The 57,671-nt window shown below is 34.7% G+C and carries 56 protein-coding genes, 3 tRNA genes and 2 other annotated features (2 of these 61 cut by a window edge); of the genes, 58 read left to right on the forward strand and 1 reads right to left on the reverse strand.

All coding sequences use genetic code 11. From position 1 onward, the window contains the following. The 26 genes from ACTQ46_RS00265 to ACTQ46_RS00390 form a co-directional block, all read left to right on the forward strand. Nucleotides 1–453: the 3' portion of a valine--tRNA ligase gene (locus tag ACTQ46_RS00265; protein WP_441746498.1), read on the forward strand. 2,199 nt of this gene lie to the left of the window's left edge; only the last 453 of its 2,652 coding nucleotides appear in the window; its start codon lies off the left edge, out of view; the stop codon is at nt 451–453. Further along, nucleotides 443–1,681: a bifunctional folylpolyglutamate synthase/dihydrofolate synthase gene (locus ACTQ46_RS00270; RefSeq protein WP_441746500.1), complete on the forward strand. Its 1,239-nt coding sequence runs from the start codon at nt 443–445 to the stop codon at nt 1,679–1,681. Before ACTQ46_RS00265 ends, ACTQ46_RS00270 begins: the two co-directional genes overlap by 11 nt. A 12-nt stretch (nt 1,682–1,693) precedes the next feature. Next, nucleotides 1,694–1,822 carry a hypothetical protein gene (locus ACTQ46_RS00275; protein WP_441746502.1) on the forward strand — a complete coding sequence of 43 codons (129 nt, stop codon included), beginning with the start codon at nt 1,694–1,696 and terminating at the stop codon, nt 1,820–1,822. A 9-nt stretch (nt 1,823–1,831) separates the two neighbouring features. Next, nucleotides 1,832–2,578: a class I SAM-dependent DNA methyltransferase gene (locus ACTQ46_RS00280; protein ID WP_441746504.1), complete on the forward strand. Its 747-nt coding sequence runs from the start codon at nt 1,832–1,834 to the stop codon at nt 2,576–2,578. A 108-nt stretch (nt 2,579–2,686) separates the two neighbouring features. Then, complete coding sequence (locus ACTQ46_RS00285; protein WP_441746506.1) at nt 2,687–2,890, forward strand: cold-shock protein; 204 nt, start codon at nt 2,687–2,689, stop codon at nt 2,888–2,890. Nucleotides 2,891–2,951: 61 nt separating this feature from the next. Then, nucleotides 2,952–3,833: an Hsp33 family molecular chaperone HslO gene (gene hslO, locus ACTQ46_RS00290; RefSeq protein WP_441746508.1), complete on the forward strand. Its 882-nt coding sequence runs from the start codon at nt 2,952–2,954 to the stop codon at nt 3,831–3,833. A 111-nt stretch (nt 3,834–3,944) separates the two neighbouring features. Next, nucleotides 3,945–4,020: transfer RNA gene (locus ACTQ46_RS00295), tRNA-Phe, on the forward strand. A gap of 12 nt (nt 4,021–4,032) precedes the next feature. Next, nucleotides 4,033–4,107: transfer RNA gene (locus ACTQ46_RS00300), tRNA-Gly, on the forward strand. Nucleotides 4,108–4,154: 47 nt separating this feature from the next. Beyond that, a tRNA-Cys gene (locus tag ACTQ46_RS00305) sits at nt 4,155–4,228 on the forward strand. Nucleotides 4,229–4,277: 49 nt separating this feature from the next. Beyond that, on the forward strand, nt 4,278–4,997 hold the full coding sequence (locus ACTQ46_RS00310; protein WP_441746510.1) for a DUF6873 family GME fold protein: 720 nt from the start codon (nt 4,278–4,280) through the stop codon (nt 4,995–4,997). Nucleotides 4,998–5,002: 5 nt separating this feature from the next. Next, entirely contained in the window at nt 5,003–6,301 is a 1,299-nt protein-coding gene (gene hisS, locus ACTQ46_RS00315) for a histidine--tRNA ligase (RefSeq protein ID WP_441746512.1), read from the forward strand. Nucleotides 6,302–6,497: 196 nt separating this feature from the next. After that, the gene (thrS, locus tag ACTQ46_RS00320) at nt 6,498–8,411 is read left to right on the forward strand and encodes a threonine--tRNA ligase (protein WP_441746514.1); all 1,914 of its coding nucleotides are present in this window, start codon (nt 6,498–6,500) and stop codon (nt 8,409–8,411) included. Nucleotides 8,412–8,448: 37 nt separating this feature from the next. Further along, nucleotides 8,449–8,562 (forward strand) — a sequence feature (ribosomal protein L20 leader region). Nucleotides 8,563–8,564: 2 nt separating this feature from the next. Further along, a complete protein-coding gene (infC, locus tag ACTQ46_RS00325) occupies nt 8,565–9,092 on the forward strand; it encodes a translation initiation factor IF-3 (protein ID WP_441746772.1) in 528 nt (175 codons plus the stop codon). 12 nt (nt 9,093–9,104) lie between these two features. Further along, entirely contained in the window at nt 9,105–9,296 is a 192-nt protein-coding gene (rpmI, locus tag ACTQ46_RS00330; RefSeq protein ID WP_441746516.1) for a 50S ribosomal protein L35, read from the forward strand. A gap of 21 nt (nt 9,297–9,317) precedes the next feature. Next, complete coding sequence (gene rplT, locus ACTQ46_RS00335; RefSeq protein WP_441746518.1) at nt 9,318–9,668, forward strand: 50S ribosomal protein L20; 351 nt, start codon at nt 9,318–9,320, stop codon at nt 9,666–9,668. 47 nt (nt 9,669–9,715) lie between these two features. Then, a complete protein-coding gene (locus ACTQ46_RS00340) occupies nt 9,716–11,062 on the forward strand; it encodes a TrkH family potassium uptake protein (protein ID WP_441746520.1) in 1,347 nt (448 codons plus the stop codon). A 10-nt stretch (nt 11,063–11,072) separates the two neighbouring features. Further along, entirely contained in the window at nt 11,073–11,738 is a 666-nt protein-coding gene (locus ACTQ46_RS00345; RefSeq protein WP_441746522.1) for a potassium channel family protein, read from the forward strand. Then, entirely contained in the window at nt 11,738–12,472 is a 735-nt protein-coding gene (locus ACTQ46_RS00350; protein WP_441746524.1) for a TrmH family RNA methyltransferase, read from the forward strand. The genes ACTQ46_RS00345 and ACTQ46_RS00350 overlap by 1 nt, the downstream gene beginning before the upstream one ends. After that, nucleotides 12,468–12,659: a binding site (T-box leader), on the forward strand. It overlaps the preceding gene by 5 nt. A gap of 81 nt (nt 12,660–12,740) precedes the next feature. Then, nucleotides 12,741–13,763 (forward strand): phenylalanine--tRNA ligase subunit alpha, encoded by a 1,023-nt coding sequence (gene pheS, locus ACTQ46_RS00355; RefSeq protein ID WP_441746526.1) that lies wholly within the window; start codon nt 12,741–12,743, stop codon nt 13,761–13,763. A 9-nt stretch (nt 13,764–13,772) separates the two neighbouring features. Further along, nucleotides 13,773–16,151, forward strand: a complete 2,379-nt coding sequence (gene pheT, locus ACTQ46_RS00360; RefSeq protein WP_441746528.1) for a phenylalanine--tRNA ligase subunit beta — start codon at nt 13,773–13,775, stop codon at nt 16,149–16,151. Nucleotides 16,152–16,164: 13 nt separating this feature from the next. Further along, nucleotides 16,165–16,701, forward strand: a complete 537-nt coding sequence (locus ACTQ46_RS00365; RefSeq protein ID WP_441746530.1) for a hypothetical protein — start codon at nt 16,165–16,167, stop codon at nt 16,699–16,701. Then, nucleotides 16,701–18,980 (forward strand): DUF3656 domain-containing U32 family peptidase, encoded by a 2,280-nt coding sequence (locus ACTQ46_RS00370; protein ID WP_441746532.1) that lies wholly within the window; start codon nt 16,701–16,703, stop codon nt 18,978–18,980. Before ACTQ46_RS00365 ends, ACTQ46_RS00370 begins: the two co-directional genes overlap by 1 nt. Beyond that, nucleotides 18,981–21,347 carry an endonuclease MutS2 gene (locus ACTQ46_RS00375; protein WP_441746534.1) on the forward strand — a complete coding sequence of 789 codons (2,367 nt, stop codon included), beginning with the start codon at nt 18,981–18,983 and terminating at the stop codon, nt 21,345–21,347. It abuts the gene before it with no gap. Between the two features lie 10 nt (nt 21,348–21,357). Beyond that, nucleotides 21,358–23,055 carry an arginine--tRNA ligase gene (argS, locus tag ACTQ46_RS00380; protein WP_441746536.1) on the forward strand — a complete coding sequence of 566 codons (1,698 nt, stop codon included), beginning with the start codon at nt 21,358–21,360 and terminating at the stop codon, nt 23,053–23,055. A 28-nt stretch (nt 23,056–23,083) separates the two neighbouring features. Further along, nucleotides 23,084–24,238 carry a tetratricopeptide repeat protein gene (locus ACTQ46_RS00385; RefSeq protein ID WP_441746538.1) on the forward strand — a complete coding sequence of 385 codons (1,155 nt, stop codon included), beginning with the start codon at nt 23,084–23,086 and terminating at the stop codon, nt 24,236–24,238. Beyond that, on the forward strand, nt 24,225–25,403 hold the full coding sequence (locus ACTQ46_RS00390) for a pyridoxal phosphate-dependent aminotransferase (protein WP_441746539.1): 1,179 nt from the start codon (nt 24,225–24,227) through the stop codon (nt 25,401–25,403). The genes ACTQ46_RS00385 and ACTQ46_RS00390 overlap by 14 nt, the downstream gene beginning before the upstream one ends. Nucleotides 25,404–25,447: 44 nt before the next feature. Here ACTQ46_RS00390 and ACTQ46_RS00395 read toward each other — a convergent pair whose 3' ends face one another. Beyond that, on the reverse strand, nt 25,448–26,800 hold the full coding sequence (locus ACTQ46_RS00395; protein ID WP_441746541.1) for a helix-turn-helix domain-containing protein: 1,353 nt from the start codon (nt 26,798–26,800) through the stop codon (nt 25,448–25,450). A gap of 153 nt (nt 26,801–26,953) precedes the next feature. Here ACTQ46_RS00395 and aspS point away from each other — a divergent pair, with 153 nt between their 5' ends. From aspS to ACTQ46_RS00555, 32 genes are all read left to right on the forward strand, one after another. Then, on the forward strand, nt 26,954–28,732 hold the full coding sequence (gene aspS / locus ACTQ46_RS00400; RefSeq protein WP_441746543.1) for an aspartate--tRNA ligase: 1,779 nt from the start codon (nt 26,954–26,956) through the stop codon (nt 28,730–28,732). Next, nucleotides 28,725–29,456 carry a tRNA threonylcarbamoyladenosine dehydratase gene (locus ACTQ46_RS00405; RefSeq protein WP_441746545.1) on the forward strand — a complete coding sequence of 244 codons (732 nt, stop codon included), beginning with the start codon at nt 28,725–28,727 and terminating at the stop codon, nt 29,454–29,456. The genes aspS and ACTQ46_RS00405 overlap by 8 nt, the downstream gene beginning before the upstream one ends. 13 nt (nt 29,457–29,469) lie before the next feature. Further along, complete coding sequence (locus ACTQ46_RS00410) at nt 29,470–29,859, forward strand: SoxR reducing system RseC family protein (protein WP_441746547.1); 390 nt, start codon at nt 29,470–29,472, stop codon at nt 29,857–29,859. Between the two features lie 12 nt (nt 29,860–29,871). After that, complete coding sequence (glyA, locus tag ACTQ46_RS00415) at nt 29,872–31,116, forward strand: serine hydroxymethyltransferase (RefSeq protein ID WP_441746549.1); 1,245 nt, start codon at nt 29,872–29,874, stop codon at nt 31,114–31,116. A gap of 104 nt (nt 31,117–31,220) precedes the next feature. Further along, on the forward strand, nt 31,221–32,537 hold the full coding sequence (gene der, locus ACTQ46_RS00420) for a ribosome biogenesis GTPase Der (RefSeq protein ID WP_441746551.1): 1,317 nt from the start codon (nt 31,221–31,223) through the stop codon (nt 32,535–32,537). After that, nucleotides 32,537–33,130 (forward strand): glycerol-3-phosphate 1-O-acyltransferase PlsY, encoded by a 594-nt coding sequence (gene plsY / locus ACTQ46_RS00425; protein WP_441746553.1) that lies wholly within the window; start codon nt 32,537–32,539, stop codon nt 33,128–33,130. Before der ends, plsY begins: the two co-directional genes overlap by 1 nt. Before the next feature lie 9 nt (nt 33,131–33,139). Next, on the forward strand, nt 33,140–34,327 hold the full coding sequence (locus ACTQ46_RS00430; RefSeq protein ID WP_441746554.1) for an acetate kinase: 1,188 nt from the start codon (nt 33,140–33,142) through the stop codon (nt 34,325–34,327). A 107-nt stretch (nt 34,328–34,434) separates the two neighbouring features. Then, the gene (gene rpmF, locus ACTQ46_RS00435; RefSeq protein ID WP_441746556.1) at nt 34,435–34,617 is read left to right on the forward strand and encodes a 50S ribosomal protein L32; all 183 of its coding nucleotides are present in this window, start codon (nt 34,435–34,437) and stop codon (nt 34,615–34,617) included. Nucleotides 34,618–34,762: 145 nt separating this feature from the next. Continuing rightward, nucleotides 34,763–35,755, forward strand: a complete 993-nt coding sequence (gene plsX, locus ACTQ46_RS00440; RefSeq protein ID WP_441746558.1) for a phosphate acyltransferase PlsX — start codon at nt 34,763–34,765, stop codon at nt 35,753–35,755. Nucleotides 35,756–35,775: 20 nt separating this feature from the next. Then, a complete protein-coding gene (rnc, locus tag ACTQ46_RS00445) occupies nt 35,776–36,492 on the forward strand; it encodes a ribonuclease III (protein ID WP_441746560.1) in 717 nt (238 codons plus the stop codon). Continuing rightward, complete coding sequence (locus tag ACTQ46_RS00450; protein ID WP_441746562.1) at nt 36,482–37,537, forward strand: elongator complex protein 3; 1,056 nt, start codon at nt 36,482–36,484, stop codon at nt 37,535–37,537. The genes rnc and ACTQ46_RS00450 overlap by 11 nt, the downstream gene beginning before the upstream one ends. A gap of 13 nt (nt 37,538–37,550) precedes the next feature. Continuing rightward, on the forward strand, nt 37,551–41,084 hold the full coding sequence (gene smc, locus ACTQ46_RS00455) for a chromosome segregation protein SMC (protein WP_441746564.1): 3,534 nt from the start codon (nt 37,551–37,553) through the stop codon (nt 41,082–41,084). Between the two features lie 8 nt (nt 41,085–41,092). Further along, nucleotides 41,093–42,271 (forward strand): signal recognition particle-docking protein FtsY, encoded by a 1,179-nt coding sequence (gene ftsY / locus ACTQ46_RS00460; protein ID WP_441746566.1) that lies wholly within the window; start codon nt 41,093–41,095, stop codon nt 42,269–42,271. 50 nt (nt 42,272–42,321) lie between these two features. Next, a complete protein-coding gene (locus tag ACTQ46_RS00465; protein WP_441746568.1) occupies nt 42,322–42,660 on the forward strand; it encodes an Asp23/Gls24 family envelope stress response protein in 339 nt (112 codons plus the stop codon). 49 nt (nt 42,661–42,709) lie between these two features. Then, the gene (gene nusB, locus ACTQ46_RS00470; protein ID WP_441746570.1) at nt 42,710–43,123 is read left to right on the forward strand and encodes a transcription antitermination factor NusB; all 414 of its coding nucleotides are present in this window, start codon (nt 42,710–42,712) and stop codon (nt 43,121–43,123) included. Then, nucleotides 43,116–44,453 carry an exodeoxyribonuclease VII large subunit gene (xseA, locus tag ACTQ46_RS00475; RefSeq protein WP_441746572.1) on the forward strand — a complete coding sequence of 446 codons (1,338 nt, stop codon included), beginning with the start codon at nt 43,116–43,118 and terminating at the stop codon, nt 44,451–44,453. The genes nusB and xseA overlap by 8 nt, the downstream gene beginning before the upstream one ends. Further along, the gene (xseB, locus tag ACTQ46_RS00480) at nt 44,446–44,688 is read left to right on the forward strand and encodes an exodeoxyribonuclease VII small subunit (protein WP_441746574.1); all 243 of its coding nucleotides are present in this window, start codon (nt 44,446–44,448) and stop codon (nt 44,686–44,688) included. The genes xseA and xseB overlap by 8 nt, the downstream gene beginning before the upstream one ends. Continuing rightward, nucleotides 44,678–45,496, forward strand: coding sequence for a polyprenyl synthetase family protein (locus tag ACTQ46_RS00485; protein WP_441746575.1), 819 nt, complete (start codon nt 44,678–44,680; stop codon nt 45,494–45,496). The genes xseB and ACTQ46_RS00485 overlap by 11 nt, the downstream gene beginning before the upstream one ends. A gap of 1 nt (nt 45,497) precedes the next feature. Continuing rightward, entirely contained in the window at nt 45,498–46,265 is a 768-nt protein-coding gene (locus ACTQ46_RS00490) for a TlyA family RNA methyltransferase (RefSeq protein ID WP_441746577.1), read from the forward strand. Continuing rightward, nucleotides 46,262–46,714, forward strand: coding sequence for an arginine repressor (locus ACTQ46_RS00495; protein ID WP_441746579.1), 453 nt, complete (start codon nt 46,262–46,264; stop codon nt 46,712–46,714). Before ACTQ46_RS00490 ends, ACTQ46_RS00495 begins: the two co-directional genes overlap by 4 nt. Before the next feature lie 4 nt (nt 46,715–46,718). After that, a complete protein-coding gene (gene recN / locus ACTQ46_RS00500) occupies nt 46,719–48,416 on the forward strand; it encodes a DNA repair protein RecN (protein WP_441746581.1) in 1,698 nt (565 codons plus the stop codon). After that, entirely contained in the window at nt 48,413–48,946 is a 534-nt protein-coding gene (locus ACTQ46_RS00505) for an NUDIX hydrolase (protein ID WP_441746583.1), read from the forward strand. Before recN ends, ACTQ46_RS00505 begins: the two co-directional genes overlap by 4 nt. Nucleotides 48,947–49,005: 59 nt before the next feature. Next, nucleotides 49,006–49,710, forward strand: a complete 705-nt coding sequence (locus tag ACTQ46_RS00510; RefSeq protein WP_441746585.1) for a segregation and condensation protein A — start codon at nt 49,006–49,008, stop codon at nt 49,708–49,710. After that, on the forward strand, nt 49,711–50,262 hold the full coding sequence (scpB, locus tag ACTQ46_RS00515; protein WP_441746587.1) for an SMC-Scp complex subunit ScpB: 552 nt from the start codon (nt 49,711–49,713) through the stop codon (nt 50,260–50,262). Beyond that, nucleotides 50,249–50,950 carry a pseudouridine synthase gene (locus ACTQ46_RS00520; protein WP_441746589.1) on the forward strand — a complete coding sequence of 234 codons (702 nt, stop codon included), beginning with the start codon at nt 50,249–50,251 and terminating at the stop codon, nt 50,948–50,950. Before scpB ends, ACTQ46_RS00520 begins: the two co-directional genes overlap by 14 nt. Then, entirely contained in the window at nt 50,951–51,307 is a 357-nt protein-coding gene (locus ACTQ46_RS00525) for a hypothetical protein (protein ID WP_441746591.1), read from the forward strand. A 28-nt stretch (nt 51,308–51,335) separates the two neighbouring features. Beyond that, nucleotides 51,336–51,851, forward strand: coding sequence for a tRNA (mnm(5)s(2)U34)-methyltransferase (locus ACTQ46_RS00530; RefSeq protein ID WP_441746773.1), 516 nt, complete (start codon nt 51,336–51,338; stop codon nt 51,849–51,851). Next, nucleotides 51,851–53,071: an NAD(P)/FAD-dependent oxidoreductase gene (locus ACTQ46_RS00535; RefSeq protein ID WP_441746593.1), complete on the forward strand. Its 1,221-nt coding sequence runs from the start codon at nt 51,851–51,853 to the stop codon at nt 53,069–53,071. Before ACTQ46_RS00530 ends, ACTQ46_RS00535 begins: the two co-directional genes overlap by 1 nt. After that, entirely contained in the window at nt 53,061–53,954 is an 894-nt protein-coding gene (gene cmk / locus ACTQ46_RS00540; RefSeq protein ID WP_441746595.1) for a (d)CMP kinase, read from the forward strand. Before ACTQ46_RS00535 ends, cmk begins: the two co-directional genes overlap by 11 nt. Then, entirely contained in the window at nt 53,947–54,534 is a 588-nt protein-coding gene (locus ACTQ46_RS00545) for a lysophospholipid acyltransferase family protein (RefSeq protein WP_441746597.1), read from the forward strand. The genes cmk and ACTQ46_RS00545 overlap by 8 nt, the downstream gene beginning before the upstream one ends. Next, nucleotides 54,531–56,567 (forward strand): bifunctional 4-hydroxy-3-methylbut-2-enyl diphosphate reductase/30S ribosomal protein S1, encoded by a 2,037-nt coding sequence (locus ACTQ46_RS00550; RefSeq protein WP_441746599.1) that lies wholly within the window; start codon nt 54,531–54,533, stop codon nt 56,565–56,567. The genes ACTQ46_RS00545 and ACTQ46_RS00550 overlap by 4 nt, the downstream gene beginning before the upstream one ends. Nucleotides 56,568–56,678: 111 nt before the next feature. After that, nucleotides 56,679–57,671 carry the 5' portion of a deoxyguanosinetriphosphate triphosphohydrolase gene (locus ACTQ46_RS00555; RefSeq protein WP_441746601.1) on the forward strand. The gene runs 12 nt beyond the window's last position, so the window shows 993 of its 1,005 coding nt (coding positions 1–993); it begins with the start codon at nt 56,679–56,681; the stop codon falls past the right edge of the window.

Raw genomic sequence — 57,671 nt, forward strand, 5'->3', positions numbered from 1 at the left:
TCTATTCGAAATGCACGTGCAGAATTAAATATTCCTCCTAAGAAAAAATCTAAGATGATTTTTGCAACAAATGAAGATCATTTGAAAGAGAGTTTTGAAGAAATGAGCCTTCATTTTAAAACCTTAGCTTCTGCTGAAGAGATTATTATCGAAGACGATATGGATGAATTGGAAAATGCAATTTCTCTTGTGAAAAACCAGTATAAAATATTTATTCCTCTAGAAGGGCTGATTGATTATCAAAAAGAACTGGACCGTCTTTTGAAAGATCAAAAGAAAAACGAATCAGAACTAAAAAGAGCAGAAGGAAAACTAAACAACGAGAGTTTTGTAAAGAAAGCACCGGAAAAACTAGTTGAAGAAGAGCGAAAGAAAATTGAAAAGTATCGAAATATCAAAATGGAATTGGAAGAGTCTATAGAAAACTTACGAGGAAAAATAAATGAACTATAAGGAGGCTCTCAACTTTGCAGAGTCCGGCCTTTATGGTCATTTTGAGCAAGAAGAGTATATGAAGAAAATTCTTATACTCTTCGAAAATCCTCAAAAAAACTTGAAGATCATCCATATTGCCGGAACGAACGGCAAGGGGACGACAGGGTTCTACTTGTCCCATTTACTAGAATCACATGGTTATAAAACGGGACATTTTTCATCCCCCCATATATCCGACTATCGGGAACGAATCAAAATCAATAATAAACGAATCGAGAAAGACGCATTTATAAAAGCCTGCGAAGAGGTGAAATCAAAAGAGGAAGATATCTCTAAATGCGGAAGATGGCCAACTTATTTTGAAATGAGTCTTCTTATTGCAATAATAGCATTTCGTGAAAATATTGATTATCTTATTTTAGAAACAGGAATCGGCGGAAGAGAAGATGCTACAAATCAAGTAGGAAATACTGTTCTAAGTGTGATAACAACGATTGGTCTCGACCATACTCAAATGCTTGGAAAAAGCTTAGAGGAGATCGCATTTCATAAAGCAGGGATTATTAAAGAACGAACACCCGCAGTAAGCTTTGTCCATAATAAAAACGTAGATGATGTTCTTAAAAAAGAAGCCGACGTTAAAAACAGTCCTCTTTATTTTGTAGATCCTCACGAAAATATGGAAGTAGAAAAGGGGCATGCAGTACTATGCTATAGGGATCAGAAGATCAGACTTAAGTTTCTGGGTCTGCAGCAGGGATATAATGCAAATCTAGCCATTAAAGCCTATGAACTTCTTATAGGGGATCTTCCTCGGGACTTCTCTATACTAGAAAAAGCGGTTTTTGAAGGAAGAATGGAAATCCTCAATACAGCCCCTCTTTTTATTATCGATGGGGCACATAATGAAGAGGGAATAACCCTTCTTTCTGAAAATTTAAAACAGATTCCTTATGACAAGCTTATTTTGATCTTAGGCACAATGAGTGATAAGGAAATAAATAATTTTTCGGATATTGTGGATTTAAGCAGTGTTTTGATCCTTACAAAGCTTGAATATGAAAGGGCACAAAAACCAGAAAAAATACTGAAGGATTATCATGCTGATTCTGAAATTTATTATGAAGACTCTTTGGAGAAGGCTGTTGATACAGCTTTGGGAAAAGGCGGAAAAAATGATCTTATTCTTTGCACAGGATCTCTGTATTTGATAGGAGCTGTAAGAGATTATATTAAAAAAGATTAAAAGGAGATTACTATGCTTTGGACTCAATTTATTATTTTAATCGTCATTTTAATCAGTATTCAATATACGTTGAACAAAATTCTAGTTGAAATAAAGCGTATTCGGGCTGAAGAATTTAAAGATTATAGTTCAAAAAAATAGGAGAACAATATGTATAATGAGTTTGCTACCGTATATGATTCTTTAGTTTTCGATATACCTTATGCTATATATGCAAAACGCATTCGAGAAAAAGTAGAGCAATACCAAGGCAGTTTAGATTCGATTCTCGATTTTGGAGTAGGTACAGGAAATTTAACAAAAGAATTAATAGATTATTCCAAGCGGTATACAGGAATAGATCTTAGTGAAGAGATGCTTTCTATTGCAGAACAAAAAATCCAAGATCCTCGGCTTGAGCTTTACAGCTGCGATATTCGGGAATATATGGATCAGAAACCTTTTTCTCTTTGTGTCAGCACACTAGACAGTACAAATTATATCTTGGATGAAAATGTATTAATAGAAATAATGGAAAAAATTCACGAATTATTAGATACAGAGGGATTATATTTTTTTGATATTAATTCTGAATATAAATTAAAAGAAATTCTTGGAAATAGAAGTTATATTTATGAAAAAGAAGATATTTTTTATACTTGGGATAATTATTACGATCCAGATGAAAATAAAGTGGATTTTATTCTAGACTTTTTTGTAGAAGAACAAGGACTATACAGGCGTTTTACTGAATACCAAACAGAAAGGATTTATTCTGTTCCTGAAATAAGCAGCTATTTGAAAAATACTGGTTTTAAAATATTGGAAATCATAGATTTTGATACAGGCGATGTGCCAACTGGCGAAACTGAAAGAATATTATTTATCGCTAAAAAGGATAATATTCCATTAATTTAAGATTAATTTGTCCTGATCCTTGCAAAGGTCAAATAATTATGGTATATTATATTAAACAGCAAGGAACTAGTAAGAGCTGTGGTAATATTACATGGAGGAATGTACTAAATGACTAAGGGTAAAGTAAAATGGTTTAATGCAACAAAAGGTTATGGATTTATTTCAACTGAAGAAGGCGAAGATGTGTTTGTACACTATACAGCTTTAGAAGACAATGGTGAATTCAGAACTTTAGACGAAGGACAAGACGTTGAGTTTGAAATTACTGAAGGTACTAAAGGACCACAAGCTTCTAATGTTAGTAAGTTATAATAAATAGAATATTAACTAGAAGATAAAGCCCCTATTGCAGGGGCTTTTTTTGGAGGTATAAATGAAAGATATATATGTAGTAAAAGCTTTGGATGAAAAAGAAAGATTTCGTTTTATGCTGGTTAATTCTACTTCCCTTGTAGAAGAGATCAGAAAGATTCATAATACCACAACAACCGCAACAGCAGCTTTAGGGAGGCTCTCTACAATGGCTGCTATTATGGGAACAGATATAAAAAACAAAAATGAAACCTTAGCTTTAAAAATAAAAGGAGACGGACCGGCAGGATTGTTAATAGCAGAATGCGATTCAGAAGGAAATATCCGTTCTTATATGGATCATCCTGAGATCGACATTCCAAGCCGTGAAAGCGACAATAAACTTGATGTAGGCGGATTTGTCGGCAAAAATGGTCTTTTATCGGTTATAAGAGATTTTGGGACGGCGGAACCATATATCGGAAAAACGGCGATTGTTTCTGGAGAGATTGCTGAGGATATCGCAAGCTATTTTTTCTATTCAGAACAAACACCAACAATTGTTTCTTTAGGAGTGCTGGTAGATGTAGATTATAGCTGCAGATCAGCAGGAGGATTGTTTATTCAAGTTCTTCCTGGATATACAGAAAGCGATCTTGTGGAATTGGAAGAAGTGATGAAAGACTTCCCTGCAGTATCTTCTGTATTCGAAAAAAATGAAGATGCTAAAGATGTACTAAATAAATATTTTTCTTCATTAAACATGAAAATATTAGAAGAGAAACCTGTACGATATCAATGCAGCTGCAGTAAAGATAAGGTTGAGAAAGCTATAATCAGTCTTGGGAAAGATCAGATTGAAGAGATTGCCAGAGAAGATCAAGGGGCAGAAATCGTATGCGAATTCTGCAATAAGAAATACAATTTTACTGAAGAAGATTTAAGAAGTCTTACTTCGAATTAATATAATTTTAATTTCTTCTTGACAACTGTTTTCAATTATTGTATTATTGAAAGGTAGTTATGTGTTGGAGATATTTTTTCTGAATAGAAAGAATAGTTTCTAAAATGATCTGCCCAGATAGCTCAGTCGGTAGAGCAGAGGACTGAAAATCCTCGTGTCGCTGGTTCGATTCCGGCTCTGGGCACCATACTACCAGAATGCGGAAGTGGCTCAGTGGTAGAGCATCGCCTTGCCAAGGCGAGGGTCGCGAGTTCGAGTCTCGTCTTCCGCTCCATTCTTTATTGAAAAGATCATCATGAAGTGTTATGATAATATTATTACGGCGACATAGCCAAGTGGTAAGGCAGAGGTCTGCAACACCTTAACCCCCAGTTCAAATCTGGGTGTCGCCTCCAAAAGCTCTCAGTTTACTGAGAGCTTTTTATTTGTTTGGAGGAATATGATATGGCAGAAAATATTAAGGCGATGATTGTATCCTATAAAGCGGACATCGAATTTTTAAATCTATTAGAGGATTTGGGTATTAAAATTATCTTCACGAAAAAACATTCTAATCTGCCGGAGCCTGTAGACGATCATCCTGATTTTGTTGTAAGGCCGCTTACGAAAAAAATATTTCTAGTAGATCAGGATCATTTTGAATACTATCAGAAAGAATTAAGGAAATATGGTATTCAAACTATACCCGCAAAAAACAAAATCGGAGCAGTTTATCCAGAAGATGTTTTATTAAATTCAGTTTTCTTTAAGGGATATTGTGTTGGAAGAAAAGATGCTATGGATCCTAGGCTTCTGGAGTTTATATACAGGAATAATATGGAAGTTATTTCTGTCAAACAAGGCTATGCGAATTGTTCCTCTTTAATAGCAGGGGAGAATTTGCTGATTACTCAAGACAAATCGATTTATAAAGCTCTTTTAAGATATAAACTAAATGTGTTTCTACTGCCCCAAGGAGGTATTGATCTTCCTGGCTATTCAACTGGATTTATAGGGGGAACATATGGTATGATTAATGATACTGCGATGGTATTTTATGGGGATATTGAGCGTTTTTTACACAAAAAAGAATTAAAAAAGCGTTTAAAAGAAGAATCTATAGAAATATTCTGCCCCGAAGGAATTGATTTTGTAGATCGCGGTTCTATGATAGGAATTTATTAGGGGGAATGATTTTGATACAACCAAGTATACTGCCTGGAATGATGGAGTTAATACCAGAGGACCAATTATTATTTAATGATGTAAAAAATATTATCGAGAGTACTTTTCAAAAATATGCTTTTTTGCCAATTGATACACCGGTTATGGAAAAACTGGAAATTCTATTAGCAAAAGGCGGTGGAGAGACTCAAAAACAGATTTATCGTTTAGAAAAAGGAAATACGGAAATCGGTCTGCGTTTTGATTTAACGGTGCCTTTAGCCCGTTATGTAGCCCAGCATTTCAGCGATTTAAATTTTCCCTTTAGAAGATATCATATAGGCAAAGTATATCGTGGCGAGCGGAATCAAAAAGGCAGATATCGAGAATTTTATCAATGCGATATTGATATTATCGGACATGAAAAACTTTCGATCTATAACGATGCAGAAATTCCCAGTGTAATGGCGGAAATATTCCGAAAACTGCAGCTTGATTTTACGTTCCATTATAATAACCGCAAAGTTATGAATGGATTATTTAAAAGTCTTGATCTTGACGATTTTACTGCGATTCTTAGAATTATCGATAAAATCAATAAAATTGGAGAAGAAGGCGTACGAGAAGAGCTGGAAAAAGTAGATTTAGATCAAAATACCATTGATAAGCTATTGAACTTTATTCATTTTAAAGGCAGCAATGAAGAGACTATAGACTTTTTAAAAGAACTTGACGTTCAGGAAGAATTATTTCGAGAAGGTTTAGAAGAGCTGGAATTTGTATATAGGCAGATGCTTCTATTTAATATTCCTTCCGTAAATATTAAAATTGACCTTTCTATAACAAGAGGCTTGGACTATTATACTGGATCAGTCTTTGAGACATTTTTAAAGGGGCATGAAGAAATCGGCTCTGTTTGTTCTGGAGGCCGCTATGATGATTTAGCTTCAAATTATACAAAGCAGAAGCTTCCGGGAATAGGACTCAGTATCGGGTTAACCCGTTTGTTTTATAAACTTCAAGAAGGAAAGCTGTTAAATATTGAAAAAGCGAATCCGTGCGACGCTTTAATCATTCCAATGAAAGGCTATGAAAAAGAGTCCATTGATTTATTGAATAAATTAAGAGATCATGATAAAATAGTACAGATCTATCTTGAGGGCGGAAAAATGAAAAAACAGTTCGCCTATGCCGATAATTTGAACGTACCTTTTGTGATAATAATCGGAGAAGAAGAGGTTAAAAATGAGAGTTACTCTGTAAAGGATATGAGAAGCGGAGAGCAATCATCGAAAAAATTTGAAGAAATTATTAATTTAATATAAAGCAATGATGGAACGAGTACATCAAAAAGATCTGCACAGAGAGAAGGAATCTTGCTGAAATTTCCTTTCAGAAGCCTTTGATGGAAAACTACTCCGGAGCGAATAAAAATGAAGTATAAAATTGGGTGGAACCACGGAAGAGTCTTTCGTCCCTTGTCGGAAGAGGCTCTTTTTTTATTATTTTAAGGAGGATTTTATGATCACAATTACTTTACCAGACGGTTCTAAAAAAGAACATGAAAAAGGTATATTATTATTAGATATTGCTAAAGGGATTTCGGAAGGCTTAGCGAGAGCTGTACTAGGAGCTGTAGTAAACGGCGAAATTAAAGGTCTTCAAGAACCGGTAGAAGAAGATGCAGAGGTGCGTTTTGTTAAATTTGAAGACGAAGAAGGAAAAGAGATATTCTGGCATACTTCTGCTCATCTTATGGCCTTTGCTATTCAAAGATTATTTCCTGATACAAAATTTGCCATAGGACCTGCTATTGATGCTGGTTTTTATTATGATTTAGACAACAGCCATGTATTTACAAGTGAAGATTTAACAAAGCTTGAAGCGGAAATGAAGAAAATTGTAAAAGAAGGATACACACTAGAGCGTAAAGTGGTTACGAGAGAGGAGGCTTTAGAAAGATTTAGATCTATTGATGAAGACTATAAAATTGAATTGATAGAAAATCTTCCTGAAGATGCGACTATCAGTTATTATCAGCTAGGAGATTTTATCGATCTTTGTAAAGGTCCTCACTTATATGATGTTAAAAAAATCAAAGCTGTGAAACTTACTAGTATAGCAGGAGCTTACTGGAGAGGCGACGAAAACAATAAGATGCTGCAGCGTATATACGGAATTTCATTCCCTAAAAAGTCGGAATTAGATGAATATCTGGAAAGAATGGAAGAAGCGAAGAAAAGAGATCATCGAAAAATCGGTAAAGAGATGGGGCTTTTCAGTATGCATGAAGAGGGACCTGGTTTTCCATTCTTCCATCCTAACGGCATGGTGCTAAGAAATGAAATAGAGAATTTCTTGAAAAAAGAACTTAGAAAATCCGGATATGGCGAAATAAAAACACCGATGGTCCTAAACGAAGCTTTATGGCATCAATCAGGCCACTGGGATCATTATCAGGATAATATGTACTTCACAAAAATAGACGAGAAAGGTTACGCAATTAAACCGATGAACTGTCCAGGTTCGATCCTTGTCTACAAATCGAATCCTCATAGTTATAGAGAACTTCCGATCCGCGTAGCAGAGTTCGGACAAGTTCACCGCCACGAACTATCTGGTGCTCTTCATGGATTGATGAGAGTTCGTACGTTCACTCAAGACGATGCACATATCTATTGCCTTCCAGAGCAGATTGAAGAAGAAGTTACAAGTATTATCAAATTCTGTGATTATATCTATAGTATATTTGGGTTTGAATATAATGTTGAACTTTCAACAAGACCAGAAGATTCTATGGGTAAAGACGAAGATTGGGAAATTGCAACAAAATCCCTTGAAACAGCCCTTGTCAACAATAATTTAGAGTTTAAAGTGAATGAAGGAGACGGTGCATTCTACGGGCCTAAAATCGACTTCCATCTTAAAGATGCAATAGGAAGAGTGTGGCAGTGCGGTACTATCCAGCTTGACTTCCAAATGCCGGAACGATTTGGATTGGAATATATCAATCAAGAAGGCGGAAAATCACAACCAGTTATGATTCATAGAGCCGTTGTGGGTTCTATTGAAAGATTTATGGGAATCTTAATCGAGCATTTCGCAGGAAAATTCCCGTTATGGATCGCACCAGTACAAGCGATTATTTTGCCGATTTCCGATAAATATAATGAAAAGGCCGAAGAATTAAGATTAAGATTTGAAGAGGAAGGTATCCGAACTGAAGTAGATGATCGTTCTGAAAAGATCGGATTCAAGATTCGTGAAGCTCAATTAAACAAGATTCCATACAGTTTAGTTCTCGGAGAAAAAGAAATTGAGAACAATACAGTGGCTCTACGTATCCGCGATTTAGGAGATCAAGGTGTTATCAGTACAGAGGAGTTTATCAAAATGGCACAAGAAAAAATCAAATCGAAAGAAATTGATTTATAGTATTTGACAAACTAGGATATGTGTAGTAGACTAATAGCATATGAAGTAGAGTATCCGCTCTCACCTGACGAATGAATCGTTCAGGTATATTATGAATCCTTTTTTGTGAGAATTATAATAGCGGGTATTTTGCCCGCTATTTTTTATTTATTTATGGAGGTGTACATTATAAAGGACTTACAGATTAATGAAAATATCAGATCAAGAGAAGTTCGTCTGGTAGACAAAGACGGTAATCAATTAGGAGTTGTACCACTTAGAAAAGCATTAGAACTAGCTGAAGAAAGCAAATTAGATCTTGTTAACGTGGCTCCTAAAGCGAAACCACCGGTTTGTAAGATTATTGATTACGGAAAATACAAATACGAAACAATTAAAAAAGAAAAAGAATCAAGAAAGAACCAAAAAACCATTAATGTAAAAGAGATTAGACTTAGCCCGAATATCGATACTCATGATTTAGAAGTTAAGGCTAAACGAGCAAATACATTTTTATCAAATGGAGATAAAGTAAAAGTAAGCGTCCGATTTAGAGGAAGAGAATTAGGTCATACTAATATCGGAAGAACGGTACTTAATAACTTTACTGAACTTGTTTCTGAAAATGGTACGGTAGATAAAAAACCTGCTATGGAAGGAAGAAGTATGGTAATGTTCTTTGTTCCAAAGAATCAAGAATAATGGAGGAATATTATGCCAAAGAATAAAACACATAGAGGTACTGCAAAAAGATTTAAAAGAACGGGTACTGGTAAATTAAAGAGATTTAAAGCATTTAAAAGTCATTTAACTGGAAAAAAATCAGCAAAGAGAATTCGTAACTTAAGAAAATCCTCTTTAATCAGCAAAGGTGATCTAAAAAGAATAGATCACATGATTCCATAATCATTCAAGGAGGCAAAATTAATGGCAAGAGTAAAACGCGGTGTAACTGCAAAAGCAAGACATAAAAAAGTATTAAAAGCAGCAAAAGGATATTACGGTTCTAAATCAACACTTTTCAAAACAGCAAAACAAGCTGTAATGAAATCTATGGCTTATTCTTATATTGGAAGAAAGAGAAGAAAAAGAGATTTCAGAAAATTATGGATCGCTAGAATCAATGCTGCAACAAGACAAAATGGTCTTAACTACAGCAAATTTATAAGCGGACTTAAAAAAGCAAATATCGATATTAATCGTAAAATGCTTTCAGAAATGGCAATTTATGATCCTGAAAGTTTTACAAAATTAGTTGATATTGCCAAAAATGCTTAATTAAAGTAGCCCTATTATAGGGCTATTTTGTGATTTAAGAGGTAAAAATGAAATATAAAAAAATCAGACAGCGGATTGTCAATCATCCTCCTAGATTTTTAGCCATGGGTTTTTTTGCGGTAATTCTTATCGGATCCCTATTATTGATGCTGCCCTTTGCTCAAGGAGAAGGACAAAATACAACCTATCTGGATGCGCTTTTCACAGCAACATCAGCGGTCTGCGTTACAGGCCTTACAACTGTAGCAACTGTTTCTCATTGGACTTTATTTGGCCAGATTGTAATCATTCTCCTGATACAAATCGGCGGTCTTGGTTTTATGACGATAACAACGGTAATGGCAATGGTCTTAGGAAAGAGAATCACTTTAAATGATCGTCTTATTATTAAAGAGCAGATGAATACAGTTAGTTTATCCGGGATGGTTAAATTAATCCGATACGTCTTAGCTTCTACTTTTATCATAGAAGGAATCGGGGCTCTGCTTCTTAGTTTTCAGTTTATTCCAGAATTTGGACTGGCAAGAGGATTATATGTCTCTATTTTTCAATCCATCTCATCATTTTGCAACGCCGGTTTTGATGTGCTGGGAACTGCAAGTATAGTAAAATATAATAATAATCCACTGATTTTACTGACAATCGGGTCATTGATAATACTTGGAGGACTGGGGTTTAATGTATATATGGATGTTACTGCAAATAAGCTGAATTTCAGAAAGTATGCTCTACATACTAAAATAGTATTATCTATGACAGGAATCCTGCTTTTAGCAGGAACGATCGGTTTCTTAACATTAGAAGCCTTAAATGCAAATACTATGGCAGATATGAGTTTTTCAACGAAAACTTTGAATGCATTTTTTCAATCCGTCACAACGAGAACTGCAGGTTACTTTTCCATGGATCAAGCTCAGCTGACGGATCCGTCTATTATGCTTTCTATTATATTAATGTTTATAGGAGGATCCCCTGCAGGTACTGCTGGCGGGATTAAAACTGTAACCTTTGCTATGCTTCTGTTAATGACTTATAGCGAAATCAAAGGAAATCGGGATCTGGAAATATTTCAGCGAAGAATAAGCATTGATCAAGGAAAACGAGCTATTTCTATTATGGTATTAGGATTAAGCTGGGTCCTTACAGCAACTTTTGTTTTGCTGGCATTAGAACCATTTGCTTTACAAGATCTGCTGTTTGAAGTGACTTCAGCTTTTGCAACAGTTGGTCTTACAAGGAATTTGACACCTCAGTTAACAGAGATATCGAAAAGTGTATTAATTCTTTCTATGTATATAGGAAGAGTAGGGACTATGACATTAGTTTTTGCATTTGCGAATAATAAAGATAAGAAATACCATAAGGAAGCCTATGGGAATGTAATCATTGGTTAAGGGGGATTCTATGGAATTTAAAGAGTTTATGATAATAGGCTGCGGCAGGTTCGGAAGATCAGTAGCTGTGACTCTTGCAGAATTAGGGCATGAAGTTTTAGTTATAGATAAAGATGAGGATACGATCAATGAGATTAGTACAAGTGTTACTCATGCTGTTTCAGCAGACGTTATGATTGAGGGAACTTTAGAATCTCTGGGTATTCATAATATGGACGAAGTGATCGTTGCAATGGGTTCAAATTTTGAAGCTTCTTTAATGGCAACTGCTGTTGCAAAGGAAAATAATGTAAAGACGGTAATCGCTAAAGTCAGCGATAAAATTCATGGCCGTATCATGAAAAAAGTCGGTGCTGATCGTGTAATTATTCCTGAAAAAGATTCGGGGATACGATTAGCATATAATATCTCTACATCAAATATCTTGGATTATATTGAAGTCTCAGACGACTTCAGTATTATGGAAGTAAAACCTCCTAAAAGCTGGATTGGACGATCTTTAGCGCAGCTAGATATCCGAAATAATTATGGAGTTACAGTAGTTGCTGTCAAAGAAGAAGATGTTAAAGAAATTAATATTAACCCTAAGCCTGATTATGTTTTTGATCAATCGGATATAGTATTAGTCTTGGGAAAATATAAAAAAATAGAAGAAATAGTTGGGGAAGAATCTTAGTGTTAATAGAAAGTTCTCAAAATTCAAATTTTAAATTATGGAAAAGTCTTCGGAAAAAGAAGTATCGAAAAGAAAATAATTTATTTATAGTGGAAGGAAAAAAACTTTTCAGAGAAGCGACCTTTTCTGATATACTAATAAATAGTGTTATCCTTAAAGAAGACTTTAATCCAGATTTTGTGGAAGAAGTATTCAAAGGAAAAATTTATATTCTGAAAGAACAACTTTTTAATGAGCTTAGTGAAATGGAACACGCTGAAGGGATCCTTTGTATCTGCGAAAAAAAAACCTTTAGTATATCTACTGGGTCAAAAGTGATTATATTAGATGGTATTAAGGATCCGGGCAATGCAGGCACGATTATCCGCTCCGCTGAAGCCTTCGGTTTTAAAGACTGTATTTTTATGAACGATTGTGTTGATCCTTATAACAGCAAAGTTATCAGAGGTTCTATGGGATCTATCTTTCGGATCAATATTATTGAAGAAGAAATTATCGGCAAACTAAAAAAAGAAGGCTATTCTTTTCTTATTTTAGATATGAGAGGTAAAGCTGTATCTGAATTTAAAGGGCTGAAAAAAACGGCTGTTATTATCGGCAGCGAAGCTCATGGAGTGAGCGCAGACATGCGCAATATTGCGGACGGAGTTATTTCTATTCCAATGGAGGGAAAAGTTGAGTCTCTAAATGCTGGAATAGCTGCTTCTATTACGATGTATGAATTAAATAAATAAAGCTGTGAAAAAGCTGATTGCCTAACTTATTTCAGAGAGTTATGAGATGGTGCGACATAATATAAGAAGGGTAAATTCTTTCACTTTCGAGCTTCTCGAATAAAAATCGAGACGGTTGATTCCGTTAGTAATCAAGAGAGATGTTTTACATAATTTGGGTGGTACCGCGGAAACTTCCGTCCCATAGAGGGATGGGAGTTTTTTTATTCTTTTTTATTGGGTACCCTTAATGAATGAATAAATCAATTCACCACAGTAGGAGGAAAAAATGAAGGAAGATTTACTACAGTTAAAGGAGCAATACCTTGCTGAAATCGATGGCTTAGCAACAGCCGAAGAGTTAGAAAAATTGAGAGTTAAAATATTTGGAAAAAAAGGCGACTTGACCCTTTTATTAAGAGGGATGGGGAAACTTTCAAAAGAAGAACGTCCTGTTATGGGCAAGCTTGCTAATGAAGTTCGAGAAGAACTAGAAGAACTGTTTAATCAAAAAGCCGAATTCATAAAAAAAGAAGATCTTCAAAAAAGAATAGCAGAAGAGAGAATAGATGTTACAGCTAAAAAGGATGTAATACCTTTAGGACATCGTCATCCTTTAAATCGTACTATGGAAGACTTAGAAGAACTATTTCAAACCATGGGATTTTCAATTGAGTCCGGTCCGGAAATCGAATCGGTAAAAAATAATTTTGATATGCTGAATTCTCCGGAGAACCATCCATCTAGAGACTATACAGATACATTTTATATAAATGAGGATACACTGCTTCGTACACATACTTCTCCTGTTCAAATTCGTACCATGTTAAGCCAAGAGCCTCCGATACGTATGGTATCTGCAGGAAGAACATTCCGTTTCGACGATGTAGATGACACACATTCTCCGATGTTTCATCAGATAGAAGGTCTTGTCGTAGATAAAAATGTTTCTATGGCTAACTTGATCGAAACGATTAATGTTTTTATTCGAGAATTCTTCGGAGAACATATAAAAACACGTTTCAGACCCCATTATTTTCCATTTACAGAGCCTTCTGTAGAAGTGGATGTAACTTGTTTCGACTGCGGCGGCAAGGGCTGTCCTTCTTGCAACAATACTGGATGGAGCATGGAGCTTCTAGGCGGGGGTATGGTGCATCCGAATGTACTGAGAAATTGCGGTATAGACCCTGAGGTTTACTCAGGATTTGCTTTTGGAATGGGGGTAGACCGTATAACGATGGTGCGATACGGAATCGATAATATCCGCTTATTATATGAAAATGATCAAAGATTTTTAGAACAATTTTAGGAGGACAGCATGCTATTACCACTATCATGGATGAAAAACTATGTAGATATTGATGCAGATATCATGGATTATACTGATAAAATGTCAGATTCGGGTTCCCATGTTGAATCCGTTATAAATTTAAAAGAAGGAATTTCCAAAATAATTACAGGAAAAATACTGGAGATTGAGAAGCATCCAAATGCGGATAAATTATCTCTTGTAAAGGTTGATTTGGGAAAAGAAGAAATGCAGCTGATTACAGGAGCTAAGAATATGCAAAAGGGAGACTATGTTGCAGTTGCACTTCTTGGGGCAACACTTCCCAATGGGATGAAAATAGAAAGAAGAGATTTAAAAGGTATCGATTCTATCGGTATGTTATGCTCATATGAAGAATTAGGGTTTTCTGACAGTGTTGTACCTAAAAATTCTAGAGAAGGAATATTGATTCTAGATGAAGTAGAGCTGGGTATAGATATCTGCGAAGTTCTGGAATTAAACCAGCCGACTATAGAGTTCGAAATTACACCGAATCGACCTGATTGTCTTTCTATTATCGGGATGGCAAGGGAATCGGCAGCAACTTTTGCAACTTCTGTGAATATGCCAGATTTAACGATAAGAGAAGAGGCAGACGATATTTCGGATTATTTTAAAGGTGTTTCTATCGATACAGATGGCGGGCTTCGATATGTTGCAAGAGTCGTAAAAGATGTTGTTATCAAAGATTCGCCTCAATGGATGAAAAACTCCCTTATGCAGGCAGGTATGCGTCCGATTAATAATATTGTAGATATAACAAATTATGTGATGCTTGAAATGGGACAGCCTCTTCATGCATTCGATATTCGTACTATAAAGAGCGGAGAAATCCTGGTTCGACAAGCAAAAGAGGGAGAGATAATGACTACCCTTGATAACGTAGAGAGAAAATTATCTTCAGAGGATATTGTCATTACAGATGGAGATGAAATCGAAGCTTTAGCAGGAGTTATGGGCGGATTAAACAGTGAGATCACAAGTTCGACAAATACAATCCTTATAGAATCTGCTACCTTTGACAAAGATTATGTTCGAAAAACATCGAAAAGGATAGGACTGCGGACAGAAGCATCTCAACGCTTTGAAAAAGGTATCAGCCCTGAGATTACTCTCGCTGCGGCAAACCGTGTATGCCAGCTTATAGAACAAACAAATTCCGGTACAGTAGTAAAAGGGATTTTTGATTGTTATAATAAAAAACAAGAAGAAACGGTTATAGAGATGGATTATAATCGGATCAATCAGCTTTTAGGAACGGATATTTCGAAAGAAGATATTATAAATTATCTTGAACTTCTAGAGTTTAAAGTACAAGACAGAGAAGATCAGCTTATTATACATGTACCTACTTTCCGTTTAGATATTGAAATTCCAGAAGATATTACAGAAGAGATCGGCAGATTATACGGCTACCATAATATAACACCGAAACCACTTTCTGGTGCTTTAACAAGAGGAAGAAAAGATTATGGACGCAGGGTTGTTGATTACGCTAAGGAAGCATTATTTGGATTAGGGTTTAATGAAGTTATGACCTATTCCTTTATTAGTCCTAGATCTTACGAGAAAATAGAAAAAGAAACTACCGAAGAGGAATATATTAAAATCATAAATCCTTTAGGAGAAGATTATTCTGTTATGAGAACGACTCTTATTCCTACGATGATGGATGTTTTTACACGTAATTTAAAAAATCACAACGATCAATTATCAATCTATGAAATCGGCAATAGTTTCCATCCTGAAAAGGGCAGCGTCCTTCCGAAAGAAAAACTCCATTTAACAATGGGTGCTTATGGAGATGTAGATTTCTACTATCTGAAAGATGCTGTAACTAAAGTTTTATACGACTTAGGCATTTCTGATATCCGTTTTAAGAGGGAAGAAAACAATTCGACGTTTCATGAAGGACGCTGTGCAAACATTGTTGCAGATGGAGAAGTTATCGGTACTATGGGACAAATCAGCTATCAAGTTATGGATCATTATGATATAGATAAAGAAATATATATCGGAGAGCTTGATTTTGAAAAAATCGAGAGAAAAGCAAGCTTTATAAAGACATATGACCCGATTATTAAATATCCGTCTATAAAAAGAGATATCGCTATTGTTGTAGATAAAGAGGTAGAATCCGACAGGATAGAAGAAGTAATCCATGCCAAGGGAGAAGAGATGATAAAAGGGATTTATCTTTTTGATTCCTATGAAGGCGAGCATATAGAAAAAGGAAAGAAAAGTTTAGCTTATTCTATAATTTTCCAAGCAGAAGACAGAACATTAAAAGATGAAGAAGTAAGTGTACTTTATAATAATATTCTAGAATCGTTAGAAAAAGAGATGAATGCAGCTCTAAGATCTTAGAAAGGTGCAGTGTATGACTAAAAAAAATCGAATAGAGGTTTATTTAAACGGATTGCCATATACTTTATTAACGGATAGAAGCGAAAACGAAGCAGAAGAGATTATAGAATATGTTGAAAAACTAGTGGACCAATTAGCACTGCAGCACAGCAGTCTTACGAAACTGGCATTATCACAATTGTCTGCTTTGAATATTGCTGAAGAATTATTTGCAGAGAAAGATGCATACAGCAGATATCAAGAACATTCTAGAATTCCTTTAGAGAAATACCCGGAGCTTTTAGAAGAGATAGAAAAATACAAATCAACCATTCGAGAAAAAGAGAACCAAGAGACTGTTTACAGAAGAAAGTTAGAAGAAAAAAATAGGGATATTTTCGAAAAGAACCAGAAAATTAAAGATCTAGAAAATACTATTTCCCAAAAATCCGAAAAAATTGAAGCTTTAGAAAAAAATCAAAGTAGACTTGAAAAGATTTTTTTAGACAATCAACAGTCTATGAACCGTTTGAGGAAAGAATTGGAAGAACTGAAGGGTAAGGTTCGTTAATGAGCAGAAAATGTGAAATACTGGCACCGGTAGGAAACGAAGAAATGCTAGCTGCGGCAATACAAGCAGAAGCGGATGCCGTTTATATTGGAGGCAGTCAATTTAGCGCAAGAGCATATGCCCATAATTTTACAGATGATAAAATGAGCCAAGCTATTTCTCTCTGTCATTTCTATAATAAAAAAGTATATGTAACAGTAAATACAATCATTAAAGAAAGGGAAATGGAAGAGGCGCTAAATTATATCCGTTTCCTTTACAACAACGATGTAGATGCTGTGATACTACAGGACTTGGGGCTGGCAAGAGCGATAAATAAACAGATGCCGGATTTAGAAATTCATGCCAGTACTCAGTTAAATACGAGGAATGTGTATGGTGCGTCTTTTTTGAAAGAGATCGGGTTTTCGAGAATTGTTCTTGCTAGAGAAATCCCCTTGGAAGAAATCAAAAGGATTAAAGACCAGATAGATATCGAATTAGAAATGTTTATTCATGGCTCTCTTTGCGTATGCGAATCCGGGAGCTGCTATATGAGTTCCTTTATTGGGGGTAGAAGCGGAAACAGGGGGCGCTGCGCTCAGCCGTGCCGAAAAGAATACCAGTTATATACGAAAGAGAAGAAAAGAGTCGGTGAGGAAAACTCCTATTTAAGTTTAAAAGATTTAAATACTATAAATCATATTAATAAAAGTCAAGAACTTGGTATTGATTCTTTAAAAATCGAAGGACGTATGAAAAAGCCGGAATATGTTTACTCTGCGGTCATGAATTATAAAGCAAAACTGGAAGGTTTTGAATATTCTTTTGATTTAGAAGAATTTAGAAATCGGGATTTTACGGAAGGATTTCAATGGAGTTTAGACAATGCGAAGCTGAAAGAAATCGACCGAAAAGATCTTCACAAAGGTAAGAGAATCGGAAAGATCGTAAAAAAGAAAAAGATTCAAATAAAACTGGAAGAAGATTTGAATAAAGGAGATATCCTGCTTTTTGAAACAAAACGAGGAAAACATCTTCAGTTGGAAGTGAAAAACCAATTAAAAAGAAATGAAACTTTAGATATATCTCATATTAAAGATGCTAAAATAAACAGTTTGGTTAATCGGATCTCCAACGAATCTTTTTTAGAGGTGTTTAGCAATCAATCGTTTAAAAAAAGAGGGATTTCTTTATTCTTTAAGGGAAGAAAAAACTCCAGAGCTGAACTAAAAGTAAATCTTGGTGAGATTTCAGTTGAAATATTTGGCGAAGATCCTATTCAAGAAGCAGAAAATGCCCCGATCACAAAAGAAAAAATAATAAAACAATTGGCAAAAACGGGTAATACCTTATTTGTTCCAGAATCTATAAAAATTGATATCGAAGAAGATCTGTTTATTTCCATGGGAGAGCTGAATGCTTTAAGAAGAGAAGCTCTAGATTTATTATATAAGAAAGCTTCAAAGAAACACTCCCGTGATTTTATAGAAGATTTTAGTTTTGGTGTATCCAGTAAAAGAGGAAATCCAGAAAAAGCATTGCTATTGGAAACAGAGAATTTCTCTATAGGAGAAGGAAAAGTAGAAAACTACTATTTTTCCGGGGCTTCCAAAGAATATAAAAACAAGGAATATATTTTTAAAGTACCCAGAATTGATTATAAGAATGAGCGCTTCGTAAAAAAACAAATTATAGATGAATTAGATAAGATAGAAGGGTTTTTGGTCAGCAGTATCAACGAACTGTATTTTATTGAAAACTTCGGGAAACATGTTTATGCCGATTGGACTTTTAACATAGCAAACTCCCAATATCTCAAGCTGCTGCAAGAATATGGTTGTATACAGGCTGCTCTTTCCCTTGAGCTGAATTTTGACGAGATCAATGAGATAGAAGATATTCCGGGAATTAGGAAAGAGCTTATTGTCTACAGTCCTTTACTGGTGATGACTACGAGATTTTGTCCTTTCAGTTCTTTAAAAAAATGTGATATACTTGCTGACTGCGTAAATTGTTCTTTCAAAGAGGCTTATATGACAGATTGTAAAAATCAGTGGTTGAAGGTCTCAAGGAATTATGGTTTCACAAGAATTTATAATGAAGAACCTATGGAGACTGCAAACTTTTTTGATGAGATTTTGTCTGCCAGAGCTGACGCTCTGAGGTTAGATATAAGCAATGATGAAAACCCCGAGAAGGTCTTTAATCATTATTATTCTTTATTTGAGAATAAATCCAGCGGCACAAACTATAATAAGATGTTTTCAAAGGCTCATTATAAAAGAGGAGTGGAGTAATTGATCGATCAAAAGACTTTAGATAAATTAAATTACAATTTAATACTCGAAAAATTAAAATTCTATGCCTCTTCTTCATTAACAAAAGAGAGTATAGGTAAGATCAGACCCTTAATAGAAAAAGAGCCGATAGAGCAGCTGCTTTCTGAAACATCTCAGGCGCTTCATTTGATTGATCATCATGGAATGCCGAGTCTTTACGGTATTCGTTCTTTTGAACAAGAACTTCACCATGTTTCCATCGGCGGAATAATGGAAATGGGAGATCTTTTGGATTTGTCTGATATCTTAAGAAGTGTGCACGAGTTTTTAAATTATTTTGATATATCAGAAGATAAAGACGAGCAGGAGGAGATTAAGAAATATGCAGATCGTCTTACAGATCTTTCTAATATTGAAAGAAAGTTGTCTGCAATCATTCTATCGGATACTGAAATATCTGATGATGCTTCTCCAAATTTAAATCGAATTAGAAGATCTTTGGTGCGAACGTCCCAGTCGATCCGCGATAAGCTCCAAAGTATTCTTAAAAGCGAAAGCAAGTCTGGAAAGCTTCAAGATGAAATCATTACAATCCGAGAAGGCCGTTATGTAGTACCTGTAAAAGCTGAAAATAAAAGTACATTTAAAGGAATTATTCACGACCAGTCTACTTCAGGTGCTACTGTATATATTGAACCGATGGTGATTGTTGAATTAAATAATGATCTTCGGATGCTTGAGCGGGAAGAAAAGGAAGAGATTCACAAAATCCTAAAGGAATTGTCGCTTCAGGCATTTGAATATGAAAAAGAAATCAATGAAAATGTTCGTGTACTTCTTCAGCTGGACTTGATTTTCTGCCGAGCGAAGCTTGCTATAGATATGGAGGCTTCAAAACCAATACTCTTAGAAAGCGGAGAAATTGATTTAAAGAAAGCAAGACATCCAGAAATTCCAAGAGAAGATGTGGTTCCAATCGACTTAAAGATCGATAAAGATATTGATACGCTAGTGATCACCGGGCCTAATACAGGCGGGAAGACGGTTACTTTAAAAACAGCAGCACTTATGAACCTGCTGGCACAATCGGGATTGTTTATTCCCTGCGAACCGGAATCGAAGATCACAATTTATAAAAATATATATGCAGATATTGGAGACGAACAGAGTATAGAGCAGTCCCTAAGTACTTTCTCTGCTCATATGACGAATATTGTTCGTATTTTCAACAATATCACAGAAGATTCACTAGTTTTGCTTGATGAGCTGGGAGCAGGAACAGATCCTATAGAAGGTGCTGCTTTAGCTATTTCTATTTTAGAAAAATTGAGAGAATATAATATTACCACCATGGCGACAACACATTACTCCCAGTTGAAATACTATGCATTAAAAACTGAAGGGGTTATTAATGGAGCGGTGGAATTTGATGTAAAAACATTGAGACCAACGTACAAATTGGAAATCGGGCTGCCTGGTAAATCGAATGCATTCGAAATATCGCGAAGACTTGGACTGGAAGATACAATCATTTCTCAGGCGAAAAGTTTTATTGATGATGAAAATGAAAGCTTTGAAGATGTTTTAATCAATATTGAAAAAAACAAAAAAGAATTAGAAGCTATGAAAATCGAACAGGAAAAATCTTTACGCGAAATACAGTCTTTAAAAGAGAAACTTAAAATCGAAGCGGAAAAGCAGTCTCGAAAAGAAGAGAAAATACTTCAAGAGGCAAAAGAGGAGGCCTATTTGATCTTAGAAGAAGCAAAAGAACAATCTCAGTCCTTGATAAAGGAACTGCGTTATCAACAAGGCGGAATCATTGATCATCAGAAATTGAATGAAGTCGAAGGCAGGCTGAATAAAAGCATGTCTGGATTAAAAAAGAAAAAGGAACTTTTAAAAGAGAACAAAAGCAAGAAAGCTCTAACTATACATCTAGGAGATGATGTTGAAATATTAGGGTTAGGGCAAATAGGAGAAGTTTTATCCCTTCCGGATAGAAAAGGTGATTTTCAAGTTCAAGTCGGCATCCTCAAGATGAATGTCAACAAGAAAAATGTGAAACTAATTAGGGAAAAAGAGGAAGATATAAGCCAAGTTCAAGTAAGAGAAGTCATAAAGGCTAGAAAATCTCAAAATGTAAAAAACGAAATTGATCTTAGAGGAACGAATGTAGAGGAAGCAATTGTTGAGATTGATAAATATCTAGACGATGCCTATCTCTTCGGCCACAAAGAAGTCCGATTAATCCATGGAAAGGGCACAGGCGCTTTGCGTAAAGGCGTACAAAATTATCTGCATAGACAAAAACACGTAAAGTCATTTAGAGATGGAAGTTTTTCTGAAGGCGGCTTAGGGGTTACTGTCGTAGAATTAAAATAGAGGAGTTTATATGCTGGATTTTAAAAAATATATAGTTGATAAAATCAAAGGGACAGGAATTGATTTAGAAACAGAAAAAATAAATGAGTTAATCGAAATACCGCCAAATGATGAGATGGGTGACTTTGCATTCCCCTGTTTTCAGCTGGCTAAAGTTTTAAGGAAAAATCCTGCATTAATTGCAGAAGAATTGGCAGAAAACATAGAAAAAGATTCTATGATTCAAAATGTCGAAGTAAAAGGCGCTTATGTTAATTTCTTTTTATCAAAAGAAGCTTATTTTAAAACGGTGTTTGAAGAGATCAGAAGTCAAGAGAATTTTGGTGCTAGAAATACAGGAGAAGGAAAGAATATGATTGTAGAATTCTCTTCTACAAATATTGCGAAGCCTTTTCACATCGGTCATATTCGAAGCACTGTTATCGGCAATGCGATCAATAATATTTTAAGGTACGAGAATTATAATACGACCAGCATCAATTATCTAGGAGACTATGGCACTCAGTTTGGAATGATGATTTCCGCATATCGAAAATGGGGAGATAGAGATAAAATCAATCAAGATCCGATCCAAGAATTGCTGAATTTGTATGTTAAATATAACAAGATGGCAAAAGAAGACGATAATCTTATGGAGGAAGCACGCTACTGGTTTGATCAATTAGAGCAGAAAAATCCTGAAGCCGTAGAACTATGGCAGTGGTTTAAAGAAATCAGTTTAGAAGAATTTAAACGAACATATAAACTGCTTGGCGTAGAATTTGATTCATATAATGGAGAAGCCTTTCATTCCCAATTTATGGAAGAAGCGATTAAAGAGCTGGAAGATAAAAATCTTCTTGAAGAATCAGAAGGGGCTATTATTGTAAATCTTGAAGATGAAAATCTTCCTCCAGTGCTAGTAAAAAAAAGTAATGGGTCAAGTACCTATATAACAAGAGATATCGCTACAGCAATCTATCGAAAAAAAGAGTATGCTTTCGATAAAAATGTCTATGTAGTAGCTTCTCAGCAAAATCTTCATTTCCAGCAGTTAAAAGCGGTTTTAAAGAAAATGGGCTATTCCTGGGCTGATGATTGTATCCATGTATCTTTCGGCATGATCAGTATGAAAGACGGTGCTATGAAAACAAGAGAAGGGAAAGTCATTTTCCTTGAAGATGTTTTAAAGAAAGCTGTTGACAAAACGTTAGATATTATCAATGAAAGAAATCCTGAACTCGAAAACAAAGAACAGGTTGCGAAAGACGTTGGTGTAGGTGCAGTAATATTTCAAGACCTTTTTAATAATAGAGTGAAAGATTATGAATTCGACTGGGATCAGGTTCTGAATTTTGATGGAGAGACAGGCCCTTATGTCCAATATACCCATGCCAGATCCTGCTCGATTTTAACAAAAGGCGGCGGAGATTATGATAAAGCGGTAAGAGAAGATCTTTTAACATCAGAAGAAGAAGTGCAAATCGCAAAGCTGCTTTATGATTTTCCAAGAGTTATACAGGATGCAATCGAAAAATACGAACCAAGTTTTGTTACAAGATACGCTGTGAATCTATCGAGTGCATTTAATAAATTTTACAATGCCTGTCCTATCCTGTCAGAAGAGAAAGAATTGCGGGATGCACGATTATTTTTAACCTATTCTGTGAATAAAGTGCTGAAAATTGCTTTAGGCTTAATAGGACTTCAGTCGCCGCAGAAAATGTAAAAGAACAGCGTTAAAGAGAGGATGTTTTATGAATAGTATCCAAAAGCTTCTTCAATCTCAATCAGAACGGTTATTGTATTTAGACATAAAGAAACCATTGATTATTAATGAAAAAGAATATCGTGATTTAACCCTTCCTATTATTCGGGAAGATTTTGTTGAAGAGATTCAGGAAGGCAATTTTGAAGAAGAAATTCCCTTTGAGTTTTTTATCAGAGGAATGGTTTTTAATATTTCTATCGATCCGGATTTTGTTTACAATAATATTTATAAAGAAGTATTAAAAGAATCTATTGATGATTTAGAACATTATTTATTTACCCATGGATTAATGGAATTGGAATACGGAGAAGATGCTCTTCATTTTTTTAGAACTAACTATATTCTCCATTCAGCAATGGTATTAAACTCTTATTATTATGTTGTAACTCTTGAAAAGCTTAAACAAGGATCGTTATTAAAAGAAACGAAAACGGCTCGAAGATGGCTTTTAGATGAAATAATAGAATTAGACCCAGAATTCCCATTAAGTTATTATCGATTAGGTCTTTACGACATCGAAGAAGGGCATCATGATGAGGCATTTAAGTATTTAAAACGCGGGGGAGAGCTTCTTATAGGTGCTGATAAATATTCATTGCCAGCGGAATATCGGGAGGAGATTATGAGCGATATTTCTGTAAAGCTTGAAGAGCTTTCTTCAGATGCGCAATTAAAAAAAGCAGTTGAGTATTTAGAAAATGGAAAATACTATGAAAGTTTGGAGCTGCTTAATGAGCTGAACACACGTCTTAATTCTGCAATAGTAAAATATTATTTAGGTTTTACTTATAGGAATCTTCAGGAACTGGATCTGGCTATTGAATTATATGAAGAATCCTTGAAAAACGGATTTAAAGGACTGGAATTGTATCAAGACCTGTCTTTTTCCTATTATGAAAGAGGCAATATCACAAAAGCCAGAGAAATCATAGATAAAGGTCTAGAGGTTTATAAAGAAAATGAGAGGCTTCTATATAATAGAGCTGCGATAAATGTTAACATGGGCAAAGTAGACGAAGCCTTGGAAGATCTTGAAACAATTATCAGCTATGATGATATTTCCGAGGATATGTTTAACGAGGCAATGATTCTCAGAGAAAATATTAAAAAATACAAGGAGGAGTCCGATGATCTCCAGTAAAATGGTCAAATTAGGCTCGAGCCGTTCATCGATTCGAGAATTATTTGAATTTGGAAAAAAAAGAAAAGAAGAAATAGGGGCTGAAAATGTTTATGATTTCAGTTTAGGAAATCCAAATGCTTTAGCTCCAGAAATAATCAACAGCTCCATTCATGAAATTATCGAGGAAAATCCAAGAATACACGGTTATACCTCAGCACCGGGGATGGATTCCGTTCGGGAAAGCATCGCAGATTATATCAGCAGTTCCCAAAATTTCCCTGTATCAAAGGAAGAGCTTTATCTTACCTGCGGAGCAGCAGCTTCTTTAACGATTACTTTAAAAGCGCTTACTGTTGAAAAAGACGAATATATTGTCATTTCACCATTCTTTCCGGAATATAAGGTTTTTATCGAAGGACAGGGAGGGAAAATGGTTATAGTTCCTTCCAAAGAAAATTTTGATTTGGATATAGATGCTGTTAAAAACAGTATTAATGAGAATACGAAAGGAGTTATTATAAACTCTCCGAATAATCCTACAGGGGTGATCTACAGCGAAGAAAGAATCGAAGAATTATCGCAAATATTAAAGGATGCTTCCAAGAAATACGAAAAGATTATATATTTGATTTCTGACGAACCTTATAGAGAAGTAGTCTTCGATGATACGGAGGTTCCTTTTGTCCCCAAATACTATGCCAATACTATAGTCTGTTATTCTTTCAGTAAATCTTTGTCCTTGGCTGGCGAAAGAATCGGATATATTCTCTTCCCAAAACAAATCGAGAATTATCAAGAGGCAGCTTATGCTATTGCCGGAGCGGGGAGGGTTTTAGGTTTTGTTAATGCGCCTGCATTGTTCCAAGCGGTTCTAGGAAAAAGCATCGGGCAGTTTTCAGAAACAGATACTTACCGTAAAAACAGGGATTTATTGTATAAAACATTAACGGATTTAGGTTTTCACTGCGAAAAGCCGACAGGTGCTTTTTATCTGTTTCCTAAGGCGTTGGAAGAAGATAGTGTTGCTTTTTGCGAAAAAGCAAAAGATTTTAATCTATTAATCGTGCCGGGGGATGATTTTTACGCACCGGGATATGTACGTTTGTCCTATTGTGTAGATCCAAATATGGTCGAAAGAAGTCTAGAAGCATTTAAAAAATTAAGTGATTATTATAAAAAATAAAAAAACAAGTATCTCTATCTTGACGATAGGGGATACTTGTTTTTTTATTCTACTAAACCGCAGCGGTACATTATTTCCAATGCAGATAAGAGATTGCTTCTGGTGTCTGTGTCGTCCAGATCAATATCTATAATTTCATTAATCTTATTGGTTCTGTAGACTATTGAATTTCGATGAACATTCAATCTTTCAGAGGCTTTGATTAAGCTGCGTTCTTCTAGCAGATAAAAATACAGGGTTTTTAAGAGATCGGAGTGGTTTTTTTCATCATGATCCTTCAGCATTTGAAGTTCTCTAGGAATAAAATATTCTAAAGAAGCGAAGCGTACTGCCAACTCATAAACTAGCGGGTTCAGCTGTTTTTCTAAAGGGCCTTCTAATTTTATGTCATGATCGAGGAGCATTTTTGCCATAGATACCGTTTTGCTGTACTGCAATAGATTTCGATGCAGGGATACCCTTACATGTTTTAATTTATATTCTTCTACAAAATCGCCGAGGTTTTGAAGAAGAGTATCAGAAGATTTGTTCTTATGATTTATGAGACAGATTAGTTTATTATTTTCAATAATGCTGTACATATACATTGGATGATCTAGTGCAAATCGATTCCCGTTAATAAACATATTTTTATAATAGTATAAACCGTTTTCCAATTCCATCATGTAAATTTCATAATCATCTTCTAAATCCCAGGTTATATTTCTGAGATTCTCATAATCTGTTTCTCGAAAGGCATCCTGAAACAGATTCTTTAGACTTTGATAGAAATGATCCTTTGAATTGATCAATGCGTTTGTACGGTTAAAGAGATAAGGGCCTAAAATTTTAGCTGTTTTTTCGATTTCTGAATCATATAGCGGATTTGTGTTCTCGAAACCCAAATAGCCGTATATTCTTTTTAGATTTGTTTTTTGAATTTCTAATGGAAATATCTTTTCAACGGATTTAAAATCCAAGATATTATAAATCAATTTTTTATTTTTATCTAAAATACATAATTTTGTCTCAAAAAATTCGTAAATTAGATAGATAAAATCATCTAGTTCTGCGTTTTGAGCGATATATAAATATAGTTTATCGTAGTATTTTTGGAATCGGTCAAGTATAGAAAGCAGCTCGTTCATATCTTCCAATAGATTACGGTTTTCTTCTATAATTATGATATTATCTTCCGTATTTTTAGACAGCGCGATAGGCGGATTCGTTGCATAAAGAAGAAAATTTCCAGCAGGATGTTTCTCAGTAAGGAATTTTGTGGAGTCCAGAAGATATAGCGTATTTGAGTCAATAGCTACTCCTTTTTGATAGAAACGGATGCTTTTGATATTTGTATTGTTGTGAAGAAAGACAAGCTTGTTTTGATTCCATTGGTGTAACAATAGATCTAATTGCATTATATACCTCTTTTATAGTTGTTTTAACAGTACGTAATCACTATTATATTATCACAATGAGTTGTTCAATAGAAGTCTGCTTCGTTGACCATCATCTTTCCTTTCGTTATAATAAAACTAAATGAAAGCTAAAAAAGCAGAAGGAGTACTTAAATGTCAATTACAAATAAATTAAAAAGAGATCACATGTGTGGCGAACTTAGAAAAGAAGATGTAGGAAAGACAGTCACTATCATGGGATGGGTAGCAAAGGCAAGGGATTTAGGCGGCCTTATTTTTATTGATCTAAGAGACACAACAGGGATTTGCCAAATTGTTGTCCGTGATGAGAATCCTGATATTTTTAAAATTGCCCAAGGATTAAAATCAGAATATGTTATCGGGGTTAGAGGCGTATTATTTGAAAGAGAATCTAAAAATAAAAATATTCCTACAGGGGATGTGGAACTTATCGTTGAAGAAATTAAAGTTTTTGACGAAGCAAAGACTCCTCCGATCTATATAAAAGATGATGACAATGTTTCTGATGAAATGAGATTAAAATACAGATATCTTGATTTAAGAAAATCAAATCTGCAAAAAAATCTGAAGATCAGAGCGAAAGCTGCTAAGATTGTTAGAGATTATCTGGATAAATATTCCTTTGTTGAAGTAGAAACACCATTTTTAAATAAGCCGACTCCAGAGGGAGCAAGGGATTATTTGGTTCCTTCAAGAATTAATAAGGGGAAATTTTATGCTCTGCCTCAAAGTCCTCAATTAATGAAACAGCTTTTAATGGTAGCTGGAATGGACCGCTATTATCAAATCGTAAAATGTTTTAGAGATGAAGATTTGAGAGCCAATAGACAACCTGAATTTACTCAAATCGATATGGAGATGTCCTTTGCAGATCAAGAAGACATTATGGAATTGAATGAAGGTCTCCTTTCAAGAGTTTTTAAAGAGATTCTTGATGTGGATCTGCCAAGACCCTTTCCTAGAATGTCGTATCAGGATGCTATGGAAAATTACGGCAGCGATAAGCCAGACCTGCGTTTTGGTTTCTTAATCACAGATATTTCAGAAATCGTCAAAGATTCTGAATTTAAAGTGTTTGCCGCTGCAAATGAAAAAGGAAGCTCTGTTAGAGGGATTAATTTAGGGGAATACCAAAAGGATTTTTCAAGAAAAAAAGTGGATGCCTTAGAAAAATTCGCGAAAACTCATGGAGCAAAAGGTATGGCATGGATTCGTGTTAAAGAGGGGGAAGTTCAGTCTCCTATTGCAAAATTCCTTTCGGAAAAAGAATTAGAAGGTATCTGCAATGCCTTTGGAAATAATGAAAATGATTTGATTTTATTGATTTCCGATAAGGATTCCACTGTGTTTGAAACTTTAAGTGCTTTACGCCATGAAGCAGCTTCAAAACTCGATTTAATCGACGAAAAAGCAATGGCGGTATCATGGATTGTGAATTTCCCGATGTTTGAGTACGATGAAGAAGAGAATCGTTATGTGGCAAAACATCATCCATTTACAATGCCTATGGAGGAAGATTTGGAATTATTAGACCAATCTCCTGAAAAGGTACGTGCAAAAGCCTATGATATCGTAATCAATGGAGATGAAATCGGAGGCGGTTCAATCCGTATCAATAACAGCAGCCTGCAAAACAAGATCTTTAAATTATTAAAATTATCCAAAGAAGATATAGAAGAAAAATTCGGATTTTTTGTGGAAGCTCTACAGTACGGTACACCGCCTCATGGTGGACTGGCTTACGGCTTTGACCGCATGTGCATGCTTTTGACAGGTTCCGATAATATCAAAGATGTTATCGCTTTTCCTAAAACACAGTCGGCAACGGATTTATTGACAAATGCTCCTGGATCGGTCAATGAAATTCAGCTGGAGGAATTAAATTTGGAGATAAATAAAATAAATGAATAGTATATTGGCTCGGACTCAAGCTGTGCTTGGGTCCGATGCTATAGAAAAACTGCAAAACAGTTCGGTTATCGTTTTTGGAATTGGCGGTGTAGGGGGAAATTGTACCGAAACTTTAGTACGAAGCGGGGTTGGACGTTTAACAATTGTTGATCAGGATACCATTGACGCAACAAATATCAATCGCCAGATAATTGCTCTTCAGTCCAATGTTGGCAAAGTTAAAGTAGATGAATTTCGCAAGCGTTTATTGGATATTAATCCAGAATTGAAATTAACAACGCTTCAAAAAAGAATGGACTGTGTAAATCTTGAGGATTTTGGTTTGAAGGATTTTGATTATGTGATTGACAGTATAGACACAATTACCAGCAAAATTTGTTTGGCTGAATATTGTTATGAGAATAATATAAATATTATTTCTTCAATGGGTTTTGGAAACAAAGTGAATCCACTGGATATTAAAGTGTCGGATATTTATAAGACATATTATTGTCCTTTGGCAAGAGTGATGAGACGAGAGCTTAGGCAGAGAAGGGTAAAGAAGTTAAAAACTGTTTGGTCTTCTGAGAAACCGACTAAAACGATCACCGGGGATCAATACGGGAAAAGAAGTCCAGGCAGTGTGGCCTTTGTTCCTTCTGTTGCGGGTATTGTTATAGCAAGCGAAGTGATTAAAGATATAATCGGAAAGGAAAATAATGAAAAAACAAGGACAAGTAGTTAGAGTAGAGGGCGAGATGGCATATATTGCTGTAGAACGTCAAGAAGCCTGCGGTGGAAAGTGCGAGGCTTGCGGCGGATGTGCCGGCCAAGAAAACGTATCTATCGTTGAAGTAAAAAATGATCTTGGTGTTGAAAAGGGAGATCGTGTTATGCTGGAAGCACCGGAAGGAAAGCTTTTGAAGTATTCTTTATTGTTGTATACAGTTCCTTTAATCGCCTTTATTCTGGGATTGGTTATTAGTATTTATGTGTTCAGCCGTATGAATATCGAGTCATACGAAATATATTCTTTCCTTATAGGATTGTTCTGTGTAGGGCTTGCAATTATTGTAATAAAAATATTTGATGAAAATGCTTTCATAAGTTCGTCAAATGTGATAAGATTAGAAAGAATAATAAAATAGGAGGAGTTTGAATTGAACCCATTAAACAATTTAAAAAACTATGATCCAGAAATTTACGAGGTAATTGTAAAAGAAACACAAAGACAAAGAGAACACATTGAACTTATTGCATCAGAAAACTTTGTTTCTGAAGCGGTATTAGAAGCGAATGGTTCTACATTAACAAACAAATATGCAGAAGGATATCCAGGAAAGAGATATTACGGCGGATGCGAGCACGTTGACGTTTCTGAAGATTTAGCAAGAAAAAGATTATGCGAGATTTTTGGAGCAGATCATGCAAACGTTCAACCACATTCAGGTGCGGATGCAAACGTTGCTGTATACTTTGGTTTACTAAAAGCAGGAGACACTGTCCTAGGAATGAACCTATCAGAAGGTGGCCACTTAACTCATGGTTCACCAGTAAACATTTCAGGAAAAGTATTCAACTTTGTAAGTTATGGTGTTAACGAAGATGAAGTTATCGATTATGATGATGTTTTAGCAAAAGCTAAAGAAGCAAAACCTAAACTAATCGTAGCTGGTGCTAGTGCATATCCTAGAGAAATCGACTTTAAAAGATTTTCAGAAATCGCTAAAGAAGTTGGAGCTTTATTTATGGTAGATATGGCTCACGTAGCTGGTTTAGTAGCAGCTGGAAAGCATTCAAATCCAGTTCCTTACGCTGATGTAGTAACAACTACTACTCACAAAACTCTTCGTGGACCTAGAGGTGGAGCGATTCTTTGTAAAGAAGAACATGCGAAACTAATTGACAAATCTGTATTCCCAGGGTTACAAGGTGGACCATTAGAGCATATTATTGCTGGTAAAGCTGTAGCTTTCAAAGAAGCATTATCTGACGAATATAAACAATACATCGACCAAGTATGCAAGAATGCCAAAGCATTAGGCGAAGCGCTTACAGAAGGCGGAATCCGTTTAGTATCTGGCGGAACGGATAACCATTTATTATTATTAGACGTACGTGATTTAGGTCTTACAGGAAAAGAAGCTGAAGCTCTATTAAGCGAAGTAAATATTACTGTAAACAAAAACACTATTCCTAATGATCCTGAAAGCCCATTTGTAACTTCTGGAGTACGTATCGGTACACCTGCTGTTACAACTAGAGGTGCTGATGAAGAAGATATGAAAGTTATCGGAAAACTTATGATCGATACTCTTAAGAAATCTCGTTCAACTGAAGAGATTAAACAAGATGTACTTGATTTAATGAGTAAATTCCCACTTTACGAAAATATTGGATATTAATATTTCAATAAAGAACTCAAATACAATTGTATTTGAGTTCTTTTTTTGATACCATTGTAATAGATTTTGATCTGTTCGAGAGTAATCAGAAAGGTAATATTATAATGAATAAACCGGTAATAGCAATAGTAGGGAGACCAAATGTAGGAAAGTCTACTTTATTTAATAAATTAATCAGTAAACGAATAGCCATCACTCAAGATGATCCGGGTGTTACAAGGGATCGCCTTTATCAAGAAGGAGAGTGGCAGCATAAAAAGTTTCTTTTAGTGGATACTGGCGGTATCGAACCCGATAGCAAAGAAAGATTTTCTGTAGAAATAAAAAAACAAGTGGATTTGGCCATAGATATGGCAGAGGCAATTATTTTTCTTGTTGACGGACGCACAGGCATCACAAACGATGATAGAGAGATTGCGAGACTCCTTCGCCAAACGAAGAAGAAAATCTTTTTAACAGTCAATAAAATCGACAGTAAAAAGCAGGAAGAATTCATATACGAATTTTATGAACTGGGATTTGAAAATATCTATCCGGTAAGTGCTGAAAATGCATTGCGGATAGGCGATTTGCTGGATGCAGTACTGGAAGATTATGAAGTCAACAGTATCGGCGAGGAAGAGGAAGCAACCCATGTTGCCATTATCGGTAAACCAAATGTTGGAAAATCTTCTTTGATCAATCAGGTATTAGGCGAAGAAAGAATGATTGTAACGGACATACCCGGGACTACAAGGGATGCAATCGACAGTAGAGTAGAATACGACGGCAATGAATATATCTTTATCGATACAGCAGGGCTTCGAAGAAAACGGTCTGTTACGGAAGAAACAGAAAGATATACTGTTTTAAGAACCCTTTCAGCCATCGATCGATCCGAGCTCTGTGTGATGATGATCGATGCAACTCAAGGCATTACGGAGCAGGATTCGAAGGTAGTCGGCTATGCCCATGAAGAGGGCAAGGGAATTATAATTGCTATTAATAAATGGGATCTTATTGAAAAAGATGATAAAACTATGAGGAATTTCGAAAAAGATATTAGAAATCAGCTTAGTTTCCTTAGTTATGCCCCTATAGTCTTTATTTCCGTCAAGGATGGTTTAAGAATAAACAAATTATTTGATTTAATAAAGGTTGTAGACAATAACTACTCTTTACGAATCAGTACAGCAGTTTTAAATGATATCGTTACAGATGCGGTATTGCATAATCCGCCGCCAACGGATAAAGGAGTAAGACTTAAAATCTACTATATAGCTCAAGTAGGGACACGTCCGCCTAAATTTGTGGTAAATGTTAATAAAAAAGAACTAATGCATTTCTCTTATTTAAGATATTTAGAAAATCAAATTAGAATGAACTATAGTTTTGACGGTGTACCTCTCCAATTTGAAATTAGAGGGAGGGGAGGAGAGTAATGAGAATTTTATTACTATGTCTTTTCTCTTATTTCTTAGGAAATATATCCGGTTCATTGCTTATAGGAAAGGTTTTATATAATAAAGATATAAGAGAATATGGAAGCGGCAATGCAGGTATGACGAATGCACTGCGAACCTTTGGGAAAAAAATAGGTGCGGCCACATTTATTATAGATTTCATAAAAGGAATGATAGCAGCTTATATCGGAAGCCGTGTTATGGGAGATTTCGGTATTATGCTTGCTGGAATATTTGTGGTATTAGGCCACGATTGGCCGGTAGTTTTCCGTTTTAAAGGCGGCAAAGGGATTGCCACATCTTTTGGTGTGCTTGTAATGAGTCAGCCGATAATTGCGTTTATTATGTTTGTTATTTTTTTAATTACTGTTATAATATCTAAATATGTATCCTTAGGTTCAGTGTTGGCTGCGGCTGCAGGATTAGTTATTGGTGCATATTTCTTTTTGACAGCCCAGATTTATCTATCGGCTATGTTATTAGTTTTAGGATTAATGACGATTTATAAGCATAGACAAAATATTTGGAGGCTGTTGATTGGAGAAGAAAATAAAATTCACATTAATATTTAGGAGGACTGTATGAAAATTTTAGTTATCAACTGTGGAAGTTCATCATTAAAATATCAATTATTTGATATGGACAACGAGGAAGTGCTTGGCAAGGGGATTGTAGAGAGAATCGGTATTGACGGATCTAGAATCAAGCATGAGGTAGATGGAGAAAAATTTGTTCAAGATATTGTTGCAGATAACCATACTCAAGCAATCGAAAAGGTATTTGAAGTAATTACCGATGAAGAGAATGGATTGGTTTCTTCTTTAGATGAAATTACCGCTATCGGACATAGAGTACTTCATGGCGGGGAAGAACTTACAGAATCAACTTTAATCGATGATCATGTTAAAGAAGTAATTAAAGAATATGTGAAATTCGGACCACTGCATAATCCAGCAAATTTAATGGGAATTGAAGCTTGTGAAAAAATTGCACCTGGAAAACCAAATGTAGCAGTGTTTGATACAGCATTCCATCAGTCAATGCCTGCGATGAATTACATATATGGTATCCCATATGAGTACTACGAAAAATACCGCATCCGTAAATTCGGATTCCACGGAACAAGTCATAAGTATATTACAAAACGAACAGCTGAGCTGTTAGAAAAGCCTGAAGATGAAATCAATATTATTACTGTTCATTTAGGCAACGGTTCAAGCCTTTCAGCTGTAAAAAACGGAAAATGCTTTGATACTACGATGGGTTTAACTCCCCTAGAAGGTCTTATGATGGGAACTCGATCTGGAGATTTAGATCCGACTGTTTTAACGTTCTTAATGGAAGAAGAAGGATTTACGCCAGCTGAGATGAATAGTATTTTAAATAAAAAATCCGGTGCTTTAGGTGTATCTCAAATGAGCAGCGATTTTAGAGACTTAGAAGATGCAGCAGAAGAGGGCAATGAAAGAGCTAAACTTACGCTTGATATGTTTAGCCAACGAGTTCGAAAATATATCGGAGCTTATATGGCGGAATTAGGTCATGTAGATGCAATCTGTTTTTCAGGGGGAATCGGCGAAAATTCACTTATAATGCGAGCGGATATAGTTTCGGGTTTAGAAGAACTAGGTATTGAAATCGACGCTGAAAGAAACAATACGCGTAAAGAGGCTTTAATCTCTTCAGACAATTCAAGAATCAAGGTTTTCGTAGTTCCAACCAATGAAGAATTAATGATTGCAAGAGATACATTAGAATTAACAAAATAATTGACAGAACGTCAAAAGATGGGTATAATAAACCTTGTTGAAATTTTAAAACAGGATGAATATAAATATAGATATTTATTCGGTGTTATCAGGCAGGAGGTGTAATAATGGCAGTACCAAAAAGAAAGACTTCAAAAACAAGAAGGGATAAAAGAAGAGCATCTTCTTATAGATTACCCCGAGTTACAATAATGGAATGTCCAAATTGTCATGAACAAAAATTACCGCATAGAGTTTGTAAAGCTTGTGGTTATTATGACGGAAAAGAAGTATTATCAACAGAAAATTAATTAGAGAATAAGAATAACGAAACTCCCTAGTCAAAACAGGGAGTTTTTTTAGTGGAAAAAGGATAAGGCCATACAATGAACCGCCTAGGTAAAGATGAATAAATATGATAAAATGATCATGAAATAATAATAATAGGAGGAATCGATGAAAATCATTATAGATACTCTAGGAGCAGATAAAGGCTATGAAGAGGTAGTTCTTGGTACGCTAAAAGCTATGGATCAACATACAGGATTTGAAGTGCTTTTTGTTGGGCCTGAAAATAAAATTAAAGATGTAATTGGAGATAAAATCGACGCCAGCCGATTTTCCTTTTTAGATACAGATTGTTTTATTGAAAATACAGAGGAACCGACCAAAGCCTTAAGAGAAAAGGAGAATGCCAGTATTGTAATCGGATTGAAAGCATTGCTGAAAGAGGAATACGACGGCTTATTATCCTGCGGAAGTACAGGAGCTCTTTTGGCCGGAGGAACGTTGATCGTTAAAAGAATAAAGAATGTGAAACGTCCAGCGCTTATGATAATGGCTCCTTCCCTAACAACTCCATTTATATTAATGGATGTAGGAGCGAATGTAGACTGTACTGTAGAAATGCTTTCTCAGTTTGCGGTAATGGGATCTTTCTATGCGAAAGGGATCCTTGGAAAAGAAAATCCCTCAGTAGCTTTGCTAAATATCGGATCAGAAGAAGGCAAGGGAGACAAGTTAAGAAAAGAGACCTTTGAGACGCTGCGAAATTCCTCTATTAATTTCATCGGAAATATTGAAGCGAGAGATATTTATTTTGGAAAAGCTGATGTAGTTGTTACAGACGGATTTACAGGAAACACTGTTTTAAAAACTACAGAAGGTGTTTCGATGGTCTTAGGCAAAGTCATCCAAGATGCAATAGCAAAAAATGCAAAAACACAAGAAGAGATGATTTTATGCAAAAATATTTTCGGTGCTGCTGCCCGTGTATTTGATTTTAATAAGTACGGTTCCGCACCTCTATTGGGATTAAACAAACCAGTATTTAAATCTCATGGTTCCAGCGATAAAGATATAATTGCAGGCGGAATTTCAAACCTTATTCAATATCTTGAACAAGGAACCAATGAAGAGATTAAGAATATATTGCTAAAAGAATTTTAGTTTAAAAAAGAAAGGATTGTATGTTGGATCAAAAGAGAATTCAAGAATTGTCGGAAGTTGAAGAGAAGATAGATTATCAGTTCAGAAATAAAGATCTGCTGAACCAGGCTTTATATCACAGTTCATATGCAAATGAAAATCAAGATAAAACTTTGTCCAATGAACGATTGGAATTTTTAGGCGATGCTGTAGTGGGGCTTATCGTGAGTGATCTTCTATACAAAAAAGAAGATGGCTTTCAAGAAGGGGAAATGACTAAAAAAAGAAGCCGGCTTGTTTGCGAGCCTAGTTTTGCGAATATGGCAAGACAGTTGGGCCTTGGCGAATATTTGCAGATGGGAAGAGGCGAAGAATTGTCTGGGGGAAGAAATCGGGATTCTATCCTTGCAGATGCTTTTGAGGCGTTGATTGCAGCTGTGTATTTAGATTCCGGCTTTAATGGTACTCAGATATATTTTGAAGAAGTTCTTAGCGAAAAGCTTTTAGACTATCTGAATTATGCAGATCAGATTAAGGACTATAAGACAACCCTTCAAGAATACTTTCAAAAAGCAGGAAAGCAGCTGAAATATTCTATAGACAAAGAAATCGGACCGGAGCATGAGAAAGTATTTTATGCTTCAGTCCATTCCGAGGACAAACCTATAGGAAGCGGTGTGGGCAAAAATAAAAAAAGCGCAGAACAGGCAGCTGCGCAAAATGCTATTGAGATTTTGGGAATTAGGGATGAACTCTAAAAACATTGTTCCTGTTTTCGTTCCTCACTGCGGCTGTCCCCATGATTGCGCTTTCTGCAATCAAAAAAAGATTACCCAGCAGAATGCTCCCCTAGACAGTTCAGGCATTAGAAAATCTATCGAAAACTATCTTCACTATTTCAAATCAAGAAAAGAGAGACAGATCGCTTTTTATGGGGGGAGTTTCACAGGAATTCCAAAGAAGGAAATGATCGAATACTTAAAAATCGGTAATGAATTCATAGAAAAGGGAGAGGTTGACAGTTTAAGGCTGTCTACACGTCCCGATTATATAAACGAAGAGATACTAGGAATTCTAAAAAGTTTTAATGTCAAGACGATCGAATTAGGTGTGCAGTCTATGGATGATGCTGTTTTGTCTCTCAATCGCAGAGGCCATACAGCAATGGATGTTGTCAAGGCAGCAAAAATGATCCGAGATAATTCTTTTGAATTAGGACTCCAAATGATGATCGGACTTTATGGAGATTCATTAAAGTCTGCTTTTTTTTCTGCCGAAAATATTGCAGATTTGAAGCCTGATTTTGTCCGAATCTATCCCACATTGACGTTAGCGGATACCTATTTGGAAGAGCTTTATCATAGAGGAGTGTATACACCTTTGAAATTAGAGGAAGCTGTTTTTGTTCTTAAGAAAATTCTACCTGTATTTTATAGAAAAAAGATTCCTGTTATTCGTGTAGGACTCCAGCCCTCAGAAGAAATAGCAGAGAATAAAAGTGTTATCGCAGGTCCTTTTCACCCTAGTATTCGGATGCTTGCAGAAGAAGAATTGTACTACAGCTTTTTAGAAGAAAAACTTCGGCATATTAAGAATATTGATCATTTAATAATTTCCGCTCCTCATGAGATATTAAATTATTTTATAGGGCTGAATAAACGAAATAAAAATCGTTTAATTGAGAAATATAAAATTAAAACTATTGGTTTTAGAGGGGAAAAGAGAAAGGACATAGAGATTATTATCAATAAGAAGAGCAGCATAAGATTTATGAAAGAAGATATATTTAACCAATCATTATAAAGGTGGAAGAAGTATGAAATTAAAAAAGATTGGACTTCACGGTTTTAAATCTTTTAAAGATAGGATCAATCTTGAATTCGACCATCCGATTACAGCTATAGTTGGACCTAATGGAAGCGGGAAGTCAAATATTGCAGACGGAATCCGATGGGTTTTGGGTGAACAAAGCGCAAAATCTCTTCGGGGGACAAAGATGGAAGATATTATTTTTGCAGGAACAGAAAAAATTAAACCTGTAAACGTAGCCCAGGTATCGATGACTTTTGACAACGAGAGTCAATGGCTTCCCCTTGATTATAAGGAAATAACCATCGAAAGAAGAGTTTTTCGTAATGGAGAGTCTAACTATTATCTAAACAAATCGAAATGCAAATTAAGGGACATTAGAGAGCTGTTTTTAGATACGGGAATAGGCAAGGACGGCTACTCTATTATAGGACAGGGAAGAATAGAAAGTATTTTGAATTCCAAATCAGAAGACCGCCGAGAAATATTCGAAGAGGCTTCCGGGATTTCAAAATTAAAATACAAAAAGATTGAATCACTAAAAAAACTAGAACATGTTCGAGAAAATGTTAAAACCATTGAAGAACTGCTTAATGTTAAAAGTGCTGAATTGAACTATTTGAAAAAAGAAGCATCTAGAGCTTCTAAAGCGATGGGAATAGAAAAGGATTTACTAGAAAAAGATAAAAATATAGCTTTATATGATATCCAATCCTTTAATCGATTAAAAGAAGAATATTCCGAAAAGCTAAATGAATTAGAAACTCAAATGGCATTTATCAAAGATGAAAAAGATGATCTTTCTCAGCAATTATCTTCTACTACGGAAGAATTAGCAGATTTAAATGTTGAGTTGGAAAAGCAGGAAAAGGAATTAAGAGATTTAGAAATCAATAAAGAGAAACTAAAATCTAATTATGATTTAAATCAGGAAAAACTGCATTTTAGTAAAAACGAGTCAGAACGCCTGAAAACTCAAATAGGAATTTATACAAAAAATATCGAAAGAAAAAAAGAAGATAAACAGAACCTTTTCCAAGAAGCTGAAAAACTGAAAGAAAAAATAAAAGAATATACAAGGGCTTTTAAAAAGGCGCAAGCTTCGATTCAAGAGTTTAAAGAACAAGAAAATACTCTGAATCATGAGTATCGTTTATTTATAGAAACTTTAGACGGGGAAAAAAATGAGTTTAATCGATTAACTGCTTTAAAAGAAACGAATTTTCAGCATTCTTTACACGAGGAAAAAAACACTAAAGAATATCTTGAGCAAGAAGAGAAGACTGCAGAAGAAATAGAGAAACATAAAAGGAACATACTGATTTTCAATGATAAAGCTGTAGAATTATCCAATCGGATAAGTAGAAACAAAGAAAAGAGACAATATCTTGAAGAAAAGTTGGAAACAGAGCGAAGAAAATTACAGGAATCTGAAGGAAAAAAAATAAATTTAGAAATAGAAGGAAAAGATCTAAGAAATAAATACAACTTTTTGTTTCAAATTAAAGACAATTACGAAGGCTACTATCGTCAAGTTGCGTCTTTTCTTAAAGAGTTAAAGAAAAATGAATCTTTATCCAATAAATCTAGAGGAGCCTTAGCAGATTTGATTCAAGTTGAAAAAAAATATGAAAAGGCAATCGAAGTTCTATTAAGCGGAAATCTTCAGAGTATTGTAACTAGAACAGATCAGGATGCTAAAGATTTAGTTCGCTTTTTAAAAGAGAAGAAAATCGGAAGACTTACTTTTCTTCCAATGGAGTCGATTAAAGCGAAAAAAGCGACCGAGGATATTCAAGATCCCGATGTTTTATGTATTGCTTCGACTGTAGTCAGAAGCGATGACGAGTATCGTTCCATCATTGATTATTTTTTAAATAGAACTCTTATTGTACAGAACATGGATACAGCGATTAAGATCAAGAAGAAATATCCATACTATAGAATTGTTACATTAGATGCAGATCTTATCAATACTTGGGGTTCAATTGTCGGCGGATATAAGAAGACTCAAAACAAGGGTGTATCCATCGTGAATAGAGAAAAAGAAATAGAAGATATAAAAAACAAAATCAAAGAAAAATCGAAACAATTCGAGGTAGAGATCAACTTCATAAAAGATCATAAGGAGTCTTTAGAGCAGTATAAAAAAGATTTAGAAGATTTAGATAGAGAAGTAGAGGAACTTCAAAAAGAAATGGAAAATATTCAAAACCAAAAGGAATATTTTTCAACACAAATAGAAATTCTCGGAATTAAACAGGAAGAATATAAAAAGTATTACGAGAAAAAATCGGAGACGATTTTTACAAAAGACCATGAAGAAAGGCTTGCTTATCTAAAAAAGAGTATTCAAGAAAAATCTATTCTTAAAGAAGAGATGGAATTAAAACTTGAGAGCAATCAAAAAAGTCTTCAAACTTTTGAGATGGATCATTATAAAGCGGATAATCTTTCAGAAGCTGGGAAGAGAGATTTAAGAATAAATGAAAACGAGTTGTTAAAGATTGAGGAAGAGACCAGTCAAGAAAGAATACTTCTTGCCGAAGTTCAGAATAAGCTTGAAGATTTATATAAAACAATCCAATTGCTGGAAGAAGAGAATCGTCAAATAAACGTTGATGCAGAGCAGATGGAAGTTTCCTATCATAAAAAACAGCAAGAGAATCCTATATTAAAACAACTTCATTTAGAATTGGCGCAAAAGCGTGAAAAGATCAACCACAGAATAAGCGAAATCGATAAAGATATTCTAAAAAAGGATTACAGCATTCATTCGCTCACGGAAAAAATTGAAAGACAAGAGGAAAAGATACTCAAAGAAGTGGACAGAATCTTTGAAGAATATAATATTTCTCTTAATTTAGAAGATAAGTATCAGCTGAATGAATCTATTTCCGTAGATCATACACGTCAAGAGATCAAGAATATGAAGAAGACTCTCTTTCAAATAGGGGAATACCGAAAAGAATCTATCGAAGAATACGAGAAAGAATCTGAAGAATATAACAATATGAATAATCAAAAAGTGGATTTAATTGAAACTACTTTAAACTTGGAAAAGATCATCAGTAGTTTAGACGAGAATATGAAGACAAACTTCATTGAAAGTTTCAAAAAGATCAATAAAAACTTTAACCGTATTTTTCAAGTTCTTTTCAATGGCGGAAAAGCATCCTTAAGGGTTGATGAGAATGATATACTTTCATCTGGTATAGAGATTGTAGCAGAACCGCCAGGAAAAAAACTGCAGAACTTAAATCTTCTCTCTGGAGGAGAGCGTTCATTAACAGCAGTAGCGCTTCTTTTCGCGATATTTGAAAATCATCCCTCTCCATTTTGCATCTTAGATGAGATAGATGCTGCATTAGACGAAGCGAATATATATCGGTACACGAAATATTTAAAAGAACTATCAGAGTACACTCAGTTTATTATGATCACCCACAGGAAATCAACGATGGAAATAGCAGATGTTTTGTATGGGGTGAGTATGCAAAAAGAGGGTATTAGTAATGTTATAACTTTAGACTTAAAATAGGAGGAATTATGGCTTTTTGGGATCGATTTAAGAAAAAGAAAGAAAATATCGACACAGATGAGATAATTGAAACAATAGAAGATCAAGAAGAAAAAGAAGAATTAAAAAAAGATTCAGAAACCCTCGAAGAACAAAATAAAAAGGAAGAAACTATTCCAGAGGCAGGTTTAGAAAATCAAGAGGCTGCTGCTAATGAAACTCTAGAAGAGATTCAAGAGGAAGAAGAACATTCTGAAGGTGAAATAGTGGAAGAAGACCATGAAGAAAAAAGTCTAAGCTTCCTTGATCGTTTAAAAAACGGTCTTACAAAAACTAGATCGAATATTGCGGAAAAAATCGACGATATTCTGGCTTCAACAAGAAGCGTCGATGAAGATATGATGGAGGAACTTGAGGACACTTTGATCTCTGCAGATTTAGGGATGGAATCAACGATGGAAATCATCGATCAGCTCAGAGACCGTATCAAGAGAAAAAACATAAAAGACCCTGAAACTGTTAAGAAAGAATTGATCTCCATCATGAAAAATGAATTAACAAAAAATAATCTTGATAGTAAAATACACATCGAAAACAGTCCGATGATAATTCTTGTAGTTGGCGTAAATGGTGTAGGAAAAACGACAACTATCGGCAAAATGGCCTATCAATATAAAGAAAAAGGAAAGAATGTGCTTCTTGTTGCAGCAGATACCTTTAGAGCTGCAGCCATTGAACAGCTTACAGAATGGGCGAGTAGAGCTGAAGTAGATATTATTTCTCATAAAGAAGGAGCCGATCCTGCATCGGTAATATTTGACGGGATTGCTGCTGCAAAAAATAAAAACAGCGATATTATCATTTGCGATACAGCAGGACGTCTTCACAATAAGAAAAATTTAATGAATGAATTAAATAAAATTCACAGAGTTATAGAAAAAGAGTTTCCTTCGGCAAAGAAAGAAGTTCTGCTTGTATTAGATGGTACAACTGGCCAAAATGCAATATTCCAAGCAAAAGAATTTAAAGAAGCGTGTGAATTAACGGGAATTGTTATTACCAAGATGGATGGTACGGCTAAAGGCGGTGTTATATTTCCGCTGCAGGCGCAAATGGAGATTCCTGTAAAACTAATAGGGATCGGAGAACAGATTGATAATTTAGTAGAATTCGATTCAGAAGCATTTGTTGAAGCGATTGTAAATTGATAGAGTTTCTATTATTTGATAAAATATTGTTAATATGGAGGTATTAATTGATGAAACGAGAAGAATTTAATAATGGTTCCGTGCGTATATCCAATGATATACTAACTTTGATAAGCGCGATCGCTGCAAGTGAAGTAGAAGGAGTGTATTCACTAGTTGGAATGGAAGGAGTCGATATGACTCGTGTTCATTCGAATCAGATAAAAGGGGTAGCACTTGAAACGGACGGTCAGAATATCTTGATTGATATAGATATTATTGCGGAATGCGAAGGAAAAGTAAATCGTATTGCAAAAATTGTACAAGAAAATGTTATCGACAAATTAAAATTAATGACAGGACTAGACGCAACATGTGTGAATGTACAGATTGAAGGTCTAAACTGTTAATGTTTGCCCTCTTACTTAATAAGAGGGTGAATTTTTGGAGGACAGAAATATGAGTCGAAAAAATGCCAGAACCTGGGCTATGAAATTATTCTATAGTATGGATATGAATCAAGATTATACGAAGGAATATTTTCGAGATTTTTTAAATCAACATTCCTTGCCAAAGGATGAAAAAGATTATATAAGATCGATCTACTACTATTATTACGATCATCAAGAATATCTAAATAATATTATCCGGTCTCATCTATCAAAATGGAAACTTGAAAGAATTGCCAAAATAGACATATCTATTATTAGGATAGCTATGATAGAAATATTATATATTGACAATGTGCCAGACAGCGTTGCGATTAATGAAGCGGTAGAAATAGCTAAACTGTATGCCGCTAAGGATGCGTATAAATTTATCAATGGAGTGCTAGGATCTGTTGTCAGAGATAAGGAGGGTTTAGATGGCTAAACCCTTAACAGTATCCGAGCTTAGCAAATATATTTCAAATGTCATGAAGCGAGATCCGATTCTTTCAAATGTTTATTTAGAAGGGGAAGTTTCGAATTTTAAAAAATCGAATGGACATGTTTATTTTTCATTAAAAGATAAAGAAGCTATGATACGCTGTATTATTTTTAGAAATATGGATCTTTCAAAAGAATGTTCCATATATGATGGATTAAATATTATTATCAAAGGCAGTATTATCACTTATGCAGGCGGCAGCTATTATCAAGTCCTTGTAAAAAAGATTGAGCTCAGCGGCGAGGGGGATATCTATAAACAATATGAAATTTTAAAAAACAAACTTTTTGAAGAAGGCTTATTTCGAGAAGAACATAAAAAACCACTTCCGAAATTTCCGCAATCTATTGGAGTAGTGACTTCTTCAACAGGTGCAGCGGTTCGAGATATTATAACAACCTTGAAGAGAAGATATCCTATCTGCAATATTGTCCTGTATCCGGCCATTGTGCAAGGAGAAAATGCTGCAGCTGATATTATCAGAGGTCTTGAGTTTTTAGATCGAAGGGAAGATATCGATCTGATCATTTTTGGCAGAGGCGGCGGATCTTTCGAGGATCTAAATGCTTTCAACAACAAAAATCTGCTTCGAATTGTATATCAGATGAAAACACCAACGATATCTGCCGTAGGCCATGAAATTGACAATATGCTAAGCGATTATGTAGCTGATGTCCGAGCGGCTACGCCAACAGCAGCTGCGGAAATAGCTTCGCCAAACATTAAAGATATTTTGTCAAAATTTGAAGCGGCTTCCAATCGAATGAATCAAAGAATTAAAACTTTGTTTAAAGGTGAATTCAGAAACTTAGATTATTATGCTAAAGAAATCGAATTCTACAATCCTTTAATGAGAGTGAAGGATTGTGAAAGAGAGCTGGCAGAGAAAAAAGCAGATCTTGAAAAATCTCTTCATCAACTGCTGAAATTTCAAAAACAAAATTTGGAGTATAAAAAAGAACTGTTAACACGAAACTTCCCGTTAGATAGAATAGAGTTAGAGAATGAAAAGATAGAAGAAAGAAAAGATAGACTAAATGACCTTCTATTAAACTGCTTGAAATGGGAAGGGCTGAGTTTAGATAATAAGTTGGAAAAAATGACACTGATTAATCCGAAAAATATTTTAAATAAGGGTTATGCTAGAGTGTACAAGAAAAATGAACTAGTCCAATCTTCGCTGGAAGTGAATGCCAATGATAGAATTAAAATATTGATGGCAGACGGAATACTATACTCTCAAATAGAAAAGAAGGAGACATTTAATGGATAGCTTTAAGGAATATGATTTAGGGATCAGCAGATTAGATGAAATAATTGAAAAACTTGAATCAGATGATCTCACATTAGAAGAAAATATTAAATTGTATGAAGAAGGTATCAAACTTCATAAGAAATTAAAACAAATATTAAAATCACAAGAAGGCAAGATACTAATGATTCAGCAAGAAGAAGAGATCGAATTTGAACAGATCAGTATCATCGGAGAAAGTGAAAATGAATTATAATCAGCTAAAGATTATGATAGACGATGAGATCAAAGGGTTGAAATGGTCTGATAATATTGTTGAAGAAGCATCTTATTATGCATTAAAAGAAGGAAAAAGATTAAGACCGGTATTATTACTCGCTTTTCAAGAACTGTTTCAGGGAAATCTAATAGAGGCTATGCCTTATGCTGTGGCTCTGGAAATGATTCATAATTATTCTTTAATTCATGACGATCTGCCTTCCATGGATAATGATCAATTCAGAAGAGGAGAATTAACGGTACATGCTAAGTATGGCGAAGATATTGCCATACTGGCAGGAGATAATTTATTAAACCGTGCTTTCGAAATTTTATTTAATGATTTAGTGAATTTTGAAAATCCAAAAAACAGAATCAAAGCCTGCCATTATATCAGCAGCGCTTCCGGTATGAAGGGAATGATCGGCGGACAAGTGATCGACATTTTAAACAGTGCAGAAGATGAAAAAGATATTCTTGAGATGTACAATATGAAAACATCCGCTTTAATAAAAGCAGCATGTATCGGCGGTACATATCTTTCAGGGAAATTAGAATATCTTGAATTCGCGGAACGCTATGGAGAAAATTTAGGACTTCTTTTCCAGCTAACGGATGATCTTTTGGATATTGAACAAGATAAAGAAGCGAACAAGACAACTTATCTAAGTTTTGAAACAAAAAATGGACTGTTAAAACGATTAGATGAATTGGAAAGAGAAATGAAATCTAATCTAGAAAAGATAGATTACGACACAGCAGTGATAGAAGAAATCTATCTCAAAATGCTTCAGCGCGAGGTTTAAGATGTCTTTAAAAAGAGCTGATCTGTTATTAAAAGAATTGGGATATGCTGTTTCAAGAAACAAGGCTCAGACAATGATTGATGAAGGCATGGTTTTCTATAAGGGAGAGAAAGTGGAAAAAGGATCTAAAAAAATTAGCGAGGAAGGATTATCTGTTCAAGGCAATTTGAAATACGTGGGAAGAGGAGCTCTAAAATTAAAAGAAGCGTTCGTCAAATTTGGTCTGGATGTCCATAATAAAATCTGTATGGATATCGGTGCTTCCACCGGAGGCTTTACTCAGGTTTTACTGGAGTCAGGGGCTGAGAAAGTCTACGCACTAGATGTAGGCAGGGATCAGCTGGATGAAAACTTAAAATGCAATCCAAAGGTAATCAATCTTGAAAATACTAATTTTAGATATATAGATACGGATGAATATGAAAATATTGAATTTATATCTATCGATGTATCCTTTATATCCTTAGATCATATATTGCCAAATGCCCTCAAAATCATTGCACAAGGAGATATTGTTGCTCTTCTTAAGCCGCAGTATGAAGGCAAAAATAATCAGGATAAAAAAAGTCATTATACATTAATAGAAAATAAACTAGATTGGTTTAAAAACTCCGAATATCATATCTCAGAGATTATTCCTTCCCCAATACGCGGAAAAGACGGATGTATTGAATATCTTCTTCATATCGAGAAGGGAAATTCGGAGAAAAGGATAGAAATACAGCCTATTATAGATGAGGCTTTTGAAAGAAATAGGGAGAAGAAATGAAGAAGTATACAAGACAACGGTTGATACTTGATTTGATCGATGAATATCAAATCCATACACAAGAAGAATTGTCTGAGTATTTAGAGAAAAATGGAGTGAAAGCAACACAAGCGACGATCTCCCGAGATATTAAAGAATTAAGAATTACGAAAGTACAGACACCGGAAGGCGATTATCATTATGCTATTATTGAGACGGTACATGATTCTTTAAATGAAAGGTTGGATAAAATATTTCGTTCAGCTGTTTTATCGATTAAAAGAAATGAGGATATGGTTATTGTCAAGACGATATCCCATACAGCGACAGTTTGTGGAATGGCTATTACAAATGCTAAACTTAAAAACATCAGCGGTATTTTAACAGGAAATGATACTATTTATATTGCAGTTGAAGATAAAGACGGTTTAGACGAATTAGTTGCAGATATCAAATCAATCATCAGGTGATAAAATGCTAAAAAATCTATATATCAGGAATTTCGTTATTATTGAACAAGTAAATATTGAATTTGACAGCGGATTTAATGTGATCACCGGGGAAACTGGTGCTGGAAAATCAATCCTTATTAATGCTTTAGAAATTCTAATTGGAAATCGCCTCGATAAAAAAGCAATAGGTGCTTTTGCAGATAGTGCAATGGTTGAAGGCAGTTTTTATATTGATTCATCAGAAACGAAACAATTTTTGTTGGATAACGGATATCCCCCAGAAGAAGACCTTATTATTATAAGCCGAAAATGGGGGAGAAACGGGAACAGCGAAAATAGATTGAACGGCAGAATAGTTACAGCCACGATCATCAAGAAAATCATGAATCATATTATTGATATTCATGGGCAAAATCAAAATCAAATGCTCCTAAAAAAAGATAATTACTATAATCTTCTTGACGATTATCAAAGGGAAAGAACTCAGCCCTTATTAGAACAAATCAAATCTCTTCTAGCAGAAATTCATCATTACGAAGAGGAGCTGAACAATATTAGTGTTGATAAATCGGAAATCGACAGAGAGCTGGATATAATCAATTATCAGCTGGAGGAGATAGATGAATTGAACTTAGAGGAAATCGATGAGACAGCAATCGACACAGAATATGACAGATTGTCTAGAATGGAAACTGTTAAAGAAAATCTTGCTCACATACACGAAAAGCTGTCTGGTTTTGATCCTATGGGGAATATTTTAGATCAGTTAAATACTCTATCTCAGAATTTAAGTACAATATCAGATTTTGATTCAGTTTTAAAAGAAAGCAGTGATGAGCTGGAAGAGGTCCATATCGTATTAGAAGAGATATCGAATAATATCAGCCGTTTTCATGATAATCTATACTACAATGAAGAAAGACAGTTTGAACTAGAATCCATTTTTTCTGTATTAACGAAGTTAAAAAGAAAGTATGGAGCAGATATCGAGAAAATCCTTGAGTTCAAAGAAGAATTGGAAAAGAGGAAGACTGTCCTCTTAAATGTTGATGAAAATAGAAAGATACTGCAGAAAAAGCTCGATCAAATAACTCAGAAAGCATATACTTTAGGTAAGGACTTAAGTATTATCCGACAAGAAATCGCTAAGATTATCGAACGGAAAGTGACAAATAATCTAAAAGATCTGAATATGTTAAATGCTGAATTTTCTATTCAAATTGAGAAACAAGACGAATTGCATTATAATGGTCTAGATAAAGTAGATTTTCTTTTGAAAACGAATAAAGGGCAAGATTTTAATTCATTATCTAAAATAGCTTCTGGTGGAGAAGTTTCTAGGATTATGCTGGGGTTTAAAGAAGTATTTGCAGAAGCAGATCCGACAGAGACATTAATATTTGATGAAATTGATGCAGGAATCAGCGGGCGTACTGCTCAGATTGTAGGGGAAAAATTGGTAGATCTGGCAAATAAATTCCAAGTCATTTCCATTTCCCATTTGCCTCAGATAGCTTCATTGGCAGATCGCCATATTTTGATTGAAAAGAAAGATATTGAAGAGAAGACGATATCTAATTTATATATTATTGAAGAAGAAGAGAGAACTGAAGAAATTGCTCGACTAATCGGCGGTGTAGATATTACAAATATTACGAGAATGCAAGCTGAAGAAATGCTGGAACAGGCAATTTCTATGAAGAAGGAGAGAAAAGTATGATTTATGAAGAGAAAACAGTAAAATCTGATATTATTTATGAAGGTCGTATTTTAAATTTAAGAGTAGATACTGTAGAATTGCCAAATCGAAAATACTCTAAAAGAGAAATTGTAGAACATGGCAAAGCAGTTGCTTTAATACCTGTCAAAGAAGATAAAATCATATTTGTCCGTCAACATAGAATTGCGGTAGATAGAGTATTATTAGAATTGCCTGCAGGTCTTGTAGAAGCGAATGAAGAGCCGCGGGAAACAGCTCTTCGTGAGATGCAAGAAGAAATCGGTTATGCAAGCGACAGCTTAGAGTACTTGTTCGATAGTTTGTCATCACCGGGCTTCACTAACGAGAAAACCAGTTATTTTCTAGCAAAAGATTTATATAAAAAGGAAGCTGCTCCTGATGAAGATGAGTTTTTAGAAGTTGAGGAGTATACACTGGAAGAAGCTTTGGATATGATAGACAGCGGAGAGATTATCGATTCTAAAACGATTATCGGTATCTTGTATGCTGCAAGAATTTTAAATAAATAATATACTTTAAAGATCTTTCATTGAATGGAAAGATCTTTTAAATTAAAGAGGGAATATAGATGATACAAATTTCTACTTCACAATATGAAGGTCCGTTCGATCTTTTGTTAGGCTTAATCGATAAGAAAAAAATCGATATTTTTGATATTCGGCTGAAAGATATTACAGAAGATTATTTAAATGAAATTAAAGATCTAGAGCGGTATAGTTCTGAAGAAGCTGCAGATTTTTTATATATAGCTAGTACCCTTTTGGAAATAAAATCAAGATCTCTTATACCTGTGGACATAGTTGAAGATGAAGATGAGATGGATCTGCTCGAAAGATTAATAGAGTATAAGAAGTACCAAGTACTTTCTCTAGAATTAAAAGAGAGAATAGAGCTTGGATTGAGACGATATTATAAATATCCAGAGGATTTCTCTTTGTACCAAAAAGATGAAATTATTATAAACACTGAAAAAGAACTGCTTTTTAGTACTTTGATGGAATTAATACAAACAAAAGAAAAGAAAAGAGATCCATTGGAAAAATTCGATATCCTCAGTAAAGATGAATATTCTGTGGACGAGCAGATGGGAATTGTTCGTGACTTGTTGGGGAAAGAAAAACGTCTAAATTTTAAGTCGATCATTAAAAATCCAGGAAATATAAATGAGATGATTTCTACATTTCTCGCAATACTGGAGTTGATAAGGATGAATTATTTAAAAGTATTTCAAAATGAAGATAAAGAGATAAAATTGGAATTGAGAGTGGAATAGATGAATGAAGAAAAAAAGGGAGCTATTGAGGCACTGCTTTTTATGTGGGGAGATCCTATTGAAGACAAGCTGATTGCCAAATCAGTCGATTTGAGCATTAAGGAAGCGAATCAAATCCTTGGGGAAATGATAGAAGAATACAATTTGAGAGAAAGCGGTATCGAAATTCTCAAACTTGAAAATGCATATCAGTTTGCCACTCGGAAACAGTATTATGATGTAATCAGCCAATTTATTCAGGGTGATCGAAAGAGAAACTTGTCGAATTCATCTATGGAAGTTTTAACAATCATTGCCTATAAACAGCCTGTCACAAGGGTGGAAATAGACGATATTAGAGGTGTTACATCTACCGGGTCTATCGATACGCTAGTAAAAAAAGGTTATATTGAAGAAGCTGGAAGAAAAGATTCTATTGGGAGACCTATATTATTTCGAACAACAGATCAGTTTCTTAGAGACTTTGAATTAGATTCAATCGATCATCTGCCAGGCTATAGCGATATTGAAATGTATATAAAAATGATGGAGAATGAAAATGAGGATCAATAAATACTTGGCAAAAGCTGGAATAGGTTCTCGCCGAGGAGTAGAAAAATTTATTGTTGAGGGCAAAGTTTCTATAAACGGAAAAGTTGTTACGGATCTATCTAGAGATATTCAAGAAAATGATCGTGTTTTTTTAAATGGGAAAGAAGTTCAGGTCCGAGAAGACTTTATCTATTACAAAATAAATAAACCTGCGGGCTATACTACCACAGTTAAAGATCCATTTGCAGAAAGAGTTATCCTAGATTTGATAAAGGAAAAACGCAGAATTTTCCCGGTGGGAAGACTGGACAAAGATTCATGCGGTCTTTTATTACTGACAAATGACGGTGATCTGACCTATCGGTTAACTCATCCTAAACATCATATGTCCAAAACCTATAGAGTTCGAGTTAAAGGCGCACCTTCTGATGCACAGATAAAAAAACTAGAACAAGGTATTCTCATGGATAGATATAAAACAAAAGAATGTGTGATTAAACGGATTAAAGATGAACAGTCAGAAACGTCATTTGAGGTGATTTTATGGGAAGGAAGAAATCGTCAAATAAGAAAACTTTTTGACTCGATCAATCATCCGGTAGTATTTTTAAAAAGGATTAAAATCGGTGAGGTTCTTCTTGGCAATTTGAAAGAAGGTCAATATGAAGAACTTTCAACTGAAGAATTAGAATACTTGAGAGGTATTTAAATGATAGCTTTAAAAGAATTGAATTATGATGATATTGGATATCTTAGAGAAAACTATCCGATTAATCTTGACTTGGACATGGAATGTCCTATTTTCACTTATGTATTCTTTGATGAAGAGAATATCGTTGGTTATTCTCAACTTCAAGTAGTAAAAAATGAAATAAAACTTTCTGATTTTCAATGCGACAAAAGAAGTGAAAATTTGAGACTATTTTATTTAAAAGCCACTGGATTAAAAGCGTTTAATTTAGGATATCAGTATATATTAAATGAAAATAATATATACCCGGGAATGGCTGAAAGGATTATACTTGATGAGCTGTTTAAAGGAAACTGTAATGACTCTAGAGCTTAACAATACCACTTCTTTATTCAGGTCATTTATGAAATCCTGGCTTGATAACAGGATGATAGCAGTTGATATGACAGTGGGGAATGGAAATGACAGCGAGTTTTTACTTTCTCATAATATTAAATTTTTATATGGATTTGATATTCAAAAAAGAGCAATAGAAATAACACAAAACCGTTTAGAGAAATCGAACTATTCCAATTTTATGCTTTTTCAGGATAATCACAAAGAAATAAAACGTTATATTCAAGAAAAAGTTGATTTGTTAGTTTATAATTTGGGATATTTACCCAAAGGAAATAAGGAGATAACAACAAATGGTATAGATGTTGTAGAAAGTTTGAAAAAGGGCTTAGATTTATTGCTCCAAGGCGGTATGGTCTGGATTACCTTTTATCCTGGACATCCGGCAGGATATGAAGAGTCGATTATGATACTGGATTTCGTGAAAGGATTAGATCAAAGAAAATTTCATGTGCTGAAAATGGATTACATAAATCAAATTAACTATCCGCCCTTTAGCATAGCTTTAGAAAAGAGGTATTAATGAGAACAGCTATAATAGGAGCAGGTGCCGCAGGTATGATGGCAGCAGCTGCTGCAGGATCCGACGAGATCGTTCTTTTTGAACAAAATGAAAAATTCGGAAAAAAAGTTTATATAACAGGAAAAGGACGATGCAATATTACGAATAATATTGATACTTCAGAGTTTATAGAACAGATAAACCGAAATCCATATTTTTGCTACAGCGCATTATATACTTTTACAAATAAAGATATGATGGAATTTTTAGAATCAAAGGGACTGCCGATTAAAATAGAAAGAGGGAATAGGGTGTTTCCCGCTAGTGACAAATCGAGCGATGTTATTAAAACGATTGAAAAGTTCGTAAGAGAAAAGCATGTGTCTGTTAGATTGAATACACAAGTAAAGGATATCAGAAGAAAAGATGAGCTGTTTGAAATTACATTTGACGGCACAAAAGAATTATTTGACAGATGTATCATTGCTACTGGAGGATTATCCTATCCTTCTACAGGCTCGACGGGATTCGGATTGAAGATAGCAGAAAAAATGGGACACAATATCATAACACCTGTACCAAGTCTCGTTCCAATCCGAACTGCAGAAAAATGGGTAGCTCAATTAAAAGGACTTAGTTTGAGAAATATAACTCTTTCATATAAATCTAGAGGAAAAAATATTTCATATTTTGGAGATTTATTATTCAATGAGGATGGAATAACAGGGCCTACTGCCTTGAAAATGTCGACTCATGGCAAAGATTTTAAAGAAGGTGATCTTTTTTTTATCGACTTAAAACCTGCATTATCGAAAGAGCAGCTAGAAAAACGGATATTGCGCGATTTCAGTCTTTATTTAAACAAAGAGATTCAAAATGGTTTGTCGGATCTTCTGCCAAAAAGACTGATTTTGCCTATTCTTTCTTTGTGCAGTATAGATCTTGAGAAAAAAATCCATCAAATTACGAAACAGGAACGAGAAAAAATAATACAAAATATCAAAGGAGTACCCTTAACATTTATAGAGTTAAGAAGCTTCAAAGAAGCGATTATTACGAATGGCGGCATTGACACAAGTGAAATTGACCCAAGTACTATGGAAAGCAAAATAATCAAAGGCCTTTATTTCGCTGGTGAAATCGTTGATATCGATGCAATGACAGGCGGATTTAATTTACAGTTGGCTTTTTCAACAGGGTATCTGGCAGGAATAAGCAGTGGAGCGGATAATGGAAAATAAACTATATTTAGATATTGAAACTAATGATTCTGAGATCATTAATCAAATAAATAAAGAGATACTTGAAAGAGAAGGTTCTGTGAATACGATCATTATATCCATACCTTCTCATAAACATTTTAATAAGAAACTATTGAGTTTGATAGAAGATGACTGTGTTGCGGTTTATTTTCATTCAGACATTTTAAAGGAGCAGCTGGAGCAGATCATTATTACATTTATTGAAAATGAAAAATATAATATTGCTATCGATGGACCCTCAGGATCAGGGAAGAGTACGATTGCAAAAGCTCTTGCATCTATATTATCTATCGATTATTTAGACACAGGAGCGATGTATAGAGCTATTACTTATATGTTGATTAAAGACAAAATCGATCTCCACCATGAAGATTCTGTGTGCAGCTATATAGCAGATCTTTCAATGCTTATCAAAAATCAGAGAATTTATCTAGATGGCAAAGATGTGCAAGACCATCTAAGAGATCAAATTGTCACTAAGAATGTCTCTTTAGTTTCAGGCTATGAATGTGTTCGTTCGAAACTTGTAGAGATTCAAAGACGGATTTCAAAAGAAAATTCTTCAATTTTAGATGGTCGAGATATTGGCACTGTTGTTTTGCCAAAAGCAAAGTATAAGTTCTATCTTAACGCTGATGTTGAGATCCGCGCACGCAGAAGATTTGAGGAAACAAAAGAAGATATCAGCTATGAAGAAATATTAAAAGATATTATCAAAAGAGACGAACATGATAAGAATCGTGAAATATCTCCTTTAAGAAAAGCTCCTGGAGCGGTTGAAATCGACAGTACTTCATTAAGCATATCAGAAGTAGCGGATGAAATTTTAAAGAGTATGAGGGCAGCAGATCACTATGAATAAAATATTTTACTGGATTGTTAGAAACATATTATATATAGTTTTCCATATCGTATATCGTATTGAAATCATTGGAGACAATGATCAAGGAACAGGAGCTATTATGATCTGTTCGAATCATACCAGCGATTTGGACCCAATCATCCTCGCTATAGCTTATAAAAAGCCGATACATTTTATGGCTAAAAAAGAATTATTTAAAAACCCTGTTTTCGGCTGGTTGATTGAAAAAGCAGGTGCTTTTCCTGTAGACCGGGGAAATGTAGATCTAAAAAGTGTAAAACATGCCATGGGGTTATTGAAATCAGAGCGAGTGTTAGGGATATTTCCTGAGGGTACAAGAGTAAAAACAGTAGATATCGCCAATATGAAAGAAGGAGTAAGTCTGATTGCGGCTAAAAGCGGTGCAGATATTCAACCGGTTTTAATAGAAACAAATTATAAATTATTCAAAAAAGTAAGAGTACATTTTCGCCCTATTATAAAAATGGAACAATTTAATGATATTCCGAAAAAAGAGAAGGGAAAAATAATAACAAATAATTTATTTGCATCTATATACAATAGTAAGGAGTTAGAATGATAATAAAAATAGCAGATCATGCCGGTTTTTGTGGCGGAGTAAAAAGAGCTGTAAAAATAGCGGAAGAAGCAGTAAGCTTTAAGGGCGATACCTATTCTTTAGGTCCTATCGTGCATAATAAACAGCAGACAGAAGCTCTTGAGAAAAAAGGTCTTCAGGTATTAGAAGATTATAAAGAGCAAGAAACAGGCAATATCGTTATAAGAAGCCATGGTGCAGCAAAAAGTGTTGTGGAGGATATGGAAAATAGAGGTTTTAATGTGATTGATGCAACTTGTCATGTGCTGCTAAAGATATATGAAAAAATTAAAGAAAAAGAAGAAGAGTATCAAATTGTGATTATTGGTGATCCAGAACATCCAGAAATCATCGGAATCGCAGGTCAGTTAGAACAAAAACCTATCATTGTAAATACGAAAGATGAAGCAGAAAAAATAAAAAACCAAGAAAAACTTTATATTATTTCACAAACTACGAATAGAATGGAGAAATTTTTGGAATTATCTGATATAATAGATAGAAGTAATGCTTATGTATTGATAGATAATACTATTTGTAATGCCACAAGAAATCGTCAGCAAGCAACAGAAGAACTTTCGAAAGATGTTGAAGCAATGATTACCATTGGTGGTTTAAATAGTTCAAATACAAATAAACTGTATGAAATCACGAAGAAACATTGTAAAAACACTTTTCGGATCGAAACAGTAGATGATTTATCTTTACAAGAAGTATTAAAATTTAATACAATAGGTATAACAGCTGGTGCTTCCACACCAGATTGGATTATTGAGGAGGTTGTAAACGTAATGGATAATTACAGCAAGGATTTTATGGAACAAGTAGAGGATAGTATAACAAAGATTTACCCGAAAGATATTGTAAAGGGCCGCGTGCTTTATGTTAGAGACAATGAGGTAGCAGTTGATATAGGGTACAGAAGCGATGGTTTAATCAAACACGATGAAATTTCATCTGATGAAAGTGTTAAGCCGCAAGATCTTTTCAAGCCGGAACAAGAAATAGAAGTTTACGTTATTAAAATGGACGACGGCGAGGGAAATGTTGTGTTATCAACTAGAAGAGTTGAAGGTTTGAAAAATTGGGAAAATTTAGTAGATGCATATAATGCGAATGAAACTGTTGAGGCCCAAGTCGTTAGAGAAGTTAAAGGTGGTCTTTTAGCTACAGTTAAAGGAATCAACGCATTTATTCCTGGTTCTCAAGTCACAACACATTATGTAAAAGATCTTTCTCAATATGTTGGACAAACTTTAGAGTGCAAAATTATAAATGTTGATGATAGAAAGAAACGCTTAGTTCTTTCAAGCAGAAAGATCCAAGAACAAGAGCAGCAAGTAAAAATCGACGAAGCATGGGAAAATATCAATGTGGACGAAACAATCAAAGGAACTGTTCAAAGATTGACCGATTTTGGTGCATTTGTTGATTTAGGCGGGGTTGATGGTTTAATCCATATTTCTGATATCTCTTGGAAACGCATTAAGCATCCTAGCGATGTTTTAAATGTAGGAGACGAAGTGGAAGTAATTGTTCTTCGTGCTAACAAAGAGAGAAATAGAATTTCACTAGGATTAAAACAACTTACTAAAAAACCATTTGATGAATTTGTTGAAAACAACAAAGAAGGCGATGTTGTGAAAGGCGAAGTAGTGAATCTTTTAGACTTCGGTGCTTTTGTACGTTTACAAGAAGGTGTAGAAGGATTAGTTCACGTTTCTCAAATCAGCTATGATCATGTTGAAAAACCATCTGACGAATTAGAAGTTGGACAGGAATTAGATGTGAAGATTTTAGAAATTAATCCTGAGAATAAGAGAATCGCTTTAAGCATCAAAGGAACTCAGCCAGAACCGCAAAAACCTGAGAAAAAAGCAGAACCTAAAAAAGCTCCAAAGAAAAAAGTCAGCTATTCTGAGCCAGTATATGAAGAATCAGACTTTAACAATTCTTTAGGTGATCTATTAGATGCTAAATTAAGCGAAAGTGATCTATTAGATAGCGAAGATTAATTATAATTTTCGAAAAGAGCAGAGGATATCTGCTCTTTTTTTTCGTTAACAGTTATAGCAATTAGGGTATATACCTTTTAAGAGCGATGTTAAAACTTCGGGAGGGCATTAATGATTAGAAAGTTTTGGGAGATAGAGGATTTAATCTTAGATGAAAATGCAGCTAAATCTAAAAATTCTATCCGAAAGTATCATGAAAAGTTTGATGATTATGAAAATCCATACCAGATCGACAGAAAAAGAATCATATTTTCCAAAGCATTCAGGCGTTTGAAAAGCAAAACTCAAGTATATATTTCTCCCGAAAAAGACCACTACCGAACGAGGTCAAGTCATACTTTAGAAGTTTCCACGATCGCACGTATAATGGGGAGAGCTTTAAGATTGAATGAGGATTTAGTAGAAGCGATTTCTTTAGGTCATGATTTAGGCCATACTCCATTTGGCCATATGGGGGAGCAGGTTTTAAACAGTCTTTCACCAAATGGTTTTACACATTATGAACAATCCGTAAGAGTAGTTGAGTTTATTGAGCGGATTGATTCAAAGTATAACGGCTTGAATTTAACCAGCGACGTGATCGACGGCATCTCCAATCATACTGGAGAACGCCAAGCAAAAACTTTAGAAGGAAGAATTATAAAATTTGCCGACCGCATAAGTTACGTAAATCATGATTTAGAAGATGCTATCCGAGCCGGCATTATCGGAGAAGAAGAAATACCAAAGGAAATTACAGAGATCATCGGCAAAAACAGAAAAGAACGCCTTGAGAAAATGATAGATGACTTAATTGAAAATAGCAGTTCCAGCTCTATAGCTATGAGTGATTCTATGTATGATGGTATGATGACGATGAGGAAGTTCTTGTTTGATCATGTATATTATAATGATTTCGTTACGAAAGAAAAAGATCATGTCTATCATGTTTTAAGTCATCTATATAGGCATTATCTAAAGAATATTGATGATATCCCGAAATCTCACTTGAATCTTTATAATAATTGTTACGATTCAAGAGAACAAATTATTGTCGATTATCTTTCTGGTATGACAGATAATTATATTTTATTAATCTATGAGAATATATTTATTCCCAAGCGT

It is taken from the genome of Gallicola sp. Sow4_E12 (assembly GCF_052116305.1).
Classification (GTDB): Bacteria; Bacillota; Clostridia; order Tissierellales; family Peptoniphilaceae; genus JBQKLI01.

Coding starts and splice junctions, on each gene's coding strand:
- ACTQ46_RS00530 (WP_441746773.1), top strand. CDS start 51,336: ATGAAATCCTGGCTTGATAACAGGATGATAGCAGTTGATATGACAGTG.
- ACTQ46_RS00390 (WP_441746539.1), top strand. CDS start 24,225: ATGATCTCCAGTAAAATGGTCAAATTAGGCTCGAGCCGTTCATCGATT.
- ftsY (WP_441746566.1), top strand. CDS start 41,093: ATGGCTTTTTGGGATCGATTTAAGAAAAAGAAAGAAAATATCGACACA.
- rpmI (WP_441746516.1), top strand. CDS start 9,105: ATGCCAAAGAATAAAACACATAGAGGTACTGCAAAAAGATTTAAAAGA.
- ACTQ46_RS00370 (WP_441746532.1), top strand. CDS start 16,701: ATGAGCAGAAAATGTGAAATACTGGCACCGGTAGGAAACGAAGAAATG.
- ACTQ46_RS00450 (WP_441746562.1), top strand. CDS start 36,482: ATGAACTCTAAAAACATTGTTCCTGTTTTCGTTCCTCACTGCGGCTGT.
- ACTQ46_RS00285 (WP_441746506.1), top strand. CDS start 2,687: ATGACTAAGGGTAAAGTAAAATGGTTTAATGCAACAAAAGGTTATGGA.
- ACTQ46_RS00525 (WP_441746591.1), top strand. CDS start 50,951: ATGATAGCTTTAAAAGAATTGAATTATGATGATATTGGATATCTTAGA.
- aspS (WP_441746543.1), top strand. CDS start 26,954: ATGTCAATTACAAATAAATTAAAAAGAGATCACATGTGTGGCGAACTT.
- ACTQ46_RS00410 (WP_441746547.1), top strand. CDS start 29,470: ATGGCATATATTGCTGTAGAACGTCAAGAAGCCTGCGGTGGAAAGTGC.
- ACTQ46_RS00535 (WP_441746593.1), top strand. CDS start 51,851: ATGAGAACAGCTATAATAGGAGCAGGTGCCGCAGGTATGATGGCAGCA.
- ACTQ46_RS00270 (WP_441746500.1), top strand. CDS start 443: ATGAACTATAAGGAGGCTCTCAACTTTGCAGAGTCCGGCCTTTATGGT.
- ACTQ46_RS00340 (WP_441746520.1), top strand. CDS start 9,716: ATGAAATATAAAAAAATCAGACAGCGGATTGTCAATCATCCTCCTAGA.
- hisS (WP_441746512.1), top strand. CDS start 5,003: ATGATTTTGATACAACCAAGTATACTGCCTGGAATGATGGAGTTAATA.
- rplT (WP_441746518.1), top strand. CDS start 9,318: ATGGCAAGAGTAAAACGCGGTGTAACTGCAAAAGCAAGACATAAAAAA.
- scpB (WP_441746587.1), top strand. CDS start 49,711: ATGAATGAAGAAAAAAAGGGAGCTATTGAGGCACTGCTTTTTATGTGG.
- ACTQ46_RS00310 (WP_441746510.1), top strand. CDS start 4,278: ATGGCAGAAAATATTAAGGCGATGATTGTATCCTATAAAGCGGACATC.
- thrS (WP_441746514.1), top strand. CDS start 6,498: ATGATCACAATTACTTTACCAGACGGTTCTAAAAAAGAACATGAAAAA.
- ACTQ46_RS00490 (WP_441746577.1), top strand. CDS start 45,498: ATGTCTTTAAAAAGAGCTGATCTGTTATTAAAAGAATTGGGATATGCT.
- ACTQ46_RS00365 (WP_441746530.1), top strand. CDS start 16,165: ATGACTAAAAAAAATCGAATAGAGGTTTATTTAAACGGATTGCCATAT.
- hslO (WP_441746508.1), top strand. CDS start 2,952: ATGAAAGATATATATGTAGTAAAAGCTTTGGATGAAAAAGAAAGATTT.
- pheS (WP_441746526.1), top strand. CDS start 12,741: ATGAAGGAAGATTTACTACAGTTAAAGGAGCAATACCTTGCTGAAATC.
- plsY (WP_441746553.1), top strand. CDS start 32,537: ATGAGAATTTTATTACTATGTCTTTTCTCTTATTTCTTAGGAAATATA.
- cmk (WP_441746595.1), top strand. CDS start 53,061: ATGGAAAATAAACTATATTTAGATATTGAAACTAATGATTCTGAGATC.
- ACTQ46_RS00510 (WP_441746585.1), top strand. CDS start 49,006: ATGATACAAATTTCTACTTCACAATATGAAGGTCCGTTCGATCTTTTG.
- infC (WP_441746772.1), top strand. CDS start 8,565: ATGGAGGTGTACATTATAAAGGACTTACAGATTAATGAAAATATCAGA.
- ACTQ46_RS00505 (WP_441746583.1), top strand. CDS start 48,413: ATGATTTATGAAGAGAAAACAGTAAAATCTGATATTATTTATGAAGGT.
- smc (WP_441746564.1), top strand. CDS start 37,551: ATGAAATTAAAAAAGATTGGACTTCACGGTTTTAAATCTTTTAAAGAT.
- ACTQ46_RS00275 (WP_441746502.1), top strand. CDS start 1,694: ATGCTTTGGACTCAATTTATTATTTTAATCGTCATTTTAATCAGTATT.
- ACTQ46_RS00385 (WP_441746538.1), top strand. CDS start 23,084: ATGAATAGTATCCAAAAGCTTCTTCAATCTCAATCAGAACGGTTATTG.
- rpmF (WP_441746556.1), top strand. CDS start 34,435: ATGGCAGTACCAAAAAGAAAGACTTCAAAAACAAGAAGGGATAAAAGA.
- ACTQ46_RS00495 (WP_441746579.1), top strand. CDS start 46,262: ATGAAGAAGTATACAAGACAACGGTTGATACTTGATTTGATCGATGAA.
- ACTQ46_RS00550 (WP_441746599.1), top strand. CDS start 54,531: ATGATAATAAAAATAGCAGATCATGCCGGTTTTTGTGGCGGAGTAAAA.
- rnc (WP_441746560.1), top strand. CDS start 35,776: ATGTTGGATCAAAAGAGAATTCAAGAATTGTCGGAAGTTGAAGAGAAG.
- ACTQ46_RS00465 (WP_441746568.1), top strand. CDS start 42,322: ATGAAACGAGAAGAATTTAATAATGGTTCCGTGCGTATATCCAATGAT.
- ACTQ46_RS00485 (WP_441746575.1), top strand. CDS start 44,678: ATGAATTATAATCAGCTAAAGATTATGATAGACGATGAGATCAAAGGG.
- xseA (WP_441746572.1), top strand. CDS start 43,116: ATGGCTAAACCCTTAACAGTATCCGAGCTTAGCAAATATATTTCAAAT.
- recN (WP_441746581.1), top strand. CDS start 46,719: ATGCTAAAAAATCTATATATCAGGAATTTCGTTATTATTGAACAAGTA.
- ACTQ46_RS00430 (WP_441746554.1), top strand. CDS start 33,140: ATGAAAATTTTAGTTATCAACTGTGGAAGTTCATCATTAAAATATCAA.
- ACTQ46_RS00405 (WP_441746545.1), top strand. CDS start 28,725: ATGAATAGTATATTGGCTCGGACTCAAGCTGTGCTTGGGTCCGATGCT.
- der (WP_441746551.1), top strand. CDS start 31,221: ATGAATAAACCGGTAATAGCAATAGTAGGGAGACCAAATGTAGGAAAG.
- nusB (WP_441746570.1), top strand. CDS start 42,710: ATGAGTCGAAAAAATGCCAGAACCTGGGCTATGAAATTATTCTATAGT.
- plsX (WP_441746558.1), top strand. CDS start 34,763: ATGAAAATCATTATAGATACTCTAGGAGCAGATAAAGGCTATGAAGAG.
- ACTQ46_RS00545 (WP_441746597.1), top strand. CDS start 53,947: ATGAATAAAATATTTTACTGGATTGTTAGAAACATATTATATATAGTT.
- argS (WP_441746536.1), top strand. CDS start 21,358: ATGCTGGATTTTAAAAAATATATAGTTGATAAAATCAAAGGGACAGGA.
- ACTQ46_RS00520 (WP_441746589.1), top strand. CDS start 50,249: ATGAGGATCAATAAATACTTGGCAAAAGCTGGAATAGGTTCTCGCCGA.
- xseB (WP_441746574.1), top strand. CDS start 44,446: ATGGATAGCTTTAAGGAATATGATTTAGGGATCAGCAGATTAGATGAA.
- ACTQ46_RS00345 (WP_441746522.1), top strand. CDS start 11,073: ATGGAATTTAAAGAGTTTATGATAATAGGCTGCGGCAGGTTCGGAAGA.
- ACTQ46_RS00280 (WP_441746504.1), top strand. CDS start 1,832: ATGTATAATGAGTTTGCTACCGTATATGATTCTTTAGTTTTCGATATA.
- ACTQ46_RS00395 (WP_441746541.1), bottom strand. CDS start 26,800: ATGCAATTAGATCTATTGTTACACCAATGGAATCAAAACAAGCTTGTC.
- pheT (WP_441746528.1), top strand. CDS start 13,773: ATGCTATTACCACTATCATGGATGAAAAACTATGTAGATATTGATGCA.